Annotated in this window: 59 protein-coding genes (1 of these 59 running past the window's edge); 43 read left to right on the forward strand and 16 right to left on the reverse strand. The window is 71.8% G+C overall.

From position 1 onward, the window contains the following. Positions 1-64 precede the first annotated feature (64 nt). A complete protein-coding gene (locus ACLBWP_RS11305) occupies positions 65-340 on the reverse strand; it encodes a hypothetical protein (RefSeq protein ID WP_447655265.1) in 276 nt (91 codons plus the stop codon). A gap of 104 nt (positions 341-444) precedes the next feature. Between ACLBWP_RS11305 and ACLBWP_RS11310 the strand changes: the two genes are divergently transcribed. Beyond that, positions 445-1,122, forward strand: a complete 678-nt coding sequence (locus tag ACLBWP_RS11310) for a hypothetical protein (RefSeq protein WP_447655266.1) — start codon at positions 445-447, stop codon at positions 1,120-1,122. On the opposite strand, the gene ACLBWP_RS11315 is transcribed toward ACLBWP_RS11310, so the two are convergent. Both ACLBWP_RS11315 and ACLBWP_RS11320 read right to left on the reverse strand, forming a co-directional pair. Further along, complete coding sequence (locus tag ACLBWP_RS11315) at positions 1,119-1,331, reverse strand: hypothetical protein (RefSeq protein ID WP_447655267.1); 213 nt, start codon at positions 1,329-1,331, stop codon at positions 1,119-1,121. The two genes, ACLBWP_RS11310 and ACLBWP_RS11315, sit on opposite strands and share 4 nt — an antisense overlap. Positions 1,332-1,350: 19 nt before the next feature. After that, positions 1,351-1,581 carry a hypothetical protein gene (locus ACLBWP_RS11320; RefSeq protein ID WP_447655268.1) on the reverse strand — a complete coding sequence of 77 codons (231 nt, stop codon included), beginning with the start codon at positions 1,579-1,581 and terminating at the stop codon, positions 1,351-1,353. 307 nt (positions 1,582-1,888) lie between these two features. Here ACLBWP_RS11320 and ACLBWP_RS11325 point away from each other — a divergent pair, with 307 nt between their 5' ends. The 3 genes from ACLBWP_RS11325 (at position 1,889) to ACLBWP_RS11335 (ending at position 4,287) form a co-directional block, all read left to right on the forward strand. Continuing rightward, positions 1,889-2,095, forward strand: a complete 207-nt coding sequence (locus ACLBWP_RS11325; RefSeq protein ID WP_447655269.1) for a hypothetical protein — start codon at positions 1,889-1,891, stop codon at positions 2,093-2,095. Positions 2,096-2,392: 297 nt separating this feature from the next. Then, positions 2,393-3,838, forward strand: a complete 1,446-nt coding sequence (locus tag ACLBWP_RS11330; RefSeq protein WP_447655270.1) for a phytoene desaturase family protein — start codon at positions 2,393-2,395, stop codon at positions 3,836-3,838. A gap of 5 nt (positions 3,839-3,843) precedes the next feature. Continuing rightward, a complete protein-coding gene (locus tag ACLBWP_RS11335) occupies positions 3,844-4,287 on the forward strand; it encodes an SRPBCC family protein (protein ID WP_447655271.1) in 444 nt (147 codons plus the stop codon). 93 nt (positions 4,288-4,380) lie between these two features. On the opposite strand, the gene ACLBWP_RS11340 is transcribed toward ACLBWP_RS11335, so the two are convergent. After that, positions 4,381-5,199 carry a shikimate 5-dehydrogenase gene (locus tag ACLBWP_RS11340; RefSeq protein ID WP_447655272.1) on the reverse strand — a complete coding sequence of 273 codons (819 nt, stop codon included), beginning with the start codon at positions 5,197-5,199 and terminating at the stop codon, positions 4,381-4,383. Between the two features lie 78 nt (positions 5,200-5,277). Between ACLBWP_RS11340 and ACLBWP_RS11345 the strand changes: the two genes are divergently transcribed. From ACLBWP_RS11345 to ACLBWP_RS11395, 11 genes are all read left to right on the forward strand, one after another. Beyond that, positions 5,278-6,204, forward strand: a complete 927-nt coding sequence (locus tag ACLBWP_RS11345; protein ID WP_243560797.1) for an NADP-dependent oxidoreductase — start codon at positions 5,278-5,280, stop codon at positions 6,202-6,204. Between the two features lie 26 nt (positions 6,205-6,230). Further along, positions 6,231-6,425 (forward strand): PspC domain-containing protein, encoded by a 195-nt coding sequence (locus tag ACLBWP_RS11350; protein ID WP_447655273.1) that lies wholly within the window; start codon positions 6,231-6,233, stop codon positions 6,423-6,425. Between the two features lie 46 nt (positions 6,426-6,471). Continuing rightward, entirely contained in the window at positions 6,472-7,854 is a 1,383-nt protein-coding gene (locus tag ACLBWP_RS11355) for an L-serine ammonia-lyase (protein ID WP_447655274.1), read from the forward strand. 235 nt (positions 7,855-8,089) lie between these two features. Further along, positions 8,090-10,414, forward strand: coding sequence for a hypothetical protein (locus tag ACLBWP_RS11360; protein ID WP_447655275.1), 2,325 nt, complete (start codon positions 8,090-8,092; stop codon positions 10,412-10,414). A 63-nt stretch (positions 10,415-10,477) separates the two neighbouring features. Beyond that, complete coding sequence (locus ACLBWP_RS11365) at positions 10,478-10,699, forward strand: multidrug transporter (protein WP_447655276.1); 222 nt, start codon at positions 10,478-10,480, stop codon at positions 10,697-10,699. A 261-nt stretch (positions 10,700-10,960) separates the two neighbouring features. Continuing rightward, a complete protein-coding gene (locus ACLBWP_RS11370; RefSeq protein WP_447655277.1) occupies positions 10,961-12,646 on the forward strand; it encodes a bifunctional 3'-5' exonuclease/DNA polymerase in 1,686 nt (561 codons plus the stop codon). Positions 12,647-12,775: 129 nt separating this feature from the next. Next, positions 12,776-13,951, forward strand: coding sequence for a Fic family protein (locus ACLBWP_RS11375; protein ID WP_447655278.1), 1,176 nt, complete (start codon positions 12,776-12,778; stop codon positions 13,949-13,951). Positions 13,952-13,994: 43 nt separating this feature from the next. Next, positions 13,995-14,822 carry a phosphatase PAP2 family protein gene (locus ACLBWP_RS11380; RefSeq protein WP_447655279.1) on the forward strand — a complete coding sequence of 276 codons (828 nt, stop codon included), beginning with the start codon at positions 13,995-13,997 and terminating at the stop codon, positions 14,820-14,822. Positions 14,823-14,962: 140 nt separating this feature from the next. Next, entirely contained in the window at positions 14,963-16,522 is a 1,560-nt protein-coding gene (locus tag ACLBWP_RS11385; RefSeq protein WP_447655280.1) for a protein kinase domain-containing protein, read from the forward strand. A gap of 137 nt (positions 16,523-16,659) precedes the next feature. Then, positions 16,660-19,812, forward strand: a complete 3,153-nt coding sequence (locus ACLBWP_RS11390; protein WP_447655281.1) for a GH92 family glycosyl hydrolase — start codon at positions 16,660-16,662, stop codon at positions 19,810-19,812. A 40-nt stretch (positions 19,813-19,852) separates the two neighbouring features. Beyond that, positions 19,853-20,059: a hypothetical protein gene (locus tag ACLBWP_RS11395; RefSeq protein WP_447655282.1), complete on the forward strand. Its 207-nt coding sequence runs from the start codon at positions 19,853-19,855 to the stop codon at positions 20,057-20,059. Here ACLBWP_RS11395 and ACLBWP_RS11400 read toward each other — a convergent pair. Beyond that, positions 20,056-20,661: a GNAT family N-acetyltransferase gene (locus ACLBWP_RS11400; protein ID WP_447655283.1), complete on the reverse strand. Its 606-nt coding sequence runs from the start codon at positions 20,659-20,661 to the stop codon at positions 20,056-20,058. The genes ACLBWP_RS11395 and ACLBWP_RS11400 overlap by 4 nt on opposite strands. Before the next feature lie 46 nt (positions 20,662-20,707). Next, entirely contained in the window at positions 20,708-21,175 is a 468-nt protein-coding gene (locus ACLBWP_RS11405; protein ID WP_447655284.1) for a MarR family winged helix-turn-helix transcriptional regulator, read from the reverse strand. 185 nt (positions 21,176-21,360) lie between these two features. Here ACLBWP_RS11405 and ACLBWP_RS11410 point away from each other — a divergent pair, with 185 nt between their 5' ends. From ACLBWP_RS11410 to ACLBWP_RS11420, 3 genes are all read left to right on the forward strand, one after another. After that, positions 21,361-22,014, forward strand: a complete 654-nt coding sequence (locus ACLBWP_RS11410) for a hypothetical protein (RefSeq protein WP_447655285.1) — start codon at positions 21,361-21,363, stop codon at positions 22,012-22,014. A gap of 105 nt (positions 22,015-22,119) precedes the next feature. Next, on the forward strand, positions 22,120-23,004 hold the full coding sequence (locus ACLBWP_RS11415; RefSeq protein WP_447655286.1) for a S26 family signal peptidase: 885 nt from the start codon (positions 22,120-22,122) through the stop codon (positions 23,002-23,004). Further along, complete coding sequence (locus ACLBWP_RS11420) at positions 23,001-23,855, forward strand: LamG domain-containing protein (RefSeq protein ID WP_447655287.1); 855 nt, start codon at positions 23,001-23,003, stop codon at positions 23,853-23,855. The genes ACLBWP_RS11415 and ACLBWP_RS11420 overlap by 4 nt, the downstream gene beginning before the upstream one ends. On the opposite strand, the gene ACLBWP_RS11425 is transcribed toward ACLBWP_RS11420, so the two are convergent. From ACLBWP_RS11425 to ACLBWP_RS11440, 4 genes are all read right to left on the reverse strand, one after another. Then, a complete protein-coding gene (locus ACLBWP_RS11425; protein WP_447655288.1) occupies positions 23,827-24,366 on the reverse strand; it encodes a GNAT family N-acetyltransferase in 540 nt (179 codons plus the stop codon). The two genes, ACLBWP_RS11420 and ACLBWP_RS11425, sit on opposite strands and share 29 nt — an antisense overlap. Positions 24,367-24,407: 41 nt before the next feature. After that, the gene (locus tag ACLBWP_RS11430; protein WP_243560829.1) at positions 24,408-25,346 is read right to left on the reverse strand and encodes an aldo/keto reductase; all 939 of its coding nucleotides are present in this window, start codon (positions 25,344-25,346) and stop codon (positions 24,408-24,410) included. Positions 25,347-25,428: 82 nt separating this feature from the next. Further along, on the reverse strand, positions 25,429-26,031 hold the full coding sequence (locus ACLBWP_RS11435; protein WP_447655289.1) for a CG0192-related protein: 603 nt from the start codon (positions 26,029-26,031) through the stop codon (positions 25,429-25,431). 9 nt (positions 26,032-26,040) lie between these two features. Next, positions 26,041-26,796 (reverse strand): SDR family NAD(P)-dependent oxidoreductase, encoded by a 756-nt coding sequence (locus ACLBWP_RS11440; protein WP_447655290.1) that lies wholly within the window; start codon positions 26,794-26,796, stop codon positions 26,041-26,043. 246 nt (positions 26,797-27,042) lie between these two features. Here ACLBWP_RS11440 and ACLBWP_RS11445 point away from each other — a divergent pair, with 246 nt between their 5' ends. Both ACLBWP_RS11445 and ACLBWP_RS11450 read left to right on the forward strand, forming a co-directional pair. Beyond that, entirely contained in the window at positions 27,043-27,963 is a 921-nt protein-coding gene (locus tag ACLBWP_RS11445; protein WP_447655291.1) for a hypothetical protein, read from the forward strand. A gap of 116 nt (positions 27,964-28,079) precedes the next feature. Beyond that, positions 28,080-28,910: a putative RNA methyltransferase gene (locus ACLBWP_RS11450; RefSeq protein ID WP_447655292.1), complete on the forward strand. Its 831-nt coding sequence runs from the start codon at positions 28,080-28,082 to the stop codon at positions 28,908-28,910. Between the two features lie 45 nt (positions 28,911-28,955). Here ACLBWP_RS11450 and ACLBWP_RS11455 read toward each other — a convergent pair whose 3' ends face one another. Next, complete coding sequence (locus ACLBWP_RS11455; RefSeq protein WP_447655293.1) at positions 28,956-29,375, reverse strand: VOC family protein; 420 nt, start codon at positions 29,373-29,375, stop codon at positions 28,956-28,958. A gap of 62 nt (positions 29,376-29,437) precedes the next feature. Between ACLBWP_RS11455 and ACLBWP_RS11460 the strand changes: the two genes are divergently transcribed. The 7 genes from ACLBWP_RS11460 (at position 29,438) to ACLBWP_RS11490 (ending at position 38,380) form a co-directional block, all read left to right on the forward strand. Beyond that, entirely contained in the window at positions 29,438-30,400 is a 963-nt protein-coding gene (locus tag ACLBWP_RS11460) for a helix-turn-helix transcriptional regulator (RefSeq protein ID WP_447655295.1), read from the forward strand. A 195-nt stretch (positions 30,401-30,595) separates the two neighbouring features. Further along, complete coding sequence (locus tag ACLBWP_RS11465) at positions 30,596-30,685, forward strand: potassium-transporting ATPase subunit F (RefSeq protein ID WP_243560840.1); 90 nt, start codon at positions 30,596-30,598, stop codon at positions 30,683-30,685. Then, positions 30,685-32,367 (forward strand): potassium-transporting ATPase subunit KdpA, encoded by a 1,683-nt coding sequence (gene kdpA / locus ACLBWP_RS11470; protein WP_447655296.1) that lies wholly within the window; start codon positions 30,685-30,687, stop codon positions 32,365-32,367. The genes ACLBWP_RS11465 and kdpA overlap by 1 nt, the downstream gene beginning before the upstream one ends. Further along, positions 32,364-34,460 carry a potassium-transporting ATPase subunit KdpB gene (gene kdpB / locus ACLBWP_RS11475; RefSeq protein ID WP_447655297.1) on the forward strand — a complete coding sequence of 699 codons (2,097 nt, stop codon included), beginning with the start codon at positions 32,364-32,366 and terminating at the stop codon, positions 34,458-34,460. Before kdpA ends, kdpB begins: the two co-directional genes overlap by 4 nt. A 3-nt stretch (positions 34,461-34,463) precedes the next feature. Next, entirely contained in the window at positions 34,464-35,066 is a 603-nt protein-coding gene (kdpC, locus tag ACLBWP_RS11480) for a potassium-transporting ATPase subunit KdpC (RefSeq protein WP_243560846.1), read from the forward strand. A gap of 127 nt (positions 35,067-35,193) precedes the next feature. Then, a complete protein-coding gene (locus ACLBWP_RS11485; protein WP_243560848.1) occupies positions 35,194-37,686 on the forward strand; it encodes an ATP-binding protein in 2,493 nt (830 codons plus the stop codon). A 13-nt stretch (positions 37,687-37,699) separates the two neighbouring features. Next, entirely contained in the window at positions 37,700-38,380 is a 681-nt protein-coding gene (locus ACLBWP_RS11490; RefSeq protein WP_447655298.1) for a response regulator, read from the forward strand. Between the two features lie 24 nt (positions 38,381-38,404). Here the strand turns inward: ACLBWP_RS11490 and ACLBWP_RS11495 are convergent, their stop codons facing one another. Then, positions 38,405-39,250 carry a helix-turn-helix transcriptional regulator gene (locus ACLBWP_RS11495; RefSeq protein ID WP_447655299.1) on the reverse strand — a complete coding sequence of 282 codons (846 nt, stop codon included), beginning with the start codon at positions 39,248-39,250 and terminating at the stop codon, positions 38,405-38,407. Between the two features lie 108 nt (positions 39,251-39,358). Between ACLBWP_RS11495 and hxlB the strand changes: the two genes are divergently transcribed. From hxlB to ACLBWP_RS11540, 9 genes are all read left to right on the forward strand, one after another. Continuing rightward, entirely contained in the window at positions 39,359-39,931 is a 573-nt protein-coding gene (gene hxlB / locus ACLBWP_RS11500) for a 6-phospho-3-hexuloisomerase (RefSeq protein WP_447655300.1), read from the forward strand. A 29-nt stretch (positions 39,932-39,960) separates the two neighbouring features. Continuing rightward, a complete protein-coding gene (hxlA, locus tag ACLBWP_RS11505; protein ID WP_243560856.1) occupies positions 39,961-40,584 on the forward strand; it encodes a 3-hexulose-6-phosphate synthase in 624 nt (207 codons plus the stop codon). A gap of 102 nt (positions 40,585-40,686) precedes the next feature. Continuing rightward, a complete protein-coding gene (locus ACLBWP_RS11510; protein ID WP_243560858.1) occupies positions 40,687-41,763 on the forward strand; it encodes a bifunctional GNAT family N-acetyltransferase/class I SAM-dependent methyltransferase in 1,077 nt (358 codons plus the stop codon). After that, complete coding sequence (locus ACLBWP_RS11515) at positions 41,760-42,503, forward strand: alpha/beta hydrolase (protein WP_243560860.1); 744 nt, start codon at positions 41,760-41,762, stop codon at positions 42,501-42,503. The genes ACLBWP_RS11510 and ACLBWP_RS11515 overlap by 4 nt, the downstream gene beginning before the upstream one ends. Beyond that, a complete protein-coding gene (locus tag ACLBWP_RS11520) occupies positions 42,503-43,045 on the forward strand; it encodes an AAA family ATPase (RefSeq protein WP_447655301.1) in 543 nt (180 codons plus the stop codon). Before ACLBWP_RS11515 ends, ACLBWP_RS11520 begins: the two co-directional genes overlap by 1 nt. Before the next feature lie 136 nt (positions 43,046-43,181). Then, the gene (locus tag ACLBWP_RS11525) at positions 43,182-43,595 is read left to right on the forward strand and encodes a FitA-like ribbon-helix-helix domain-containing protein (RefSeq protein ID WP_447655303.1); all 414 of its coding nucleotides are present in this window, start codon (positions 43,182-43,184) and stop codon (positions 43,593-43,595) included. Next, positions 43,592-44,041, forward strand: coding sequence for a PIN domain-containing protein (locus tag ACLBWP_RS11530; RefSeq protein WP_447655305.1), 450 nt, complete (start codon positions 43,592-43,594; stop codon positions 44,039-44,041). The genes ACLBWP_RS11525 and ACLBWP_RS11530 overlap by 4 nt, the downstream gene beginning before the upstream one ends. 100 nt (positions 44,042-44,141) lie before the next feature. Further along, entirely contained in the window at positions 44,142-44,909 is a 768-nt protein-coding gene (locus ACLBWP_RS11535; protein ID WP_447655307.1) for an HAD family hydrolase, read from the forward strand. A gap of 66 nt (positions 44,910-44,975) precedes the next feature. Then, positions 44,976-47,486, forward strand: a complete 2,511-nt coding sequence (locus ACLBWP_RS11540; protein ID WP_243560869.1) for a glycoside hydrolase family 65 protein — start codon at positions 44,976-44,978, stop codon at positions 47,484-47,486. Between the two features lie 10 nt (positions 47,487-47,496). Here ACLBWP_RS11540 and ACLBWP_RS11545 read toward each other — a convergent pair whose 3' ends face one another. Beyond that, positions 47,497-48,012: a DUF1697 domain-containing protein gene (locus ACLBWP_RS11545; RefSeq protein WP_447655308.1), complete on the reverse strand. Its 516-nt coding sequence runs from the start codon at positions 48,010-48,012 to the stop codon at positions 47,497-47,499. A 100-nt stretch (positions 48,013-48,112) separates the two neighbouring features. Between ACLBWP_RS11545 and ACLBWP_RS11550 the strand changes: the two genes are divergently transcribed. Further along, a complete protein-coding gene (locus ACLBWP_RS11550) occupies positions 48,113-48,685 on the forward strand; it encodes a helix-turn-helix domain-containing protein (RefSeq protein ID WP_447655310.1) in 573 nt (190 codons plus the stop codon). After that, entirely contained in the window at positions 48,670-49,974 is a 1,305-nt protein-coding gene (locus ACLBWP_RS11555; RefSeq protein WP_447655311.1) for an MFS transporter, read from the forward strand. Before ACLBWP_RS11550 ends, ACLBWP_RS11555 begins: the two co-directional genes overlap by 16 nt. Positions 49,975-50,051: 77 nt before the next feature. On the opposite strand, the gene ACLBWP_RS11560 is transcribed toward ACLBWP_RS11555, so the two are convergent. Beyond that, a complete protein-coding gene (locus ACLBWP_RS11560) occupies positions 50,052-50,315 on the reverse strand; it encodes a hypothetical protein (protein ID WP_243560876.1) in 264 nt (87 codons plus the stop codon). A gap of 112 nt (positions 50,316-50,427) precedes the next feature. Between ACLBWP_RS11560 and ACLBWP_RS11565 the strand changes: the two genes are divergently transcribed. Then, entirely contained in the window at positions 50,428-50,880 is a 453-nt protein-coding gene (locus tag ACLBWP_RS11565) for a hypothetical protein (RefSeq protein ID WP_243560878.1), read from the forward strand. Between the two features lie 36 nt (positions 50,881-50,916). On the opposite strand, the gene ACLBWP_RS11570 is transcribed toward ACLBWP_RS11565, so the two are convergent. Continuing rightward, the gene (locus ACLBWP_RS11570; RefSeq protein WP_243560880.1) at positions 50,917-52,392 is read right to left on the reverse strand and encodes an NCS2 family permease; all 1,476 of its coding nucleotides are present in this window, start codon (positions 52,390-52,392) and stop codon (positions 50,917-50,919) included. A gap of 57 nt (positions 52,393-52,449) precedes the next feature. Here ACLBWP_RS11570 and folE point away from each other — a divergent pair, with 57 nt between their 5' ends. Genes folE through ACLBWP_RS11590 form a run of 4 tightly spaced genes read left to right on the forward strand, consistent with a single transcriptional unit; the run spans position 52,450 to position 55,502 of the window. Continuing rightward, entirely contained in the window at positions 52,450-53,151 is a 702-nt protein-coding gene (gene folE, locus ACLBWP_RS11575) for a GTP cyclohydrolase I (RefSeq protein ID WP_447655312.1), read from the forward strand. Then, positions 53,148-54,077 carry a dihydropteroate synthase gene (folP, locus tag ACLBWP_RS11580; protein WP_447655313.1) on the forward strand — a complete coding sequence of 310 codons (930 nt, stop codon included), beginning with the start codon at positions 53,148-53,150 and terminating at the stop codon, positions 54,075-54,077. Before folE ends, folP begins: the two co-directional genes overlap by 4 nt. Continuing rightward, on the forward strand, positions 54,074-54,838 hold the full coding sequence (locus ACLBWP_RS11585; protein WP_447655314.1) for a pyrimidine reductase family protein: 765 nt from the start codon (positions 54,074-54,076) through the stop codon (positions 54,836-54,838). Before folP ends, ACLBWP_RS11585 begins: the two co-directional genes overlap by 4 nt. 10 nt (positions 54,839-54,848) lie before the next feature. Beyond that, positions 54,849-55,502 (forward strand): HAD-IA family hydrolase, encoded by a 654-nt coding sequence (locus ACLBWP_RS11590; RefSeq protein WP_447655315.1) that lies wholly within the window; start codon positions 54,849-54,851, stop codon positions 55,500-55,502. Here ACLBWP_RS11590 and ACLBWP_RS11595 read toward each other — a convergent pair. Then, positions 55,465-55,526 carry the end of a molybdenum cofactor biosysynthesis protein gene (locus ACLBWP_RS11595; RefSeq protein ID WP_447655316.1) on the reverse strand. The gene runs 529 nt beyond the window's last position, so 62 of the gene's 591 nt are visible here — the last part of the coding sequence; the start codon falls outside the window, past its right edge — the gene reads right to left on this strand; its stop codon occupies positions 55,465-55,467. The genes ACLBWP_RS11590 and ACLBWP_RS11595 overlap by 38 nt on opposite strands.

A 55,526-nucleotide genomic window follows, 5' to 3' on the forward strand; every position in this document is an offset into this window, starting at 1 on the left:
TCGGCGGACATCGCGCCCCGGTGTGTCGTGGTGCGATGTGTCGCAGGGGGTGCGATCCGTCGGGTCAGTTGCCGGACGTGGCGTGCGACCAGACAGCCAGGGTGCCGAACGCGACGAAGCACGCCACCGCGATGATCCAGATCGCCAGGGCGACCGCGTTCAGCAGGATGCCCCAGCCGGCACGCCCACGGGCCATCGGTTCACGCCCGCGGGACATGATGCCGAGGACCAGCCCGACGATCGGCGCGAAGAACGTCCACCCGGCGAGCAGCGAGCAGATGCCGAGCACCAGGCTGGCGGTGCCGAGGCCGGTGCGGGAAGAAGCGGGGTAGGTGACCATGCGTCCAACGGTAGGGAGACCGACCACGGCGAGTCGTCCCTCCAGGCGGTGATCCGGGTCACCCTGCGGACGGAGGGTCGTCCTCCGCCGGTATCGTCGAGGGCATGGCTCTGTTCGGACGGCGCGGCAAGGACTCGACCGAGCGACCCATCAGCCAGGTCGAGCTGAAGCGGGCGGTCGACGAGGGGTTCCTGATCTCCAAGGCCGCGGTGACGATCGCCGTGGCCAACCGCATCATCACCACCTCGTTGCGTGACCAGGGGTTCTTCGACCACGCCGTCGCCGCCGAGTCCGTGCGCGAAGAACTGCACCGGATGGCAGAGGAGCAGCGCGGCGACGCCGAACGCATGCGGGACATCCGCTCGAAGGCGCTCAAGCAGAAGGGGCGATCGAAGCACCAGCACGACTACAAGCGCGGCGACGACCTGGCGCTCCGGATGCGCGAGGCCACCTACGACCGCCTGGCCGACATGCTGGACGGCCGTCGGGACGACCAGGGGTTCGTCGACCGCATCGTGCTGGCGGCCCGTGCCCGTGCGTGGGACGACATCGGCACCACCGTGGTCGGGCGACTCGGGTGGGCCCAGCGGCCGGAAGCGGGCTACGAGGTCGGCCGCGACGACCGCGTGCAGGAGATGCTCGAGCAGGACTTCGCGGCGCTGCTGGCGGAGCACCCCGTCGGGTCCGGGCCGAGCGCGCTCGAGGACACCGACGAGCCGGACGACCTGGACGAGCCCGACGCGGGCACGGACCCGGCGAGTGCGGACACCGCGCGCTCCTAGCGAGAGCGCCCGTTGGTCGTCCGCCGGAGCCGGGCCACCCCGAAGGCGCTGACAGCGCCGACGACGGCCAACGCTGCTGTTGCTCCGCCGAGGCGTGTGGGCAGGGGCCCTGTGACGTCAGCAACAGCGATGAGGACGATGGAGAGCGCGATCGCAGCCCCGCCGCACGCGGCGGCCACGACGAGCATCAGGACGGAGAGCAGGCGCATGAGGGGCGTTCCTGCTCGGTCATCGCTGGCGCAGGCGTCGACGGCGTCGAATGGCGGTGCCGAGCATGCACCCACCGGCGCCGCTGGCGATGCCGAGGGCGAGCGCCCCGACGAACTCGTTCGGGGAGCCCCTCGTCGCTGCGGCGAGCATGCAGCCGGCAACGAGCATCGCGACGCTCAGGACCGTCGCGAACGTCACACTCCCCAGGATGATCGTCATCACGTACTTCGGATCTTCAGCGAACGGCATACCTGACATACTAGATCCAGGAGGACCGCCAACGCCATGACAGATCGTGTCCCCACACCGCCGTGGATGAAGGCCCTCGGGTCTGCGCTGGTCCTGGTCGCCTGCGCGGTCGCTGCGCTCGTGCTGGGCGTGGCATCCGACGTCGGCGCGGTGTCCGTCGTCCTGACCCTGCTGCCGGGGCTGGTGGCGTTCTGTGCTGGCATCCTCCTGCTGGTCGGTTCGGTGTCCGTCGCGGTGGACGGTCGTCATCCGGTTCCGCCCGGTCTTCCGACGCACCGTTCCGTTCGCCGACATCGCTTCGGTGTCCGTGGCCGAGCAGTCCTGGTCCGACTTCGGGGGAGTCGGTCTCCGCTGGAGGCGGAACGCGACGGGCCTGATCCTCGGCAACCGGCCTGCACTGCGCATCCGCACGGTGCACGGCCACGTGTACGTCGTCCAGTGCGCTGACCCGAGCGGTACCGCGGGCGCGATCGCCGCCCGGGTCGGACCTGCGAAGACCTCGAACCAGGCGTGACTGCTCGAGTCCATCCCAGGTCGTAGTGTTTGACATATCGACCCGATCCGGTAGGCTCGCCCCGTAACGCCCCAGGACCATTCGGCTCGCCGGACTCCTGGGGCAATCGTCGTCTTCAGGGGGGAGCGGATGATCGATCCAGCCCGCTTCGCAGCGCTTCCGACGGGGGACGGCGGTGTCGACCTGGTGCTCGCCCGGCGATCCGATGTCCTCGAGAACGGCAACGCGATGATCTGATCAGGGACCGCGGGCCATGCTGGTCGAGCACGGGTGGACGACACGGACAGGAGCGCGCGATTGGTCGATGCGGTGGTGGTCGGGGCGGGACCGAACGGGCTCGCCGCCGCGGTGACGCTGGCGCGCGCGGGACTGTCGGTCGAGGTCGTCGAGCGCAACGACACGATCGGCGGGGGTGCCCGCACGGCCGAGCTCACGCTGCCCGGGTTCCACCACGACGTGTGCTCCGCCGTGCACCCCATGGCGTTGCAGTCCGAGTTCTTCCGCCTGTTCGGCCTGCAGCACAGGATCGAGCTCCGCCTGCCCGAGGTGCAGTACGGCCATCCGCTCGACCACGGTCGCGCGGGCATCGCGTACCAGGACCTCGAGCGCACGGCCGCGGAGCTCGGTGTCGACGGCCCGGCCTTCCGGAGTCTGATGGGACCGCTCGCGCAGCACGCCGACCGGGTCGCCGACTTCGCCACGGACGCCCTGCTGCATGTTCCCCGCCACCCGCTGACGGTGCTGCGCTTCGGCCTGCGGGCACTCGAGCAGGGGACCGCCGCGTGGAACGCCCGCTTCCGGCAGGACGTCGCCCCGGCGATGGTCAGCGGGGTCGCGGCGCACTCGATCCAACACATGCCGTCGCTGTCGACCGCGGCCGCCGCACTGTCGCTCGGGTCGTACGCGCACGCCCGTGGCTGGCCGGTGCCGATCGGCGGCAGCCAGGCGATCGTGGACGCGCTCGCCGCGGACCTGATCGCCCACGGCGGCACGATCGAGACCGGTCGCGAGGTCCGATCGCTGGGTGACCTGACCCCCGCCAAGGCCGTGCTGTTCGACACGAGTGTCCCCGGCATGCTGCGGATCGCGGGAAGTCGGATCCCGTCACCCCGACGTGGCGCGCTCCGCCGGTTCCGCTTCGGCAACGCGGCGGCGAAGGTGGACTTCGCGCTGTCGGACGCCGTGCCGTGGGCGAACCCCGAGCTGCGTCGTGCCGGCACCGTGCACATCGGCGGGACGCGGCAGGAGATCGCCGAGGCCGAGGGCGCCGTCGCTCGCGGGCAGCACGCCGACCGGCCGTACGTCCTGGGCGCCGAACCCACGGTCGTCGACCCGTCCAGGGCGCCCGCCGGCAAGCACGTCTTCTGGGCGTACGCGCACGTGCCCGCGGGATCGGACGTCGACCCCACCGAGGCCGTCACCCGGCAGATCGAGCGCTTCGCCCCGGGCTTCCGAGACACGGTCCTGGCCTCGAGCTCGCGGACCGCGGTGCAGATGGGCGAGTACAACCCGAACTACGTCGGCGGTGACATCGCGGCGGGGGCGGCGAGCTTCTGGCAGCTCGTCAAGCGTCCGGTGCTGTCGAGCGACCCGTGGCGGATGGGCGGCGGGATGTACCTGTCGTCCGAGGCTGCCGCGCCCGGACCGGGTGTGCACGGCATGGCCGGCTGGCATGCCGCTCGCAGTGCCCTGCGGCACACGTTCGGTCTGCCCGGAGACGTCGACCTGAGTCCGGAGGAGTGACCACCATGGCCAAGAACGTCCGCATCCTGCGCTGCACACCCCAGGATGTCTTCGCCGTGCTGGGCGACGGCTGGCTCTACCCCACGTGGGTGGTCGGCGCCTCGCGGATGCGCGGCCAGGACCCCGGCTGGCCCGCGGTCGGCACCGAGATCCACCACTCGTTCGGCATCTGGCCGCTCGTCATCGACGACACCACGACCGTGCTGGAGCACGACGAGCCACGACGACTGGTCATCCAGCCGCAGGGCTGGCCGATGGGCGAGGCCCGCGTCGAGATCGACGTCGAGCCGCATCCGCGCGGCTGCCGGGTCACCCTGCGCGAGAACCCGGTGCGGGGGCCGGGCACCCTGGTGCCCCGCTTCATCGCGCAGCCGAGCATCTGGATCCGCAACCACGAGAGCCTGCGTCGGCTCGGCTGGGTCGCGACCGGTCGCGCCGGACGCGACTGAGCATCGGACGCGACTGAGCGCCGAACGGACTGAGCGCCGGACGGGAGGCCCGGTGCCAGCCCGCCCCGGGCCTGGCGTCCGCGGTCCGGTCGCCTACACGGCGCGGCTGAACTCGCTCGCGCGTCGCACCTGGTCCTCGGTGAGCGCGACGCCCGTGTAGCGCTCGAACTGCCGCGCTGCCTGCAGCGCGATCACCTCGGCGCCGGTGACGACGTGCTTGCCCGCGGCCCGACCGGCGCGCACCAGCGGGGTCTCGGACGGGAACGCGACGACGTCGAAGACGGTGTGCGCCGCGTCGATGCGGTCCGGCTCGAACGCGAGCGTCTCCGCCTGGTCGCCGTCCATGCCGAGCGGCGTGACGTTGACGAGCACGTCGGCGTCACCAGCTTGCGACTCGGTGCTCGCCCAGTCGTAGCCGTACTGGTCGGCCAGCGCCGGACCGGTGTCCGCATTCCGGGCGACGACGGTCAGGCGGTCGAAGCCCGCGCCGCGGAACGCCGCGGTGACGGCTTTGGCCATGCCACCGGAGCCGCGCAGCAGCACGCGGGACGCGGGGTCGACGTCGTGCGACACGAGCAGTGCGGCGACTGCCTCGTAGTCGGTGTTCGAGGCGGTGAGCACGCCGTCGTCGTTCACCACGGTGTTGACGGACTGGATCGCGGCCGCCGAGGCCTCGATCGTGTCCACGAGGGGGATGATCGCCTCTTTGAAGGGCATCGACACCGAGCAACCACGGATGCCGAGCGCGCGGATGCCCGTGACGGCACCCGGCAGGTCGTTCGTGGTGAACGCCTTGTACACGAAGTCCAACCCGAGCTCGTCGTACAGCACGTTGTGGAAGCGGGTGCCGATGTTGCTCGGTCGGGCGGCGAGCGAGATGCAGACCTGCATGTCCTTGTTGAGGATGGGCATGCCGGCAGTCTCCCACGGCCACGCCGATGGAGCGGTCCACACCGACGGCGGCCGCGACCAGGGGTAGCGTCGATGCCGATGAGTGATCTTCCTGAGACCATGCGAGCCGTCCGTCTCGACGCGTGGGGGGACCGGAGCGTCCTGCACGTGGCCGACGTCCCCGTACCGACCGTCGAGCCCGGACGCGTGCTCGTCCGGGTCCGCGCCGCCGGCATCAACCCCGGTGAGTCGGCGATCCGCCAGGGTGTGTTCGGCGGTGACCTGCCGTCCGGGCAGGGCACCGACTTCGCCGGCATCGTCGTCGCGGTCGGCGAGGGTGTCGACGGGATCGACGAACACGAAGAGGTCCTGGGCTGGTCGTGGGACCGCGCGAGCCAGGCGGAGTACGTGTCCGTCCCCGCCGAGCAGGTCGTGCAGAAGCCCCGCCTGCTCGACTGGAACGTCGCCGGTGGGCTGGACGTCGTGGCGACCACGGCGGCCGCAGCCGTGCGCGCCGCCGACCCGAAGCCGGGGGAGACGGTCGTCGTCTCCGGCGCTGCCGGCGGTGTCGGCGGCTTCGTCACGCAGCTGCTCACGAACGAGGGCATCGACGTGATCGCGGTCGCGTCCGAGGCCAACCACGAGTGGCTCGCGTCGAAGCGCGCCCGCCCCGTCGCCTACGGGGACGGACTGCAGCAGCGCATCGAGGAGCTCGCCACGAACGGTGTCGACGCGCTCATCGACACGCACGGCGCCGAGTACGTGCACCTCGGCATCGCGCTCGGGATCCCGGCGGACCGCATCGAGACGATCATCGCGTTCGAGGCCGCTGCCGAGGTCGGGGCGAAGGCCTCCGGCAGCGCCGACACCGCCGACCCGGAGATCCTCGGCGCGCTGGCGCAGATGGTCGCCGAGGGTGCGATCGAGGTCCCCGTCGCGGCGACCTACCCGCTCGAGCGGGTGCAGGACGCGTTCGAGGAGCTCGAGCAGGGCCACACGCGGGGCAAGATCGTCCTGATCCCGTAGCGGCTCGATGACGTAGCGTCTGCGTCATGAAGTCACTCACGCGCCCTCGTTCCGGTCGTCTGCTCGCAGGCGTGTGTGCCGGCATCGCCGACCGACTCGGCCTGCCCCGGCTGCTCCTCCGTGTCGTCTGGGTGATCCTGAGCCTGTTCCCGGGCCCCCTGTGGATCGCCTACGTCGTGCTGTGGATCCTGATGCCCGGCGAGGGCGGTCGCCGCCGCTGAGTGCCGCTCGGACGGTTGACCGTCCGGACGGATTAGGGTGGCGGACGTGCCGGTCTCCGTCTTCGATCTCTTCAGCATCGGTGTCGGGCCGTCGAGCTCGCACACCGTCGGGCCGATGCGGGCCGCCGCCGCCTTCGCCGAGCAGGTCGCCGCGCTGCCGGTCACGACGATCCGCGTCGACCTGTACGGCTCGCTGGCGTCCACCGGCCAGGGCCATGGCACGCTCCGTGCCGTCGCGGCCGGGCTGACCGGGGAGCAGCCGGAGACCGTCGACCCCGACGCGATGGCGGCCGCGCTCGACGAGCTCGAGCGCACCGGCGCGCTGCGGCTGTCCGGTGGGCAGACCGTGCCGTTCCGCCTGCGTGACGTCGTCCAGCACCCGCTCACGATGCTGCCGCGGCACCCGAACGCCATGCGGTTGCGAGCGTTCGACACGAGCGGGTCCGAGATCGCCGTCGAGACGTACTACTCCGTCGGTGGCGGGTTCATCACCCGCGACGGTGCGGACGAGCCCGCTGCGGTGAGCGAAGCGGCGATCCCGGTCGTCGACGCCGTGCCGCACCCGTTCTCGAGCGGTGCCGAGCTGCTGGCCGCCTGCGCCCGGACCGGCCTGCCGATGAGTGGGATCGCGCTGGCGAACGAGACCGTCACCCGCTCCGAGGAACAGGTCCGCTCCGGCCTGCTCGGGATCCACGCGGTGATGGAGTCGTGTGTCGACCGCAGCATCCGCCGTGTCGGCACGCTGCCCGGTGGGCTGGACGTCCGTCGCCGCGCCGCGACCTGGCACGAGCAGCTCGTGCGGGACGACCCCGACCACGACCCGCTCTTCGCGATGGAGTGGGTCAACCTCACCGCGATGGCCGTCAACGAGGAGAACGCCTCGGGCGGGCGGGTCGTCACCGCGCCGACGAACGGTGCGGCGGGCATCATCCCCGCCGTCCTGGCGTACGCACTGACCTACGTGCCGACGATCACGCCGACGATGCGCGACGACGCCGTCGTACGGTTCCTGCTGACCGCGGGCGCGATCGGCTCGATCTACAAGGAGCGCGCATCGATCTCGGGCGCCGAGGTCGGCTGTCAGGGCGAGGTCGGCTCCGCGGCGTCCATGGCGGCGGCCGGACTCGCCGAGCTGCTGGGTGGGACCCCGGAACAGGTCGAGAACGCCGCGGAGATCGCGATGGAGCACAACCTCGGGCTGACGTGCGACCCGATCGGCGGCCTGGTGCAGATCCCGTGCATCGAACGGAACGCGATCGCGGCGAACAAGGCGATCAACGCCGCGCGTATGGCGCTGCGTGGCGACGGCGTGCACCACGTGTCGCTCGACCAGGTCGTCGAGACCATGCGGCAGACCGGGGCCGACATGTCCACCAAGTACAAGGAGACCGCGATGGGCGGTCTCGCGGTGAACGTGCCCCTGTGCTGAGGGCCCGACGGCACTGAACCCGACCGACCACGGTCGCGGGCGACGGGGCGGGCGTGCACCGGGCCTCCAGGTCGACCCGAACGGCTCGACCCGAACGGCTCGACCCGAACGGCTCGACCCGAACGGGGGCGCGACGCGTCGCGCTGCCACGCGTTAGCGTGCTGGCGACCCAGGCGCACCGCATGGGCGCGTGCCCACGGACCGGGCACCGGACCGAGTCATGGAGTGACCACCGATGCCGTACCGCCCCCTCGCCCTGCTCGCGGTGACCGCGTTGGCCGGCAGTCTCGCCGTCGGCCTCGCCGCCCCGGCATCCGCGGCCGAACTGCCCACCCCGGCGCCCGCGAGCACCGGCGGCCTCCCGACTCCTGCCGGTCCCACGACCGGCAGGACCCCGGCCGACACGGCGGTCGACCTGACCGTCGTGCTGCGTCCCACCGACCGCGCCGCGCTCCGGCAACTGCCGACGGCGACCGCCGGCGCCGGTGTCGACGACCGCGGTGACGCAGTCGACGCCGTCGCACCCGCGGAGCAGCACGGGACGCTCGTGCGGACGGCGCTCGCCGCCGCCGGGTTCACGGTGACGGACCTGGACACCTGGGAGCTCGAGGCAACCGGGACCGCGGCCCAGGCCGAGGCACTGTTCGGCGCCCAGCTGCTCGGTTCCGGCGACGGCATGCACCCGACCAACGACCCGGTGCTGCCCGCGTCGTTCGGCGACACCGTGACCACCGTCCTCGGGCTCGACACGCGTCCGGCCGCCGCGCACGCCGCCGTCCCCGGTGGGTACGCGCCCGCCGACCTGGCACGCGCGTACGCCGCGTCCGGTGACGCGAACGCGGGTGCCGGCACGACGGTCGCCACCGTCCAGTTCTCCGGGTGGGACCGCAACGACCTGGTGGCCGAGGCCGCCGCCGTCGGCCGCCCCGTCCCCGCGATCGACCAGATCGCGGTCGACGGTGCCGACGTGCACCGGTTCGACGGCAGCGGCGGCGAGACCGAGGTCGCACTCGACCAGCAGGCGCTGCTGGCCACCGCCCCGGCGGCACGGCAGCGCGTCTACGTCGCACCGAACTCGTTCCAGGGCATCTACGACAGCTACAGCCGGATCGCCGACGACGTGCAGCAGGCCGGCATCACCGCCGTCAGTGTGTCGTGGGGATCGTGCGAGTCACTGACCTCGGCCGGCGCCCGTGCCGCGATCGACGACGCACTCGACCGGATCGTCGCCGCGGGAGCCACGGTCTTCGTCGCCTCGGGTGACGACGGCGCCGACTGCCCGACCGGTCCGCGGACCTCGGTGCGCTCGGTCACCTACCCGGCCTCGTCGCCTGCGGTCGTCGCCGTGGGCGGCACCTCGCTGACGACCTCGGCATCGGGGACCCGCGAGACGGCATGGGGCAACGCGTACGGTGCGAGCGGCGGTGGGACCTCGACCGCGTACGCCCGGCCCGCGTGGCAGACCGGCCCGGGCACCTCGGGCACGAAGCGTCTGGTGCCGGACATCGCCTCGACGGCTGATCCGACCAAGGGACTCGGTATCTCCCTGGGCACCGCGCACGGCTTCGTGTCCGGTGGCGGCACGAGCCTGGCGTCGCCGGTCGTGGCGGGACAGCTCGCCGCGACGCTGAGCGCACGGGGCTGCACGCAGGGGATCGGCGACCTGCACCAGACGTTCTACGCGAACCCCGGGGCGTTCCGCGACGTCACGTCGGGGTCGAGCGGCAAGTACGTCGCGGCGCGGGGACACGACCGGGCGACCGGACTGGGGACGCCGAACTGGGCGGCGCTGGCGAGGGTGCTGCCGACGGGGTCGTGCGCTGCCGCAGGGTCGGGCGGATCCGGTGCCACTCCCGCGGTTCCGGCCGGGTCGGCGCACGCCGACGGTGCCACGGCCACCGGGATCACCGGGTCGGCCGTCGCGGTGCCGTCCGGGACCTCGATCCGGTCGCCGCACGGGCTGTACTGGCTCGACCTGCAGACGGACGGGCGGCTGGTGGAGTGGGGCGGCAGCGGCGTGCTCTGGTCGACTCCGACCCGGTCACCCGGGGCGACGCTCACGGTGGGGACCGACGGCACGCTCGTGATCCGTTCCACGTCGGGTGCACCGGTCTGGACCGCGGGCACCCCCACCGACGGTGCCGCGCCGACCCTGCAGGTGACCGACCTGGGTGTCGTGCAGCTGGTGCGGGGCAGCACCGTGCTCTGGCAGCAGGCCCCGGGGGCACGCGACCGGCTGGTGCCGGGCGGCAGCCTGGTGCCCGGCCAGGAGATCCGCGACACGGCCGGGCGCCAGCAGTTCCTGCTGCGCGTGGACGGACAGCTGCGGATCGTCCTGAACGGCAGGACGGTGTTCGCCGTGTCGGGTGGACGGAACGCCTCACTCCGCGTGCAGGCCGACGGCAACGTCGTGCTCTACGACGCGACCGGCGGGGCGAAGTGGTCGACGCGGACCAACCGGTACGGCGGGAAGGGCATGCAGCTGCAGATGCGGACGAACGGTGACCTGGTGCTGATGCAGGGGACCACGATGCGCTGGCACTCGGGCACGACGGGCTGAGGTCGGCGCTGGTCGCGCGGGCGCGACCAGGGTGTCCAGACACGGCGGCGTACCGTCGCGGTCATGAGCGATCCGGACCGCGACCACCTGGACGACGGCGTCGACATGACGTTCGACGAGCGGCGCCACGACACGCTCCGCCGGATGTCCGGTTCGGACGACCACGACGAGGCACCACGGGTCGAGGTCGACGAGCTCGCGGACGGCACCGTGCGGATCGACGTCGCGGACACGGCAGCCGTGCGACCCGGCGGGACGGACCCGCACCGCCGCGACCGCCGCTGAACCGGGGTCAGGCGTCAGCAGCACCGCCATCGCGAGCAGGGCCATCGCGGTGACGCCGATGATCCCGAGGGCGACGACGGCGAACGCCCCGGGGGCCGGGGAGCCCTGCGGAGGCCGGTGGTGACGGGGTGTGACGGTGGTCATGTCCCCACCATCGAGCACGGGACGGCCGTGGACATCGGCCGCTGGGTGGAAGTGTCGTCGGCCGGGTGACTGAACCTCGGTCACGCACGGACGGTGGTACACGGCATGATCGTCGGCGTGCACCTCGTCCTCAGCCGTGCCGACGGCGGCGTCCTCGCGACGCCCCTGACCGACGCCGGAGCGCCCGACGGGGCACCGTCCACGGTGACGGACGCGGACCTGCCCGCCTTCGTCGTACAGCACGAGGCTGCCGGGGTGCGTTGGGTCTGGGACGACACCGCGCGGTGGTACCCGCTCGTGCTGGCCGCCGGTGGTCGGGTCGCCAGGTGCGTCGACCTGCGGCTGGCGCACCGGATCCTGCGTGGGGCGCTCGCAGCTCGTGGGTCCGCGGTGCAGGCGGCGCCGGAGTCGTCGTGGGACCGCGCGACACCGCCCGAGCGCCCGGCGCGACCGACCCAGGCGGCGCTGTTCGATGACGCGCTGTTCGCCGGCACACCCGCCGCTGACGACGTCGACCCCGTGGCCGAGCTCCGTGCACAGCTGGCGGCGATCGCCGGGTCGACCGATCCGGGCGCGCTCCGGTTGCTGGTGGCCGCCGAGTCCGCGGGTGCGCTCGTGGCCGCCGAGATGCGCTTCGCGGGGCTGCCCTGGCGCGCCGACGTGCACGAGCGGCTGCTCGAGGACGCCCTCGGACCGCGGGTGCCCTACGGGGTGCGGCCCCGCCGGCTCGAGGAGGTCGCCGACACCCTGCGTGCAGCACTCGACGACCCGGGGCTGAACCCGGACTCACCGGCCGACGTCCTGCGCTCGCTGCGGCGCGCGGGACTCGTGGTGGACAGCACGCGCAAGTGGGAGCTCCAGCAGCTCGAGCACCCCGCCATCGAGCCGCTGCTGGAGTACAAGCGCCTGTACCGGCTGATGACGGCGAACGGGTGGGGGTGGCTCGACGAGTGGGTGCAGGACGGACGATTCCACCCCGAGTACGCGGTCGGCGGTGTCGTCACCGGGCGCTGGGCGGCGAACGGCGGGGGAGCGATGCAGCTGCCGAAGACCATCCGTCCCGCGGTCGTGGCGGACGACGGCTGGAAGCTCGTCGTGGCGGACGCGGCGCAGCTCGAACCACGGGTCCTCGCGGCGATGGCCGGCGACCTCGACATGGCCCGGGCGGGCGACGGACGTGACCTGTACGACGGGGTCGTGGCGTCCGGCGCCGTCGAGACCCGGCAACAGGCCAAGGGCGCGATGCTCGGAGCGATGTACGGCGCCACCCAGGGCGAGGGCGGGCGTCTGGTGCCACGCCTGGCGCGGGCCTTCCCCCGGGCGCTCGACCTGGTGGCGCGTGCCGCGGCAGCCGGGGAACGGGGCGAGCCGGTGACGACCCGACTCGGGCGGACGTCGCCGATCCCCGACCCGGCCTGGTTCGAGGCACGCAACCGGGCGTGGTCGGTCGAGGGGACCCCGGCGATGCAACGGTCGGTCGAGTCGCGGGCACGCAGCTGGGGGCGGTTCACACGCAACTTCGTGGTGCAGGGGACGGCGGCCGAGTGGGCGCTGTCGTGGATGGCGTCGCTCCGGACCCGGATGGCAGCGCGGTACACCGGACCGCTCGGCGACGGCGCGCACCTGGTGTTCTTCGTGCACGACGAGATCGTGGTGCACGCCCCGGCGGCCGACGCCGAGTGGGTGGCAGCGCAGGTCGTCGCTGCTGCCGAGGACGCGGGCCGGATCCTGTTCGGGTCGTTCCCGATCACGTTCCCGCTGTCCGTGACGATCGTCGACGACTACGGCAGCGCGAAGGACTGAACGCCAGAACTTGAATTACAAGCCTGTAAGTTCAATTTTGGGGCGAATTGGTTGAACTTGGCCTCTAGTTCTTCAAGTATCGGCACGTAGAATTGCATGATGGACGTCGCTCGATTCCGGAACAGTCCCGTGGGGCAGCTCGTCCCGATCTCGGGGACAGACGGCCGCTCGGGTCTCGCGTACGAGCACGTGGCATTCGTACCGGACCCGCTCGGAACGGAACCGCTCCTGAGCGGGACGACCTGGAGGTCGGTCGCTCGAGCGAACCGGGCGCTCGGTGCTCTGGATCAAGGGGCGTCGCTGATCCCGAACCCCGGCATCCTCCGACAACCCACCCTCAGCCGCGAAGCACAGAGCACGTCGGCACTCGAAGGCACCTTCGCCCCGCTCGACGACGTCCTTGCAGCCGAGGCGGTCGGGGGTGGCGGGCGATCGGCTGCGCTCTCCGAAGTGCTGAACTACGTCGCCACGGCAGAACTCGGGTTCAGTTGGGCGGAGGACCGAGGAGTCACCGTCGGGGTGCTGGAGCACCTGCAAGGCGTACTCGTCCGCGGGACCTCCGCAGACACCGCCCAGGCGGGGAGGATCCGAGAAGTCCCTGTTGCGATCGGATCCCCAGGTGGTGGCATCGAAGAGGCACGATTCGTGCCGATGCCACCCGGAGTCGCACTGCGCAGTGCGGTCGGCGACTTGACGAACTGGATCAACGACGCTCCGGAGCAGGAGATGGACCCAGTCGTGGCGGCAGCGATGGCCCATTACCAGTTCGAGACCCTCCACCCCTTCAACGACGGCAACGGTCGCCTGGGGCGACTGCTGATCGTCCTGCAGTTCATGCGCTCTGCAACCCTGGCGCAACCGCTGCTCAGTGTCTCTCCGTGGTTCGAAGCGCGGCGGGAGCGCTACCAGGAAGGGCTTGCAGGAGTGAGTGCCACGGGAGCGTGGGACGCCTGGATCTCCTTCTTCGCTGAGGGCATCGAGCAATCCGCCATCGACACAGGCGCGCGGATGGCCGATCTGCTCGCGGTGCAGGCGGAGTACCGCGAGCGCATCCGAGCAAGCGGAACACGCGGGATCGTGTTGGACATCGCGGACCTGCTGGTCGGTTCTCCGTTCGTCACGGTGCCGATGCTCGCCAGGTCGACAGGCAGGACCTACCAGGCAGCCAGCAATGCCGTCGCACGGCTCGTCGAGCTCGGGATCCTGACAGAGGTCGAGCGCCAGGGCGTTCGCGTGTTCCGCGCCACCGACGTGGTTCGGGTCACCTCTCGGCCTGCGACCGTCCGAGCGGGCGGTCGCCGCTGACGCCGTCTGCGCGCACACGGCCGCCGCCGGGCAGGCTGGGTCGATGACCGAGGACGCCCGCCGAGAACACCGCACCGTCGGCGACGTCGACCTGACCACCTGGCGCACCCGCGCCGGCCGGACCGCGGCCGGCGCCTGGGTCCGACTGGGCGAGCGTTTCGGGGCGCTGCCGCTGCTCGTCGTCACGCTGCTGATCGGCATCGCCGTCGCCGCGATCGGGACGTGGGCCGCGTCCGAGGTCTACGAGGGCGTGCGCCAGGCGGACGACGCCGCCGTGCTCGACCGGCCGGTCCTGGACTGGATGATGACGCTCCGCTCGCCCGGTGCCGACACGGTCGTCACGTGGTGGACGAACGTCGCGGGCACGATCGGGATGCCGATCGTGGCGCTGGGGTTCCTGGTCGGGTTCACGATCCAGCGCCGGGCGTGGACACCGGTCGTGCTGCTCGTGGCCGCGAGTGCGGGGTCGCTGCTGATGACGGTCGCCGGCAAGGACCTGATCGGCCGGGCCCGTCCGCCGCTCGCCGACGCCGTGCCGCCGTACGAGCACTCCCCGTCGTTCCCGTCCGGCCACACCCTCAACGCGACGGTGGTCGTCGGCACGATCGTGTACCTGTTGCTGCTCCGCGAGAGCCGTCGGGTGACGCGGGTCTGGACGGTGGTGCTCGGCACGGCGTTCGTCGTGTCCGTGGGGTGCTCGCGGGTGTTCCTCGGGCACCACTGGCTGACCGATGTGCTGGCAGCGTGGGCCCTCGGCGTGGCGTGGCTGGCGATCGTGATCACGGCGCACCGGCTGTACCTGACGACCCTGCGGCATCGTGAGGAGACCGCGCCGGACGGCTCCGAGACGGTTCTCCACAGGGGGTCCTGACGGAGGCCGGGGGCTGATCTCACCTCATGACGAGGTCAGTGGTCTGAGTCGCGGACAGACTCGAACCGCCTACGGTGCTCGAGTGTCCGCGACCCTCCCGCCCGCGCAGCCCGTCAGGTCGGGCCGGTAGGTTGCCGGGCATGGCAGAACGGGTCTTCGGCGGCAGGTACCGCGTCACGGGCACGCTCGGACACGGGGGCATGGCCTCGGTGTACCGCGCGGTCGACGAGCAACTCGGACGCGAGGTCGCCGTCAAGGTCTTCCGGATGGGCGCGGTCGACCACGGCGAGCGGGCGCGCGCCGAGGCGGAGATCCAGGTGCTCGCCGGCCTGCGCAGTCCGGCACTGGTGACGCTCTACGACGCCGCGCTCGACGACGCCGACGGCGACTCGTACCTGGTGATGGAACTCGTCCCCGGCAGTGACCTGGCGACCCGGTTGCGCGAAGGCCCGCTCGACCGCCCGACCACGGCCCGCGTGGGTGCCCAGGTCGCCGACGGGCTGGCGGCCGTGCACGTGCAGGGCATCGTCCACCGCGACGTGAAGCCCGCGAACGTGCTGCTGGAGTCCGACGGCACCCACGTCAAGCTCGCCGACTTCGGGATCGCGCTGCTCCGCGACGCCGCACGGGTCACCGGGACCGGGACCGTGATGGGCACGGCCGCCTACCTGGCACCCGAGCAGGTCACTGCGCAGGGCATCAGCGGCAAGTCCGACGTCTACTCGCTCGGGCTGGTACTGCTGGAGTGTCTGTCCGGGCGGATGCCGTTCCCCGGCAGCGCGGTCGAGTCCGCGACGGCCCGGCTCACCCGGTCGCCGGAGATCGACGCCTCGTTGCCCACGGCCTGGCGCGTGCTGCTGCACGTGATGACGGCGATGGACCCCGCCGAGCGGCCGACCGCCGCAGAGGCGGCGGAGCGTCTGCGCGCGCTGTCGTACGACGACGGTGCGCCCGCCACGCAGCTGCTGCCAGGAGGCCCGGGCACCCTGACCCCGGCGGCTGCGGCCGCAGGGGCGGCCGGGGCCACGGCCGTGCTCGGCACCTCGGCGTCGGCCTCGGCCGACCAGCCCACCCAGGCGATGGCGGCCGACCAGCCGACCCGGGCGATGCCCGCGGCCCGGCCACAGGACGACGCGACGCGCGTGCTGCCGGCGGGCGGGGCCTCCCGGCAGGACGACGTCGCGACCACCGTGCTCGGCGCCCAGCGGGGCGGCGGCACCTCGGGTGGCGGTGGCGCTCCCGTCGCTCCGCGCGCGCCGCAGGCCGATCCACCCGAAGAGCGCAAACGCCGCGCGGGGCTGATCGTCACGCTCGTCATCGTCGGCGTGCTGGTGCTCGCCGGCATCGTCTGGGCGGTGGTCGCCCTCGGTGGTGGCAGTGGTGACGACGGCACGACCCCGGCACCCACGAACTCGTCGACGCCGGGGCAGCAGGAGCAGCAGCCGTCGGACGAGCCCTCGCAGGAGCAGCAGCCCTCGCAACCGGAGCAGCCCTCGCAGCCGGCCGAGCCGTCGGAGCCCGAGCAGCAGCCGTCCGACGAGCCCTCGCAGCCGACCGTGCCGTCGAACGGTCCCGAGCCCTCGGTCGAACCGACCCTGCCCGTGCAGACGCCGGTCGGCAACACGGGTGCGGGGAAGGGACCGGGCTCGAACGCGGGCCCGGGCAACTCCGGCAACGCGCCGGGGCACAACAAGGGCTGACCGCCGGGGGCATCGCACCCCCGTGACGACATCGCGCCCCGTTTCCCGGGGGCGCGACGTCCACCAGGGGGTGCGATCCGCGCGACGACGACGCAACCGGGTTTCGTCCATCCGCTGGAGCAAATAGGGTGGACGACGTGCGAGAACTGCAACGGAGCGGTGGCCCGACGACGGCCGTCGCAGCCAGGAACCACGTCGGCTTCACCTCGAGCGCGGGGTACCTCGTCGAGCGACCAGCCGGGGGTGAGCAGCTGCATGCCGTCGTGCCGGGCTTCGCCGGACACGCGATCGAGTCGGGGGAGCGCCTGTCGTGGGTGTGGTTCCCGGAGCGCACCCTGCCCGACGGCGCAACGGAGCCCACGCCGGACGACCTGCCGCACTTCTGGGACGCCACGGCCTTCACGCTCGACGTGGTCTTCACCGACGGCTCCCGCGCATCGGACCAGGCACGCGACCAGTACGGCGACGCGCTCACCCCGGACGCGCAGGACGCGGCCCGCAAGCAGTGGGTCGACCAGTGGAACCGGCGCGAGGTCGACCTGACGCCGTTCGCGGGTCGGGTCGTCGACCGCCTGGAGGCCCGGCTCGGCTCCGCCACGTCGGCAGCGCCCGCCGACGACGTGCGTCCCGGTGCGTCCGACGCCGCCGCGCGGCCCGCCCTGCGCGGCTGGCTCGACGACGTCCGCATCGAGCAGCCCCGCCGTCCCGCCGCCACGAAGCCACTCGACCACGTCCGCACCACCCGCGGCACGCAGGCCTCGTCGCGGTTCTCGCGCGGCAACAACGCGCCGCTGGTGGGGATCCCGCACGGCGGGGTGTTCGGCCTGCCGATGACCGACGCCGCAAGCAACCGGTGGCCGTACGCGTACCAGGAGCACGACCGGGCGAGCGACGGCCGGCCCGCGATCCAGGCCTTCGCGACCAGCCACATCCCGTCACCGTGGATGGGGGACCGGGGCGTGTTCCAGGTGATGCCCTCGCCGAGCTCGACGCCGGACACCGACCGCACGGCACGTGCCCTGGGGTTCGACCACGACGACGAGCTCGACGGCCCGCACCGGTACCGCGTGGCGCTCGAGCACGGCGTCACCGCGGAGATGACCGCGGGGGAGTTCGCCCTGGGCTTCCGGTTCACGGGCGCCCGCAGCATCGTGCTCGACCACCACGGCCGGGTGCTCGACGCCACCGTGCAGGTCGACGACGACGGTACGGCCGTGGTCGAGGCGCACCTGGACGACCGCCCCGGCACCCCGCCGCACTTCGTGCACCTGCGCATCCCCGGCGTGACGGCGGACCACACCACGTCCGCCGACCAGGTGCTGTCCGGCTGGCTGGCCGTCGCGGGCGACACCGACGTGCTGCTCGGGATCTCGACGGTGTCGTTCGCCGATGCGCGCGCGAACCTCGACGCGGCCGGGTCCTACGACGCCATGCGCAGTCGTGCCGAAGCGCTCTGGGACGCCGAACTCGCGACGCTCGACGTCCAGGGCGCCACCGACGACCAGCTCGTCTCGCTGTACTCCGGCCTGTACCGGCTGTTCCTCTACCCGAACCGTGCCGGCGAGACCGCGCTGACCGGCACACCGCACCACCGCTCCCCGTACGGCGACGTCCTGGCCTCGCCGATCCGCGACGAACCAGGGCCCGAGGTCGTCGACACCGCGCTGACCACCACGAACGGGTTCTGGGACACCTACCGCACGGCCTGGCCGCTGCTCGGGCTGCTGACTCCCGACACGGCGGCGGACCTGGCGCAGGGCTTCGTGGAGCACTTCCACGACGGCGGCTGGACCCCGCGCTGGAGTGCGCCGGGCGCCGAGGACTGCATGACCGGCACCACGAGCGACACGGTGTTCGGCGACCTGGTCTCCAAGGACGTCGACGGCTTCGACGTCGAGCAGGCGTACCGCAGCGCGGTGAAGAACGCGACCGTCCCGCCGCGTGACGAGCGTGTCGGACGCAAGGGGAGCCTCCCGGGCGCGTTCCGCGGCCACGTCGACACCGACACCTCCGAGGGGATGTCCTGGACCCTCGACGCGGCGATCAACGACTGGAGCATCTCCGTGCTGGCCGCCACCCTGGCGGACCGCACCACCGACGCTGCGGAGCGCGAGCGGTACGACGCCGAGGCCGAGTGGTTCGCGCGTCGGTCGCTGCAGTACCGGAACGTGTTCGACCGTCGTCGTGGGTTCTTCATCGGCCGGACGCCCGACGGGCAGTGGCGCGAAGGCGAGGGCTACGACCCCGCCCAGTGGGGCGGCGACTACACCGAGACGAACGCCTGGGGCACGATGTTCACGGCGCCGCACGACGGCGCCGGCATCGTCGACCTGCACGGCGGACCCGAGGCCTTCGACGCCGCGATCGACCGTTTCTTCGCCGAACCCGAGACGGGTGCGACGGACCGTTCCGGCCACTACGGGTTCCCGATCCACGAGATGACCGAAGCACGCGACGTGCGGATGGGCATGCTCGGCCTGTCGAACCAGCCCGCGCACCACATCCCGTTCTTCCCGATGTTCACCGGACGGCACGACGACGCGCACCGCATCGTCCGCGAGTGCCTGCAGCGCCTGTTCGTCGGCTCCGACCTGGGCCAGGGCTACCCCGGCGACGAGGACAACGGCGAGATGAGCGCCTGGTACGTCTTCGCGACGATCGGCCTGTACCCGCTGGCACCGGCGAGCGGGTCCTACGTGATCGTGCCGCCGTCGGTCCGGCGGACCGTGCTGCGCCCGCCAGGAGGCACCCCCACCGTCATCGAGACCAGTGGCGCTCCGGCAGGCGCGTACGTCGCGTCCGTCAGCGTGGACGGGGTGCCGTGGACCTCGATCAGCATCCCGCACACGGTGGTCGTGGCGGCGTCACGGATCGTGGTCGAGCTGTCCGACGTGCCGGTCGGCTGGGCATCGGACACGCGTCCGCCGTCGGCATCGGAGCTGCACGGCTATCGTGACACCCCGGTGGACGTGCTGCCCGTCGGGGACTCGGCGTTGACGGACGACACCGGACGCACGGCGACGGCGCTCGCCGCGGGGACGACCGTGTCGTTCCCGGTGGAGGTCCGGTCGGCGTCGCTGTACACGGTGACGGTGGCTGCCCCGGGGACCTCCGCGTGGTCGGTGTCGCTCGGGTCGACGTCGGTGTCGGTGACGGGTGCGGTGTTCGAGTGGGCCGGGCAGACGCGTGTGTTCCGGATCGCCGGAGGCGGATCGACCTTCACGTTCACGCCGGAGACCGACATGGTGGTGACCCAGCTCGAGCTGATCGCGGCGGACGGACAGCGCTGATTCGGAGGTGCTGCCCATCGATCTCGGGCATGCTCGTGCCATGTCGATGAGCAGCGCGTTCGATCCGTCCAAGGGTCTCGCGATCCCCGAGGACAAGGCCACCGAGAACGGCCTCGAACTCGACGAGGACCCCGCGCACGGGCTGGACATCGCGGTCGAGGTGGTCAGCGGGGCTGCTGCCGACCCCGCCGCGACAGCGCTGTTCCTCGAGCCCCAGACCGGGCCGACACCGAGCGACCGGGTCTAGTCCGCGTCAGTCCTGGTGTCGCACGGCGGTCGCTGCCATTCGCGGGCGAGCGCGGACATGACGACCTCGTCGTGGAACCGGCCGTCGTGGAAGACCGCCTCGCGCCGCACGCCCTCCTCGCGGTAGCCGACGTTGCGGTACACCGCACGTGCTCGGTCGTTGAACGCGTGGACCTGGATCTCGATGCGGTTGAGACCCATCTCGCGGAAACCGTAGTCGGTGAGCAGTCGGACGGCCTCGGTACCGTAGCCGTGGCTGACGTGCTCGCCGCCGATCATCACCGCGAGGGTTGCTGCCCGGACGGGGAGCTTCCCACCGAACAGGGTCACGTGGCCGACGAGGTTGCCCGAGCGACGGTCGACGACGCTGAACCCCACGTCGCCGCTGCGTTCGCTCGTGCTCCAGGTGCGGAACATCTCGATGACGGGTGCGTCCGGTCGTGGGCGGACGACGATCTGTTGCAGCACCGCCCATGCCGGGTCACGCCACCAGCGGACCAGGTCTGCGAGGTCGTCGTCCTCCAGTGCGCGGAGGCGGACGAGGTCCCCGTCGAGCAGTGTCGATCCGTACCGCTGGGCATCGGTGGCCCCGTTCCACGTCATGGGACGACTCTGCCACGGTCTGTCGGAGCGCTGCTCGACGACGCGGTCAGGCCTGCTGCGCGTCGGTGCCCTGCTGCGCGTCGGCGCTCTGCTGCAGCAGCCCGGTCGCGACGTCGTTGAACACACTCGCCAGGTCGACGCCCCTGGCAGCGCTGACCTGGCGCAGGACGGCTGCGTAGCGCTCGCGTGCGCCGGCGATGACGGACGACCCGGCGGGACTCAGAACGATGAGTGAACCGCGGCGGTCCGACGGGTTCGGTCGGCGTTCGACCAGCCCGGCGTCCGTCAGCCGGTCGACCATGTTCGTGACCGCCCCGGAGGTCAGCCCCAGGTAGCCTGCGAGCTCCGTCGCGGTCGAGTACCCGGTGTCGTCGATGAGTGTGAGCGCGCGCATGCCCGTCTCGTGGATGCCGGCGCGGGCGCTGAGCTGACCGACCAGGCCCTTCTCCGCACGGACGACGGCGTCGAACGCCGCGAGGACGTCGGTCGCCTGGTCGTCTGCTGTTCCGGGCACGGGTCTGCTTCCTGTCGGGTCTGCTGCGCCAAGGATGGCACGGCCCGTCCGGGGCCTCGCGGACGTGTCCCCGGCCTGTCCCCCACTCTGGGGAGGTCTCTCGACTTCCGATTGTGTGAACGGTTGGCTATCTTGATCATCAAGCAAACGCCCTGAACACCCAACACAGTCATCGAGGTAACCCCGTGTCCAACCCGAACCGCATCTCCCCGGTCAAGCGCCTCCGCTTCGCGCCCGTTGCGCTGGTCGCGGGCATCTTCGCCGCCGTCCTGCTCTCCCTGTCCCTCACCGGCACCCTCTCCGGGTTCGCGGCGAGCATCACCAACAGCAGCAACACCGCCGCCAGCGGCACGCTCGTCATGCAGGAGCAGAACGCGAACGCGTCGGTCACCTGCCTCAGCACCGACGGCGGCTCGGTCTCCACGAACTCGGCCACGTGTTCCACCATCAACAAGTTCGGCGGCAGCACCACGATGACCCCCGGCGTCACGGTGAACACCCCGATCACGATCAAGAACACCGGCAGCGCCGCCGCCAGCACCTTCACGCTCACCCCCGGCGCCATCTGCACGCAGTCCAACAACGGCTCGCTCAACGGCACCGCGACGGACCTCTGCGCCAAGATGAACATCGTCATCACCTCGGGTTCGACCACCGTGTTCTCCGGCACGCTCGCCAGCTTCAAGGGTGCAGCAGCCTCCGCGTTCACGATGCCCGCCGCTCCCGCCGCCGGCGCTTCCGTGCCCTTCAACTTCGCCGTCACGCTCGACAGCAGCGCCGGCAACACCTACCAGGGCCTCGCAGCGTCCGTCCCGATGACCTGGACCTTCACCGCCTGACCCGTTGTTCGTCCCCACCCGACGGGCGACACCTCGACCGATCCCGAAACGGCCGAGTTGTCGCCCGTCACCCCGCCACCACCACCTGCCTGAGGAAGGACGACCATGAGCCAGACCGCAGCCGCTCCCCTCACCGGCACCCTCTCCCGTCCCCTCATCGGCGCCCCCACCGCCACCCGCTCCGAGGTCACCCTGGCCTGGACGGTCGCGCTCCTCGCCGCCCTGCTGCTGGCCGCAGCCGCCCTGTTCCTGACCAACGGCGGTCGGATGTTCGTCGTCGAGACGCCGTCGATGGGTGAAGCAGCCCCGGTCGGCACCCTCGTGCTCGACCTCCCCGCCCAGGCATCGTCGCTGCAGGTCGGCGACATCGTGTCGTTCCGCGTCAGCGCCGCACCGGACACGATCTACACGCACCGCATCATCGACATCGACAGCGCCGGCGGGATCCACACCCGCGGCGACGTGAACGGCGCGACGGACCCCTGGACGCTGACGCAGGAGAACCTGGTCGGTGCCCCGGCGTTGCTCGTCCCGCACCTCGGCTGGCTGTTCCGCGCCGCACCGATCCTGCTCATCGGCACGCTGCTCATCTGGGTCCTCACCAGCCCCTTCGCCGACCGGATCACCCGCAGCTCGCTCCGCATCGCCGGTGGCGCCCTGACCGTCTCCTACGCTGCGTTCGTCCTCCGACCCTTCGTCAACGTCACCACGATCACCAACACCGCCAACCCCGGCTCGGTCGTCGCGACGGTCGTCTCCTCGGGCATCTTCCCCGTCCAGGTGCAGGCGCACGGCGGGAACAGCGTCCACCTGGTCGACGGCCAGGTCGGCCGGGTCGTCATCCACGAGCTCAACCACCACGGCAGCTACCAGCTGACGTCGAACATCGCCCTCGACCCCAGCGGATGGGCACTCCTGATCGCCGCCTGCCTGGTGCCCCTGGTGCTGTGCCTGATGGTCGGTCGCGTGCACGCGGTGCGTGCCTCGTGATCGCCTCGCGACTGCGTGACGGCAAGGTCGTCGCCCTGCTGCTCGTCGTGGCCCTCGCGGTCGTCGTGCTCTTCGCCCAGTTCGCCCCGACCCGCTCGGCGTTCAGCGCGAAGGTCACGGACAGCAGCAACACCGCCGGGACCGCCGCGTACTTCACCTGCGCCAGCGCCGTCGACGCGGACGACGCCGGTGCCACGTTCCGGTACCGACTGGGCGAGGCGACCGGGGCGAAGACCGCGGCCGACTCGGCGACGACCGCCGCGAACGGCACGTACCAGGGCTCGATGGTGGCAGCCACCCCGTCGCCGATCGCGTGCCCCCGCGACACCGGGAGTGCGTACGTGCTGAACGGCTCCACGAGCTTCGTGTCCACCCCGACCGCCAAGGCCAACCCGACGACCTTCAGCGAAGAGGTCTGGTTCCGCACGACCGTGGCCGGCGGACTGCTCATCGGCTTCGGCAGCAACCAGGTCGCCGTCTCCGGGCAGCACGACCGGCAGATCTACATCAACACCGCCGGCCAGCTCGTCTTCGGGTCGTTCAACGCCACCACCCAGGTCGTCACCTCGCCGAACGCGGTGACCGACGGCGCGTGGCACCACGTCGTCGCGACGATGTCGGCCGCCACCGGCATGCGGCTGTACCTCGACGGTTCGCTCGTCGCCTCGAACGCCGCGTACACCACGCCGGAGAACTACACCGGGTACTGGCGGGTCGGGTACGACACGATCGCCAACTGGCCGGGGCAGCCGGCCAACTTCTCCTTCACCGGGTCCATGCGGTTCGCAGCGGTCTACACGACGGTGCTCACGCCGGCCCAGGTCACGAACCACTACGCCGCCGGTCGGTGATCCCGACGGTGTACTTGAACCCGACGTGGGACGCCGTGAACCCGAGCCGTTCGTAGAACCGGTGCGCGTCGACCCGGGCCGCGTCCGACGTCAGCTGCACCAGGCCCACGTCGAGCGTCGGAGCAGCTACGTCCGTCACCCAGCGCATCATCGCGCTGCCGATCCCGCTCGACCGCAGGTCGCTGCGGACACGGACGGCCTCGACGAGCAGCCGGGTCGCGGCCTGCCGCGCCATGCCGGGGATCCGCGTGAGCTGCATCGTCCCGACCAGCCGGCCCTGCCTGTCCGTCGCGACCAGCAGCGCGTTGGCCGGGTCGCCCGTGATCGCGGCGAGCGCGGCGGCGTACCGGGGGCGGTCGGCCTCGTCGGCAACGTCGCCGCGTCCGGCGCTGATCGGGTCGTCCGCCAGCAGGGTCATCAGCGCGTCGAGGTCCTCGGGTCCCGCTGATCGCAGGGTGACCTCGCCGGAGCGGGTGGACAGACGAACGGGCAGGGCGAGGTCGTGGAGCACGATCCCACCCCGCCCGATGCGGACCCGTCGGGGAAAGCGGGTCAGGGGACGATGTGCCCCGCGGCGGTCAGGATGCGGTACCACTCCTCGCGCGAGAGCTCGACGTCGCTGCCCGCGGCCGAGTCCCGCACGCGCTGTGGGTTCGTCGTGCCGAGGACGACCTGGAAGTGCGCGGGGTGTCGGGTGATCCACGCGACGGCGATCCCGGTCGGGGTGACACCGTGCGCGGCTGCCAGCTCCTCGAGCACGTCGTTCAGCTCGGCGTGGTGCTCACGGTCGCCCAGGAAGACTCCGTCGAAGAAGCCCCGCTGGAACGGCGACCAGGCCTGCAGGGTCACGTCCGTGCGGCGCGAGTAGTTCAGGATGTCGTTGTCGCGGTCGATCGACTGGTCCAGGCCGCCCATGTTGGCGGACAGGCCCTGAGTGATGAGGTTCGCGTGCGTGATGCTCAGCTGCACCTGGTTGAACGCCAGCGGACGCGTGACCGACTTCTTCAGCAGCTCGACCTGCCCGGGGGTGTGGTTCGAGACGCCGAAGTGGTGCACCTTGCCGGCGGCGTGCAGCTCGTCGAAGGCCTTGGCGACCTCGTCCGGCTCGACCAGGGCGTCGGGGCGGTGCAGCAGCAGCACGTCGATGTAGTCGGTGCGCAGCGCGGTCAGTGACTCGTCGACCGAGGACATGATGTGGTCGTACGAGAAGTCGAAGTACGCGCCGTTCGCCGTGGGCCGGATGCCGACCTTGGTCTGCAGCTGGATCGCGGCCCGCTCGGCGGGCGTCAGCGACACGGCGGCGCCGAACCGTTCCTCGCAGCCGTGCCAGCCGCCGTACACGGCCGCGTGGTCGAACATCGTCACGCCCGCGTCGCGCGAGGCAGCGTAGAGCGATCGGATGTCCTCGTCGCTCATGTCGTTGATCCGCATCAGTCCGACGACGACGTCAGAGGCGGTCAGGTCCGTCTGTGGCAACTCCAGTGTCTTCACCCCACCGATCCTGCCAGGGGTGGTGGCCGCCAGCGGGGCCCTGCCCGTACCCGTCAGGAGCAGCCCCGTCAGGAGCTGCCCGTCAGGGGCGCAGGACGGCCAGCACGGTCGGTGCGGACCCGTTCCACGTCGCGGTCAGCGTCTCGCCAGCGGGCAGGGCCGTACCGACGACGCGCAGGATCGTGAGGTCCCCGATGGTGGTGAGCGCTCCATCCGTCCGCGGGGTGACGGCGTGCACGGTCGGCGACGTCGCCGCGGAGCCTCTGCCGACGGCCGTGCCGAGCACCGGAGGCGCCTCGCCCCCCTCGGCCGACTCGAGACGGGCTTCGTGCCCGCTGGTCGCGATCGCCCGGCGCAGGACGTCCGCGTACACGGGGTCGCCGGCCGCGTCGTACACCCAGCGCCGACCGAGGACGGAGTGCTCCATCTCGCACACCAGGAAGTCCTCGGCACCAGCGAGCGGAGCGCCGCGGTACGTCAGCGGGACGTGCAGGACCGGACCGCCGTCGACGTGCACCAGGTACGTCTCGACCCCGACCTGGCCGTCCGGGTCGTCGAACCGGAACCGCCCGTCCACCAGGACGTCCGACCCCGCTTCCACGCCGCTCCATGCCTGCGACGGCAACCAGCTGCCCATCGCCTCGGTCTTCGACGGACGGAGTTCGGCGTTGTGGATGACGGCCATGTCGCGAACCTAGTGGACGGAGAAGCCCCCGTCGACGGCGATCGACTGCCCCGTCACGTACGCCGACCCCGGTCCGGCCAGGAACACCGCAGCGGCCGCGAAGTCCTCCGGCAGCCCGTTGCGCCCGACCAGGGTCCTTGCCGCCAGACGCTCCACGGCGACCGGGTCGGCGCTGAGCCGCGCGTTCAGCGCGGTCGGCACGAATCCCGGCACCAGCGCGTTGACGGTGACCCCCTGCCCAGACCAGGCCTCTGCCTGGGACCGGACCAGGGCCTCCAGTGCGGCCTTGGAGACCCCGTACGCGCCGCTGGCGGCGAAGGGGCGGTGCGCCTGCTGCGAGCTGATCGCGATGATCCGCCCGGACCCGCGTGCCGCCATGCCCGGAGCGAGCCGCTGCCCGAGCACGAACGGGGCGTCGAGGTTGACGGCCATCGTCGCGTCCCAGGTCGACTCGTCGAGGTCCGCCATCGGCGGCCGCAGGTTGATCCCCGCGGAGTGCACGAGCACGTCGACGTCGCCGACGGCATCGGCGAGGGCGTGCGCGCCCGCACGCGTGGACAGGTCCGCGGTGATCCCTGCGGCCGAACCGCCGGCGTCACGGACGGCGGCCACGGTCGCATCGATCGCGCTGGTCGTCCGCGCCGCGATCACCACGTGCGCACCGGCGTCGGCCAGCGCGAGGGCGATCGCACGACCGATCCCGGAGCTCCCGCCGGTCACCAGTGCGGTGCGTCCGTCGAGACCGAAGAGCTGCTGCAGCGACATCCGGTCAGGGTACTGATGCCCGGAGGCCGGGTGTGGTCCTCGACGTCGGTTCCGGACCGGGGGCCTCCCTTGCACCGGCGCTGCGACCACCTGTCGCGTCTCGGGCAGACGGCAGGCTCGGGGTTCGGACGTGTGGCAGAGTGTCGGGTCAGCGACCAGGGTGGGCTGGTTCACCGCTGATGTCGGGTGGCACAGGAGTGCACATCGCGTTCGTCAGGATCATGCGCGAACACCAGGGGGAGCGGGATGAGTGAGACGCCGAACGCTGGCGGGGCAGCGGCCCCGCGATCCAACGCGACGTCGGTCGTCCTTGCGATCGTCGCTCCGCTGGCGCTGCTGATGAGCTTCGTGCCGTACTTCCTCGGTGGTCTCACGGCCGTGTACGACGACCATGCGGGCAGCGATCGCGGGGGCTTTGCCGGGTACGGCTACACCGCGCTCGTGCTCGGTCTCGGGTTCCCCGCATGGGCGCTCGTCTGGGGGATCGTCGACGTCCATCGCACCAAGCGGATCCCGGGCGGCGCAGCGATCGTGCTGGGGGCGTTCTCGCTCGGCGTCGCCCTGTGCGTGATCCTGCCTGGGTCGGTGACGATCATCGCGAAGTCGGCGTCGCTGAGCGCGGCGTACGAGCGAGCACATCCGCCGCGGGGAGCGCTCGACGACGCCGAGGCGCGAAACTCCCGCGAAGCAGAATCGGCCGAGGGTCGAGCGGCGGAACGCGCTGCGCCCGCCGCCCGCGCCGCGGCGAAGCAACGACTCGACTCGTTGAGCGAGGCGGTGCTGACCGCGCTGGACATCACGCCGGAAGCGGCGTTGCGACTCCGGCAACCGACCGCGCCCGAATCGGCGGGAGCGGGAGCGCCCAGGCTCAGGGAGTCGTCCGCGGGCTGTGAGGCTGGATACGGTCCGCAGGCGGGTCTGCAGTACTTCTGGACACTCACGCTCGATCGATCGATCGACCCAGCCGCCACCGAGGACGCCGTTCGGAACGCGATCACCAGTGTTGCGCCGGACACGGAGTTCACAGAGCGGACCGAGAATGCGAACGACCACTCGCTGTCGTTCATCGACCGCTCGCAGACCGACGAGTTCACGGGCGAGTTCAGCTGGGGCCGCTCGGAAGGAAGCGACGCGCCGATGATCTCCTTCGCGATGGACTGCCGCTGAGCGCGGACCCATCGCTGACCCGGTCAACGGAGGTTCGGTGGACATCGAGTTCCCCGTCCTCGGCAGACTGCTCTGCCCCCGGAGTGATGGTACCGCGACGCCCGTACGCTGGTGCGGTGCGCGACGACCTGCTCCCCGTGCTCGCCTGCCCCGTCTGCCGCGAGCCGCTCGCCCGCACCGGTGACGGGCAGGCCGGCTGCGCGACCGGGCACCGCTTCGACCAGGCCAGGCAGGGCCACCTCACGCTCCTGCCGGCGAAGCGCCGCGCACTGACCGCGGACACGCCGGAGATGGTCGACGCCCGCATCCGGTTCCTGGGCCGCGGGCACTACGCGCCGGTCGAGCGGGCGCTCGCCGCGGTGGTCGCGTCGGTGGATGCGCCGGGGGTGGTGCTCGACGTCGGGTCCGGCCCGGGGACCTACCTGGCACACGCGCTGCGCGCAGCGGACCGGAGGCTCGGGGTCGCGCTCGACTTGTCGGCGGTCGCCGTCCGCCGCGCGGCTCGGGTCGACCCGCGGATCGGCGCGGTCGTCGCCGACATCACCGAACGGCTGCCCGTCGTCGACGCGGCGGCCGCCGTCGTGCTCGACGTCTTCGCCCCGCGGAACCAGCGCGAGTACGCGCGGGTCCTGCACCCGGACGGCGTGCTCGTCGTCGTGACGCCGCGTCCCGGGCACCTGGCCGAACTCGCCGAGGCGACGATCAACGTCGACCCCGAGAAGGACCGCCGACTGCATGACTCGCTGACGCCGTCGTTCACGCGGGTGTCGTCCGAAGACCTGACGTGGACGATGGCGCTGTCCGCCGAGGACGTGCACGACGTGGTGCACATGGGTCCGAGCCACCACCACGTCGCGCCCGGGGCCGTGTTCGCGCCCGCGGCGGTGACGGCCGCCGTCACGGTGTCGACCTGGGTGCCGACAGGGGACGTCCTTCCTGGCGGATGACCGATCCGGTCCGCGATCGTCGGGGATCGCGAACCGGATCGGCCATCACGCAGTCGGAGCCTCGACGCTCAGCGCCCAGATGACGCCGAACTGGTCGCGCAGCTGCCCGGCCAGTGGCGACCACGCGGACGGCCCGAACGGCTGCCGGACCTCGGCCCCGGGGAGCAGGCCGTTCCAGGCGGCGGTGATCTCGTCTGCGTCCGTGCCGCTCAGGTACACGTACGAGGCGTTCGTGCCCTGGTCCCACGGCTGTCCGGGCCACACGTCGAAGGCCATCACGCGGATGCCGGAGGCGCTCTGCACCTGGCCCCACAGGATGCGGTCGGCCCAGTCGGGTTCGTCGGAGGCGCCCATCGCGCCGTAGGTCATGGCGACGGCCTCGGTGCCGAAGGCCGCCGCGTAGAAGTCGAGGGCCTGGCGTGCGGAGCCGTCGAAGTTCAGGTGGGGTGTCGTGGTGATCGTCATGGGAGCGAGTCTGGCGACGGAAGCGGTCAGATCATGACCGCTTCTCGACGGATACTGGATCCATGGCCGGCCCGTCCTCCCGCATGCTCGCGCTGCTCTCCCTGTTGCAGGTGCGCCGGGACTGGCCGGGCGACGTGCTGGCCGAGCGGCTCGAGGTCAGCCCGCGCACGGTCCGGCGTGACGTCGACCGGCTCCGCGCGCTCGGCTACCGGGTGCAGGCGCTCAAGGGGCCAGCGGGCGGCTACCGGCTGTCCGCGGGGTCCGAACTGCCGCCGCTGCTGTTCGACGACGAGCAGGCCGTCGCCATCGCGTTGGCCTTGGCGGTCGCACCGGCTTCGGGTGCGGACATCGCCGAGTCGGCAGCGCGGGCGCTCGCCGCGGTCCGCCAGGTCATGCCCGCGCGGCTGCGGCACCGCATCGACGCGGTCGACGTCGTGACCACGCCCGGCACCACCGTGGTCGACCCGTCGGTGCTGGTCGCCGTCAGCGACGCGGTGCGCACCGAGCAGGTCCTGCGGTTCGACTACGCGTCTGCGCAGGGGCAGCCCGACAGTTCCCTGTCGCGTCGGGTCGAGCCGCACGCCGTCATCGCGCGGAACGGCCGCTGGTACCTGCTCGCGTGGGTGGACGAGCACCGGGACTGGCGGACCTACCGGATCGACCGGATCACGCCGAGGGCACCGACGGGACGCCCCTTCACCCGGCGCCCCGTACCCGGTGGCGACCCGGCAGCGTTCGTCGCTGCCCGGTTCAAGGGCTCGTCCGGCGCCGACGTCTGGCCGTGCCGGGGGACCGTCGACCTGCAGGTGGCCGCTCGCGTCGTCGCGCCGTACCTGGACGCGGACGCGGTGCTCGAGGAGACCGGGCCCACATCGTGCCGCCTGACGACGGGGTCGTGGTCGTGGACGGCGCTGATCGCGCAGATCGCCGGGCTCGACACCGACTTCACCGTCGTGGGACCGCCGGAGCTCCGCGAAGCGGCGCGGGCGTCAGCGAACCGCATGCGTCGGGCGGCGGGGCGTTAGGGATCCGTCAGGACCGGCATGGAGGTCCGGTGCCGGATCCAGCATCGGAACCGGCACCACACACGGTGCCGTCCACGGCACCCGCCGTGGAACCGATGAACTCCAGGAGTCCCACGTGTTCGACGTCTTCGTCGTCGCCGGTGTCCTCGCCGTGTTCGGCGTGGTGGCACTGATCGCCAAGGGGGTGGAGCGACTGTGATCGCGATCACCATCGTCGCCGCCGTCCTCGGCATCGCCGCGCTCGTCTACCTCGTCTGGGCGCTCGTGCGCCCCGAGCAGTTCTGATGGGCACCGCTTCGACGTGGGCCGGCATCGCCCAGGTCGCCCTGCTGGTCCTGCTGCTCGTCGTCGTCCACCGTCCGCTCGGCGACTGGATGGCGCGGCTGTACGAGTCGCAGCACCACGGTCGCGTCGAGCGCGGGATCTACCGCGTCATCGGCGTCGACCCCGACGCGGAGCAGTCCTGGCCCGCCTACCTGCGTGGCGTGCTGCTGGTCAGTGTGGTGGGCGTGTTCATCGTCTACCTGCTGCAGCGCATCCAGGTCGTGCTGCCCGGTGACCTCGGGCTGCCGGCCGTCGGTCCGTCGCTGGCGTTCGACACGGCGGTGTCGTTCGTGACGAACACGAACTGGCAGTCGTACTCGCCCGAGGCCACCCTGGGCTACTCGGTGCAGATGGCCGGGCTCGCGGTGCAGAACTTCGTGTCCGCCGCCGTCGGTCTGGCCGTCGCCGTCGCCCTGGTGCGCGGGTTCGCCCGTCGTCGCTCCGGCACGCTCGGCAACGTGTGGGTCGACATCGTGCGCGGCACCGGTCGACTCCTGCTGCCGCTGGCGTTCGTCGCCGCACTGGTGCTCGTCGCCGGCGGTGTCATCCAGTCGTGGGGCAGCGGCACCGACGTCACCACGCTGGTCGGCGGCACGCAGCACATCCCGGACGGGTTCGTCGCGTCGCAGGAAGCGATCAAGGAGCTCGGCACGAACGGTGGTGGCTACTTCAACGCGAACTCGGCCCACCCGTTCGAGAACCCGCAGGCGTGGACGAGCCTGTTCGAGGTCTTCCTGATGCTCGCGATCCCGTTCTCGTTGCCGCGCACGTTCGGCCGCATGGTCGGCGACCGCCGTCAGGGGTACGCGATCCTGGCCGTGATGGGGCTGATCTTCCTGGTCTCGCTGTCGGTCATGTCGATCGCCGAGCTCGGCGGGGGCGGAGCGGCAACACACGCCGCCGGTGCCGCGATGGAGGGCAAGGAGGTCAGGTTCGGGATCCTCGGTTCGACGCTCTTCTCGACGGCGACGACGTCCACCTCGACCGGTGCCGTCAACGCGATGCACGACAGCTACACCCCGATCGGCGGGATGATGACGCTGCTGAACATGATGTTCGGCGAGGTCACCCCAGGCGGTGTCGGATCCGGCCTGTACGGCATGCTCGTGCTCGCGGTGATCACGGTGTTCATCGGCGGCCTGCTGGTCGGCCGGACGCCCGAGTACCTCGGCAAGAAGATCCGTGCCCGCGAGATGACCTTCGCCGCGCTGTACATCCTGGTCACCCCGACCGTCGTGCTGCTCGGGACCGCGCTGTCGCTCGTGATCCCCGGTGTCCGCGAACAGGTCCTCGGCACCTCGGTGTTCAACCCCGGCAACCACGGACTGTCCGAACTGCTCTACGCGTTCACCAGCGCCGGCAACAACAACGGCTCGGCGTTCGGCGGGCTCACCGCGAACACCACGTGGATGAACACCGCGCTCGGCGTCGCGATGCTGCTGGGCCGCTTCGTGCCGATGGTGTTCGTGCTGGCGCTCGCCGGTTCGCTCGCCCGGCAGGACAAGGTGCCCGAGACCGTCGGCACCCTCCCCACCCACCGGCCGCTCTTCGTCGGCCTGCTCACCGGTGTCGCCGTCATCGTGACCGCGCTCACCTACTTCCCGGTGCTGGCACTGGGACCCCTCGCAGAAGGACTGTCATGAGCACCGTGACCTCCGAGTCGGAACCGCGCACCGCCGCGGAACCGGCCACCCGCTCGTCCGCCTTCGGGCCCCGCCAACTGGTGGCGGGCCTCCCGGGCGCCCTGCGGAAACTCGACCCACGCCTGATGTGGCGGAACCCCGTGATGTTCCTGGTCGAGGTGGGCGCAGCCCTGACCACGGCCGCGGCGTTCGTCGACGCGTCCGCCTTCACCATCGCGATCGCGATCTGGCTGTGGCTGACGGTCGTGTTCGCGAACCTGGCCGAGTCCGTCGCCGAGGGGCGCGGCAAGGCGCAGGCCGACACCCTGCGGAAGACCCGCTCGACCACGAGCGCCCGCCGTGTCCTGGACTACGACACCGCCAGTCCCGCCGCCACGGACAACGCCACCGAGGACATCGCCTCGGTCGACCTGGCCAAGGGCGACGTGGTGGTGGTCGTGGCCGGCGAGGTGATCCCGGGCGACGGCGACGTGATCGACGGCATCGCCTCGGTCGACGAGTCCGCCGTCACGGGCGAGTCCGCCCCGGTCATCCGCGAGTCGGGCGGTGACCGCAGCGCCGTCACGGGTGGCACCCGCGTGCTGTCCGACCGGATCATCGTGCGCATCACGTCGACCCCCGGCGAGACCTTCATCGACCGCATGATCCGCCTGGTCGAGGGCGCCGCCCGGCAGAAGACGCCGAACGAGATCGCGCTGAACATCCTGCTGGCGTCGCTGTCGATCGTGTTCGTGATCGTCTGCCTGACGATGCAGCCCATCGCGGGCATGGTCGGGTCGACGGTCAGCATCACGGTGCTCATCGCGCTGCTGGTCTGCCTGATCCCGACCACCATCGGCGCCCTGCTGTCGGCGATCGGCATCGCGGGCATGGACCGGCTCGTGCAGCGGAACGTGCTGGCGATGTCCGGCCGCGCGGTCGAGGCCGCCGGGGACATCACGACGCTGCTGCTCGACAAGACCGGCACCATCACGTACGGCAACCGTCGGGCGTCCCGCGTGGTGCCCGTCCCGGGTGTGACGGTGGGCGAGCTCATGGCGGCTGCGGCGTTGTCGAGCGCGGCCGACGGAACCCCCGAGGGGCGGTCGATCGTCGACCTGGCGGTGGCCGACGGCGTGACCGCGGGCCTGCCGGCCGGTGCGGTCGAGGTGCCGTTCACCGCGAACACCCGGATGTCCGGCGTCGACCTGACCGACGGCTCCCAGGTGCGGAAGGGTGCCGCTGCGGCAGTACTCGCCTGGGCCGGAACCCCCGATGCCGGTGTGGTCAGCGCCATCGATGCCACCGTCGCCGAGATCTCCGACCAGGGCGGGACGCCGCTCGTCGTCGCCCGCCGAACCCCGTCGGGCACGGTCGACCTGCTCGGCGTCGTGCACCTGAAGGACGTCGTCAAGGACGGTCTGGCCGAACGCTTCGGCGAGCTGCGCAGCATGGGCATCCGCACGGTGATGATCACCGGCGACAACCCACGCACCGCCGCCGCGATCGCTGCCGAGGCCGGCGTCGACGACTTCCTGGCCGAGGCCACGCCCGAGGACAAGCTCGCGCTGATCCGCCGTGAGCAGGAGGGCGGCAACCTCGTCGCGATGACCGGCGACGGCACGAACGACGCCCCCGCGCTCGCCCAGGCCGACGTCGGCGTCGCGATGAACACCGGGACGACCGCGGCGAAGGAGGCCGGCAACATGGTCGACCTGGACTCGGACCCGACCAAGCTCATCGACGTCGTCCGGATCGGCAAGCAGCTGCTCATCACCCGCGGGGCACTCACCACGTTCTCGATCGCCAACGACGTCGCGAAGTACTTCGCGATCATCCCGGCGATGTTCCAGCTGGCCTTCCCGGGCCTGGCCGCGCTCAACGTCATGGGCCTGCACAGCCCCTCGTCCGCGATCCTGTCGGCCGTCGTGTTCAACGCGCTCGTCATCGTGGCGCTCATCCCGCTGTCCCTGCGTGGCGTCAAGTACCGCGCAGCCTCGGCGTCGTCGATCCTCGGCCGCAACCTGCTCGTCTACGGGCTCGGCGGCGTGATCGTCCCCTTCATCGGCATCAAACTGATCGACCTCGTGGTCGGTCTCCTCCCGGGGTTCTGACTCATGGCAACCAGCTCTCGTTCCTTCCTCCGCAGCACCGGTGTCGCAGTGCGGCTCATGGTCCTGGCGACCGTCGTGCTCGGCATCGCCTACCCCCTCGCCGTCTGGGGTGTCGGCCAGGCTGCCTTCCACGACCAGGCGAACGGCTCGATCGTGTCGCAGGACGGCACGCCCGTCGGGTCGTCGCTCATCGGGCAGTCCTTCACCGGCAAGCAGGCTGACCGGTGGTTCCAGTCGCGCCCGTCAGCCGCAGGCGAGCAGGGCTACGACGCGAACGCCTCGTCCGGCTCGAACCTCGGCCCGTCGAACCCCGACCTGACCAAGGCCATCGAGGCGCGCAAGGCCGCGATCGCCAAGGCCGACGGGGTGTCCGCCGCCGACGTGCCGGCGGATGCGGTGACGGCGTCCGGCTCGGGCCTCGACCCGGACATCAGCCCGGACTACGCCCGCCTGCAGATCGCCCGCGTGGCGTCGGCCCGCGGGCTGAGCGAGTCGGTCGTGCGGAAGCTGGTCGACGAGCACACCGAGTCGCGGCAGCTCGGCGTGCTGGGCGACCCTGCGGTGAACGTGCTCGAGCTCAACCTGGCGCTGGCGAAGGCCAGCTGACCGATCGCACCCCTGTGCGGACGTCGCGCCACCGCACACCGGGGCGCGATGTCCGCACAGGGGTGCGACGCCACGCCCCGATCACCACACCACCGCACCGCACGAGAACGCGCGAGAGGATGAGCACGTGAAGCGAGGGAAGCTGCGGGTCCTGCTCGGGGCCGCGCCCGGCGTCGGCAAGACGTTCACGATGCTCGAAGAGGGGCGCCGTCTGCGTGACGAGGGCCGCGACGTGGTCGTCGCCGTCGTCGAGACCCACGGCCGTGCCGCCACCGCCGCGCTGGTCGAGGGGCTCGAGCTCGTGCCCCGCCGCGTGGAGTCGCACCGCGGCGTCGAGCTGGACGACATGGACCTGGCTGCGGTGACCGCACGACACCCCGACGTCGCCCTGGTCGACGAGCTCGCCCACACGAACGCGCCCGGCGGCCCGCACGACAAGCGGTGGCAGGACGTCGAAGCCCTGCTCGACGCGGGCATCGACGTCATCTCGACGGTGAACATCCAGCACATGCAGTCCCTGGGTGACGTGGTGCGCGAGATCACCGGCACCGTGCAGCGCGAGACCGTCCCCGATGCGGTGGTGCGGGCGGCCGACCAGATCGAGGTCGTCGACCTGTCGCCCCAGGCCCTGCGCGAGCGGCTCTCCGAGGGCCTGGTGTACCCGGCCGCCCGGATCGACGCGGCCCTGTCGAACTACTTCCGTCTGGGGAACCTGACCGCGCTACGCGAGATCGCCCTGCTGTGGCTGGCCGACGAGGTCGACGACGCGCTGAAGCGCTACCGCGCCGAGCACGGCATCGAGCACCGGTGGGAGGCCCGCGAGCGGGTCCTCGTCGCGCTGACCGGCGGTCCCGAGGGCGAGACCCTGCTGCGCCGGGGCGCCCGCATCGCCGCCCGGTCCTCCGGCGGCGAGCTCGCGGCCGTGCACGTCACCACGAACGACGGCCTGCGCGAACGGCACCCCGGCGCGCTCGGCAAGCAGCGCGCCCTGCTCGAGCAGCTCGGCGGGACGTACCACCAGGTGGTCGGCGACGACGTCCCGAGCACGCTGGTGCGCTTCGCCCGGTCGATCGACGCGACGCAGATCGTCATCGGCGTCAGTCGTCGCAGCCGATCGGCCGCAGCGCTCACCGGCCCGGGCATCGGCAACACCGTCATCCAGGAGTCCGGCGACATCGACGTGCACGTCGTCACGCACGAGCGCGCGGGCGGCGGCATCGCGTTGCCCCGGCTGGGTGGCAGCCTGTCGCGTGGGCGGGTCCTGGCGGCGTTCGGCCTGTCGATCGTCGTCGGGCCGCTGCTGACCTGGCTGCTGTCGTTCGGCACGGACCCGGACGCCATCACCGTCGACGTGCTGGCCTACCAGCTGCTCGTGCTCGTCGTCGCCCTGGTCGGCGGGATGCTGCCGGCCGTGTTCGCCGCGGTGCTGTCCGGGCTCAGCCTCGACTTCTTCTTCGTGCAACCGCTCTACCGGGTCACCGTCCAGCAGCCGTGGCACCTGGCCGCCCTGGTCATGTACGTCATCAGCGCGGTGCTCGTGAGCTTCGTGGTGGACCGGTCGGCGCGTCGCTCGCGGACCGCTCGTCGCGCGGCGGCCGAGTCCGGGCTGCTCATCGGCATCGCCGGCAGCGTGCTGCGCGGGGACGACGCCCTGCAGGCGCTCGTCGACCGCACCCGCGAGGCCTTCGGCTTCGCCGGTCTGCGTGTCCGGCAGGGGGACCTGGTGCCGGCCACGTCGGGGACGTTCGGCGATGCGCCGGACGCCACCACGAGCCTCCCGTCGGGAGCGGTCCTGGAGTTCGCGGGCGCTCCAGACGACCCGACCCAGCGCCGGCTGCTGCGCGTCGTCGAGCAGCAGATCGACGCGGCGGTCGAGCACCGCGAGCTGACCCGCACCGCGGTGGACGCCGAGCGCATCGCCGCGGCCGACCGGGTGCGGAGCGCGATCCTCGCCGCTGTCGGCCACGACGTGCGGCGGCCGATCGCGGCCGCCTCGGCGGCCGTGCAGACGCTCCGTGCCAGCGACATCGCCCTGTCCGAGACCGATCGGGAGGCCCTGCTCGCCACCGCCGACGAGAGCCTCGGCCAGCTCGCGGTGCTGCTCGGCGACCTGCTCGACGTCTCGCGGGTGCAGGCGGGGGTGCTCGCCGTCACGGCTGTGCCGCTCCCGTTGGAGACCGTGGTCGCGCCCGCCCTCGACGAGCTGGAGCTCGGCCCCGAGGACGTCGACCTCGACCTGCCCGCCGAACTCCCGCCCGTGATGGCGGACCCGGTGCTGCTGCAGCGCGTCCTGGTGAACCTGCTGGCGAACGCGGTTCGGTTCTCGCCCGAGGGCACCAGCGTCCGCGTCGCCGCGAGCGCGTTCGGCGGCGGCGTCGAGCTGCGCATCGCCGACCACGGCCCGGGCATCCCCGAGACCCAGCGCGACGACGTGTTCCAGCCCTTCCAGCGGCTCGGCGACACCGACAACGAGACCGGGCTGGGACTCGGACTGGCCCTGGCGCGCGGGTTCACCGAGGGCATGGGCGGCACGATCGAGGTCGACGACACCCCGGGCGGTGGGCTCACGATGGTCGTGCGGCTGCCGATCGCCGGGCACGTGGGAGTGGAAGCACGATGATGGCCGGACCCCGATGAAGATCCTGATCGCCGACGACGACCCGCAGCTGGTGCGTGCCCTCGGGGTGACCCTGTCCGCGCGCGGGTACGACGTCGTCACCGCGCGGGACGGCCGGGCCGCGATCGACGCGGTGATCACCGAGCGACCGGACCTGGTGATGCTCGACCTGGGCATGCCGCGGCTGGACGGCATCGGGGTGCTCGAGGGCATCCGGGCGTGGTCGCAGGTACCGGTGCTGGTGCTGTCGGGACGGACGGACTCGTCCGACAAGGTCGACGCGCTCGACGCCGGCGCGGACGACTACGTGACGAAGCCGTTCCAGATGGACGAGCTGCTCGCCCGGCTCCGGGCACTCGGACGACGTCGTGCCACGGCGGGGGCGGATGCCGCGCCGGCCGTTCGCATCGGGGAGCTCGTGGTGGACCTCGTCGCGAAGCAGGTCACTCCGCCGTCGGGTCCGGCGATCCGGCTGACCCCGACCGAGTGGCGGCTGCTCGAGGTGCTGCTGGCGAACCCGGACCGGCTGATGACGCGCGAGATGCTGCTCACCGAGGTGTGGGGCCCGTCGCACGGCACCGACTCCGGGTACCTGCGGCTGTACGTGGCGCAGCTGCGGCGGAAGCTCGAGCCGGACCCGTCGTCGCCGCGGTACATCGTCACCGAGTCGGGGATGGGCTACCGCTTCACGCCCTGACGGCGCGGGCGCCGCGGCGCGCGGTCACCGGCTGCCGACCCCGGTCGCCGCGAGTTCGGCGCGGGTGCGTGCCCCGCGCTTCCGGAGCAGGTTCGCCACGTGGTACTTGACCGTGTTGACGCTGATCCCGAGCCCGTCGGCGATCTCACGGTTGCCGACGCCCGTCGCCACCAGGCGCAGCACGTCCTGCTCGCGCGGGGTCAGGTCGTCGCCGTCGGAGAGCTCGACCGTGCCCGGGGCCGGGTCGAGCGGCAGTGCGATGTCGAGCACGGACCCCCACGCGGGCGTCGAGGCGACGTCGAGCCGCCCGTCGAGGGCGACGACCCGCTCGGCGATGGGGCGCATCACGTCGTCGTGCACGTCGAGCGTCCCAGCACCGTCGTCGCGCAGCTGCATGAGCAGGTTCCGGCCGTCGCAGTCCCACTGGATCCGGACACGGTGGGCCTCACCCGCGTCGACGAGCGCGAGCACCGCGGTGCGGACGATCGCCCGGGCGGCGTGCGCGACGTCCCCGGGCAGCGCGCGGCCCGTCGCGGGCGGTTCGACGAACTGCACGTCGAGGTCACCGAACCGGACGAGTGGTCGCAGGTCGGCACGCAACCGCGAGAACGCCCCGGTCACCGGTTCGAGCAGGGCGCCGCGCTGACGATCCGTGACGGTGCGCAGGTCCACGAGCGCCGCCGAGGCGATCTCGACGGCCTCGGCCCGGGCGGCGGCGTCGCCCACCCGCGATGACCGCAGGACCGCGAGCACCGACTCCAGGGTCAGCGCGTGCCGGTCGGCTTGCTCGGCGACGGTCCGTGCGTGCTCGGCGGCGGCGAGGCGTCCGCCGGGGTCGACCCGGGCCTCCAGATCGGTCGTCGTGTCCACGCTCCGACCGTACGCGTCCCACCCGAGTGGGTGGGCCCACCCGTTCGGACGGGAGCCCTGCCGTGTCGGGTAGCGGCGCACACGAGCGGACAGGACGAGCCTTGTTGCATGTCCCACCCCACGTTCTCGACCTCCCTCGACGTCATCGTCCGCGAGCTCGACGACCTGGTCGCCGGGCTGCGCGACACCGACCAGGCGCCGTTCGACGGCGCCCTCGACCTGCTCGCCGACGCCGACCGGGTGTTCGTGCACGGCGCCGGCCGATCGGGTCTTGCGCTCCGCATGACTGCCATGCGACTCATGCACCTCGGCCTGCAGGTGCACGTGGTCGGCGAGGTCACCACTCCTGCGATCCGTGCGGGTGACGTCCTGCTCGTCGCGAGCGGCTCCGGCACCACGACCGGCATCGTGCAAGCAGCGAAGACCGCGTCGGACCAGGGCGCAAGCGTCATCGCGATCTCGACCACCGACGACTCGCCGCTGGCCGAGCTCGCCACCGTCACCCTCGTGCTGCCGGCCGCCACCAAGACCGACCGCTCGGGCACCGCATCGGCGCAGTACGCCGGCGGACTGTTCGAACAGGCGGTCGCGCTGCTCGGTGACGCGCTCTTCCACACCCTCTGGACCCGCGGCGACCAGTCCGCCGACGACCTGTGGCCCCGCCACGCCAACCTCGAATGACTCCGCTGAACCGAACGAAAGGCACCACCATGCAGCTCCAGTTCGCCATGGACACCCTGACCACCGAGCACGCCCTCGAGCTCGCCGCCGCGGCCGCGCCGCACGTCGACGTCATCGAGCTCGGCACGCCGCTCGTCAAGAGCGCCGGCCTGTCCGCGATCACCGCGATCAAGGAGGCCCACCCGGACAAGATCGTGTTCGCCGACCTCAAGACGATGGACGCCGGTGAGCTCGAAGCGGACATGGCCTTCAAGGCCGGCGCTGACCTGGTCACCGTGCTCGGTGTCGCCGGGGACAGCACCATCGCCGGCGCGGTCAAGGCCGCCAAGGTCCACGGCAAGGGCATCGTCGTCGACCTGATCGGTGTGTCCGACAAGGCCGCCCGCGCCAAGGAGGTCATCGACCTCGGCGCCGAGTTCGTCGAGATGCACGCCGGGCTCGACGAGCAGGCCGAAGAGGGCTTCACGTTCTCGACGCTGCTCGACGCCGGCAAGGAGTCCGGCGTGCCGTTCTCGGTCGCCGGAGGCGTGAACGCCTCGTCCGTCGCGTCGGTGCAAGAGGCCGGTGCGCGCATCGCCGTGGCCGGCAGCGCCATCTACAGCGCGTCCGACGTGGGCGCCGCAGCCGCCGAGATCCGCGCGGCCATCAAGTAACACCACCCACGACCGGTCTGGAGGCGCGACCCACCGCCGCCAGACCGGTCGCGGCCGTCCCGGCGCGGGCCTCGGTCGCGCGATCGGGATAGATTCCGAGGCGTGACCGTGGAACTCCGAGCGCTCGACGCCGACGACTGGCAGCGGTGGAGCCGGGTCCGGCGCGGCGCGCTCGCCGACGCCCCCGACGCGTTCGGGTCACGGCTGGTCGACTGGCAGGACGCCGCCGAGGATCGCTGGCGTGCACGGTTGTCGATCCCCGGTGCGCTCGACCTGGTGGCGTTCGACGGCGACCGGGCCGTCGGGATGGCGAGCGGCGTCCCCGTCGAGGGCGACCGCGCCGAGCTCATCTCGATGTGGGTCGACCCGGCTGCTCGCGGGCAGGGTGTCGCGGGGGCGCTGATCGACGCGCTGGTGCGATGGGCTGCCGGCGCCGGACGCACCGTGCTCGCGCTCGCGGTGATGCCGGACAACGCCCGTGCCCGCCGGGTCTACGAGCGCGCTGGCTTCGTCGCCCTCGACGAACCCGGGGACGTGCTGCCCGACGGTCGCCACGAGGTGCTGATGCGCCGCGACCTCCGCGCCGACCGCACGCTCGACGCCTACGAACGGGCTGCTGCCGTGTACGCCGACCGGACGAGCGCGGATCGTGCGGCGCTGGTCGACGACCTGCTCGCGCTCGTGCCCCGGGGTGCCCGTGTGCTCGAGCTCGGGTCGGGACCCGGCCGCGATGCGCTGGCGCTCGAGGCAGCGGGCCTGCGCGTGGATCGCACCGACGGCGCCCGGACGTTCGTCGAGCGACTCCGGGCCGACGGGCATGCCGCGCGGGTGCTCGACGTGCGCACGGGGATGTTCGGCAGCGGGTACGACGCCGTGTTCGCGAACGCCGTGCTGCTGCACGTCCAGCGGGACGAGCTGACCGGGGTGCTCCGACGCGCGCTCGTCGCCGTCCGGCCCGGCGGGGTCCTCGCGGCGACGGTCAAGCGCGGCGAGGGCGATGCCTGGACCACGGCGAAGGTGGACCGTGCACGGCACTTCACGTACTGGACCGAGGACGCCCTGACCCGGGTCGTCGCCGACGCCGGCTGGGTCGACGTCGACGTCCGCGAGACCACCGCCCCCGGGGCCGACGAGCGCTGGCTCACGGTCACCGCACACCGAGCAGAGGACCACCGATGAACCGAGCACTCCGTTGGACCACGTGGATCGTGGCCGTCATCGTCCTGCTGGTCGTGGTGTTCCTGGTCTGGGCGAACATCGTCATGCAGGGCACCCGGTCCGCGGCGCTGCAGGTGTGGCGCGACGACCGGGTGGCCGTCCGTGACGTCGGCGACTCCGTGCTGATGACCCCGACGGGCTCGGCGAACGGCGTGGGCATCGTGTTCATCCCCGGCGCGAAGGTCGACGCGTACGCGTACATGGACTCGTTCCGGCAGGTCGTGGCGTCCGGCACCACCGTCGTCATCACGAAGCCGACGCTGCACCTGGCGTTCTTCGACCTGCGTCCGATGTCCACGTTCGAGCGGCACGCACCGTCGGTCACCACGTGGGCGGTCGGCGGGCACTCGCTCGGCGGGGTCCGGGCGTGCCAGCTGGCCGATGACCCGGACGTCGCCGGGCTGCTGCTGTTCGGCAGCTACTGCGCGAACGACCTGTCCGGGTCCAAGGTCGACGTGCTGAGCGTGTCGGGCTCCCGCGACGGGCTGTCCACCCCGGCCAAGGTCGACGCCGCCCGTGTGCGGTTGCCCGAGGACGCGACGATGACCGAGATCCAAGGCTCGAACCACGCCGACTTCGGGGCGTACGGCGCGCAGCCGGGCGACCTGACGGCGACGATCCCGCGGTCCCAGGCGCGGGCCGAGATCAGCGCGGCCGTCGAGCGCTGGGTCGAGCAGCTCCGCGCCGGTGCCCTGAACTGATGCGCCGAGCCGTCCTGGTCCACCTGAACGGCATCCCGGCCAGTGGGAAGTCGACGCTCGCCGCAGCATGGGTCGAGCGGCACGCGGCTGCGCTGCCGGTCGCGCTGGACATCGACGTGCTGCGGGGGATGCTCGGCGGCTGGCGGGAGCAGCTGCGCCCCGCGGGCTCGGCGGCGCGAGCCATGGCGACAGCCGCGATGCGCGCGCACCTGCGCGCCGGGCGTGACGTCATCGTCCCGCAGTACGTGCGTGCCGACGGGTTCGTCGACGAGCTCGCGGCGCTCGCCCACGACGAGGGCGCCGCCTTCGTCGAGTGCGCCGTCCGTGCCGACGCGGCTGCGGCCGACCGCCGCTTCGCAGCGCGCGCGGTGTCCGGGCCGACGGTCCACGGCGACCTGGATGGCGACCTGATGGTGGACGTGTTGGCCGACCTGGAGGCCTTCCTCGCCACCCGCGTCCGGCTCACGTGGCTGGGCGGCCTGGACGACACCACCGCTGTCGCGCTCAACGAACTCGACGCGGCCGTCGCCGCCGCGCGCTGACCCCGGTTCGGTCCACAGGGGAACGCGCTCGGGACACCACCGAACCGGCTCCCACGAGGCTGACTCATCGTCTCCGCATGGCAAATGGTGACCACTGATGCGCCGAGCTCCGCGCGTCGTCGCCCTGACCGTAGCGATGGTCGAAACGGTGCCGGGCTCCCGAACAGTGTCGAGAATCGCCGGCGACGACGCCCGGGCGCACCTCAGCGCCGCGGTCGGGCAGCTCCGCGCCGGCCCTCTGAACTGGCTGGGGTTCCGCAGATCGTGTGAACCCTCGCGGAGTGATATCGTCGATGATATCAACCGGAGGTGCAGCATGGTCTCGATCGTCATCCGTGATCTCGACGCGTCCGTCAAGGCGCGGCTCGTCGCACAGGCTTCGCAGCACGGCCGCTCGATGGAGTCCGAGGCGCGCGAGATCATCGCGCGGGGGACCGAGCCGAGGCACATCGGCGTGGCGCTCCTCGACGCCGTCCGCGCAGCCGGAGCCGTCGAGTCACTGCCGCTCCCGCCTCGTGACGACGTCGCACGCGTCGCTGACCTCGGATGATCGTCCTCGACACGAACGTCCTCTCCGAGCTGTTCCGACCGACGCCGGACGACACGGTCGTGGAGTGGGTGACCACGCTCACCGGCAAGGTCGCGATCACAGCCATCACGGTCGCGGAGCTCCTCGCCGGGGTGCGCCGTCTCGATGACGGCAGGCGCAAGACCGCTCTCGGCCAGGCGATCGGCGGCGTCCTCGACGACTACGACGCGCGTGGCGCGATCCTGCCGTTCGACTCGGTCGCCGCGGAGCACTACGCCGACGTCGTCGTCGGCCGTCTCCGCGCGGGACTGCCCATCTCCACCGCCGACGCGCAGATCGCCGCGATCTGCAGGGCTCGTGCGGCCACCTGCGCGACCAGGAACACCAAGGACTTCGCCGGGACGGGCATCGACCTCGTCAACCCGTGGGGAGCCGGGGGAGCGGAAGTCGACGAACGCGGTCGGTGAACAACGATCCACAGGCGTGCGTCCGAGGCCACGGGCGGCCTGGAGCGGTCCTAGACTCGGCGCAGCACTCGTTCGACACCACTCCCTGGAAGGTGTGTCCATGACGTCGTCTGACCGACGGGCCCCAGCGCGCCTCGCTGATGCGCGCGCGCTCCTCTTCGACCTCGACGGGGTGCTGACGCCGACGGCCGACGTGCACATGCGCGCCTGGAGCCGGCTGTTCACGCCCTACCTCGAGCAGCACGGGGTCGCGCCGTACTCCGAGCAGGACTACTTCGCGTACGTCGACGGCAAGCCCCGCTACGACGGCGTCCGCTCGCTGCTCGACGCGCGGGGGATCGACCTGCCGCAGGGCACCCCGGACGACGACCCCGACCAGGACACCGTCTGCGGGCTCGGCAACCGCAAGAACGCCGAGTTCACGGCCGAGCTGACCGAACACGGCGTCGAGCCGTACCCGGGGTCGATGCGGTTCCTGACCGCGGCGATCGACGCCGGGCTGTCCGTGGCCGTCGTGTCGAGCTCCGCCAACGCCAAGCAGGTCCTGCGCACCGCCGGCATCCTCGAGCGTTTCCCGGTGATCGTCGACGGCATGGTCGCGCGCCAGGACGGACTGGCCGGCAAACCCGCGCCCGACACCTACCTCGACGCGGCCAGCCGGTTCGGCCTGACGGCTGCCGAGTGCGTCGTGGTCGAGGACGCCACGAGCGGCGTCGCCGCCGGCCGGAACGGCGCGTTCGGCCTGGTGATCGGCGTCGACCGCGGTGCCGGGGCGGACGAACTCCGTGCCAACGGCGCCGACGTGGTCGTCACGGACCTGGCGGACCTGGTGGCCGAGTTGCCCCAGCCCGCCACGTCGACGACCTAGCCCGACCCACCGGGCGCGATCCGTGCCTCCAGAGCGTCCCTGACCACTCCCTCCCACGGAGACCCCATGAACCCCATCACCTCGGACCCCCTCGACCGCGTGCGCTACCCGCTCGACGAGTGGGCGCTCGTCGAGACCGAGTACGCCCCCGACGAGCAGGGCGTCGCGGAGACGAACTTCGCGGTCGGCAACGGCTACCTCGGCCTGCGCGGCAACCTCGACGAAGGTCGCGGCGGCGTGCAGTACGGCACGTACATCAACGGCTTCCACGAGACCTGGCCGATCCGGCACGCCGAGGACGCCTTCGGCTTCGCCAAGACCGGCCAGACGATCATCAACGCGCCCGACGCCAAGGTCATCCGGCTCTACGTCGACGACGAACCGCTGGTGCTGGCCGAGGCGGACATCCTGCGGCACACCCGCCGGCTCGACTTCCGTGGTGGGTACCTGCTGCGCGAGACCGAGTGGTCGACGCCGTCCGGCAAGCGCGTGCTCATCCGGTCACGCCGCCTGGTCTCGTTCACCGACCGGCACCTGGCGGTCATCGACTACGAGGTCACGATGCTCGACCACGACGCGTCGATCCTGCTGTCCAGCCAGATCCTCAACCGCCAGGACGTCGTCGACGAGTACCACGCCGGCATGCGCGCAGCGGCGACCGCGTTCGACCCGCGCAAGGCCGAGTCCTTCACCGAGCGCGTGCTCGAGCCGAAGCTCAAGCGGAACTCGGGCAGCCGGTCGCTGTTGGGTTACCAGGCGGCCAGTTCCGGCATGACCATCTGCGTCGGCGTCGAGCACCGCATCGAGACCGACAACGCGTGGGACGAGTCGTCGTCGATCGAGGACGACCTGGCCAAGCACGTGTACCGCGTGCACGCCAAGGCCGGGCAGCCGATCCGCCTGACCAAGAACGTCGTCTACCACACCTCGCGCGGGGTGCCGGCTCGGGAACTCGCTGACCGGTGCGACCGAACGCTCGACCGCGCACACGCCGAGACGGTCGAGGAGACCTTCGCCAAGCAGCGCACCTGGATGGACGACTACTGGGCGCGCAGCGACGTCGAGATCGCCGGGCAGCCGGAGATCCAGCAGGCGGTGCGCTGGAACCTGTTCATGCTCGCGCAGGCCACGGCCCGCACCGACGGCCACGGCATCGCGGCGAAGGGCGTCACCGGGTCCGGCTACGGCGGGCACTACTTCTGGGACATGGAGATCTACGTCCTGCCGTTCCTGTCGTACACGGCGCCGATCGTCGCGCGGAACGCCCTGCGGTTCCGCTACAACATGCTCGACTCTGCGCGGTCCCGTGCGCGTGAGCTCAACCAGCACGGCGCGCTGTTCCCGTGGCGGACGATCAACGGCGAAGAGTCCAGCGCGTTCTACGCCGCCGGCACCGCGCAGTACCACATCGACGCCGACATCGCCCATGCGCTCATGCAGTACGTGCGGGCGTCGGGCGACACCGAGTTCCTGAAGCGCGGGGCGATCGACATCCTGGTCGAGACCGCCCGGCTGTGGGAGGACCTGGGCTTCTGGCGCTCGAACGGCGACCAGAAGTTCCACATCGACGGCGTCACCGGCCCGGACGAGTACACGACGGTCGTCGACGACAACATGTACACGAACGTGATGGCCCGGGCGAACCTGTGGTTCGCGGTGAACGCGTGCCGCGAACTCGCGGTCGACGACCCGGAGGAGTACGCCCGCATGGTTCGGCGCACCGGGCTGAGCGAGGCCGAGGTCGTCGACTGGGAGCGTGCGGCCGAGTCCATGGAGATCCCGTTCGACCCGCACCGTGGCATCCACCCGCAGGACGCCCAGTTCCTCGACAAGGAACTCTGGGACCTCGAGAACACGCCCGAGTCCAAGCGCCCGCTGCTGTTGCACTACCACCCGCTGGTGATCTACCGGTTCCAGGTGCTCAAGCAGGCGGACGTCGTGCTGGCGCTGTTCCTGCAGGGGCACGAGTTCACCCCGGCCGAGAAGCGCCGCGACTTCGACTACTACGACGCGCTGACCACGGGCGACTCCACGTTGTCCGCGGTCGTGCAGTCGATCATGGCGGCCGAGGTCGGTTACCACGAGCTCGCCGAGCAGTACTTCCAGACGGCGCTGTACGTCGACCTGGCAGACCTGCACGGCAACACCTCGGACGGCGTGCACATCGCGTCGACGGGCGGCATCTGGGGCGGGCTCGTCAACGGGTTCGGCGGCATGCGTGACCACGGCGGCAAGATGTCGTTCAACCCGCGGCTGCCGGCGTCGTGGGAGCGACTGACCTACCGCCTGACCGTGCGCGAGTCACGGGTGCGGATCGACCTCGAGCAGGAACGCATGACGTTCACGGTCGAGACCGGCTCGGGCTTCACGGCGTGGGTGCACAACCAGCCGCACGACATCCAGGCCGGTGAGCCGACGGTCGTCGCGATCCCGCACCACGGGCCGCGCATGTCCGGACACGCGCCGACCACCAGCGACATCCAGGGAACCCTGCGAGCCGACGGGTCGGTCATCACGGCATCGATCCCGACGATCTCGCTGGAGCGTGAGCTGGAGCCGGACGAGCAGACCGTCTGAGCGCCGACCGTCAGAGCAGCTTGCGCAGGGTGTTCGCGTTGCGGGTCGTCGTCGTGCGCTTGAACCGTGCGGCGCCAGCGCGCTTCGCGAACGTGGTGTCGGTGCTCGACCCCTTCGGGCACGACCAGTACACGACGCCGGGTCCGCGCTCGACCCGTTCGACCGCGGGGTCCAGGTCGAGGTCCGCCAGCAGGTCATCGAGCGCGGCGTCGTCGGAGCCGAACAGCACGTAGTCGTGCCGGTCCGGGGCCGAGGGGAACGGGAACCCGTCCACGATCGCGGCCAGGTCGTCGTGGAGGACGAGCACGATCCAGGCGTCGTACCCGAACCGGTCGCGCAGGGCCTGCTGGACGTCGTCCTTCAGGCGATCCGGCTCGGCGTCGGCGCCGAACACCACGTTGCCGGACGCCAGCACGGTGCGCACCTCCGTGTACCCGCGCTCGGTGAACAGCGCCCGCAGGTCGGCAGACCGGATCGTGATCCCGTTGACGTTCACCCCGCGCAGCAGCGCGATCCACCTGGCCATGTCGCGACCGTACCGCGACGGCCCGACGCGCGTCGGGCCTCCTGGCCGTAGATCCACAACGAGTCTTGCGCAACATGTCTTGCGGACCTAGGCTCGCGCCATGGACAACGGACGCATCGACGACCCGGCGCACATGCGGGCCCTCGCGCACCCCACGCGGCTGCGCATCCTGGGGTTGCTCCGGGCAAGTGGTCCCCAGACCGCCGCCATGCTCGGCGAGCTGATCGACGAAGCACCGGGCACGATCAGCTACCACTGCAGCCGACTCGCTGGTGCCGACCTGATCGAACCGGCACCAGGCCTCGGGACCGATCGTCGCGAGCGGTGGTGGCGGGCCGTGCACGAGTCGTCGTCGTGGTCCCTCGAGGACGCGATCGACGACCCGGAACGCACGCTGGCCGTCAGCGCGCTCGACCGCGCGGTGGCCCGCACGTACGCCGCCAACTACGAGGCCTACGTCGACCGGGCGGCGACCTACGGACGCGAATGGGTGGCCGCCGGCACCAGCTCCGACCGGGTGGTCCGCCTGACGGTTGCCGAGCTCGCCGAGCTCGGCGCCGAGATGCACGCGGTGATGGAGCGGTGGCGAGCGGTCGGTGCTCAGCACGTCGAGGGCGACGGGTCCGAGCAGGTCGTCGTGCTCCAGCAGGCGTACCGATGGCCGCGCGTCTGAGCCCCCGCGGGCGGCTCCGTGCACTCCTGGCAGTGCAGGTCGCTTCGCGGATCGGCAACGTCGTCACCACCGTGAGCGTGCCGTTCGTCGTGCTCGCCCGTGGTGGGTCGGCGACGGACGTGGGCATCACGGCCTTCATGGCGACGGTGCCGATCGTCCTCGGTGGCCCGTTCGGCGGGGCCCTGGTGGAACGCGTCGGGTTCGTCCGGTCGAGCATCGGGTCGGACGTCGTCAGCGGTGTCACCCTGCTCGCCATGCCGGTCCTGGCGTGGACCGTGGGGCTGCCGTTCTGGGCACTGCTGGCACTGGTGTTCGTGAGTGGACTGTTCGACATGCCCGGGGAGTCCGCGCGCCGCGTGCTGCTGCCCGGGCTCGCCACCCAGGCGGGCGTGCCGCTGGAACGGGCGGTGGGGCACTTCGAGGCGTCGGCACGGTTGTCCGTGCTGATCGGCGCACCGGTCGGTGGCGTCCTGGTCGCCGTCCTCGGTCCGCTGCCGGCGTTGGCGTGCACGGCGCTCGCGTTCGGCGCGGCCGCACTGCTGACGGCGCTGTTCGTCCGTGCCGCCGACATGCCCGCGGTGACCGCGGACGCTGCGGGACAGCCCACATCGCGCGGCTACTGGCGCGACCTCGCCGAGGGGTTCCGTTTCGGCGCCCGCGACCCCTTCTTCCGGCTGATCATCGCGCTGGTGCTCGTCACGAACCTGCTGGATGCGGCGCGGTCCACGACGCTGCTGCCGCTCTACGCCGACGAGCGGCTCGGGGGAGCGCAGGCGCTCGGCTTCGTCACGGGGACGTTCGGTGGTGCGGCGTTCCTGGGCTCGGTCGTGTTCGGGTACGTCGCCCACCGGGTCCCGCGACGCATCACCTTCGTGGTGTGCTTCGTGCTGGCGGGCGGCCCCTCGCTGCTGGTGCCGGCGCTCGGCCTCGGGCTGCCGTGGATGCTGGTGGCGAGCGCGGTGTCCGGGCTGGCCGCGGGGTCACTCAACCCGATCCTGGGGGCCGTCGAGCTCGAGCGGATCCCGGAGCACATGCGGGCGCGGGTGTTCGGGCTGCTCGGCGCGGGGTCGTGGGCGGGGATCCCCCTGGGCGGGCTGCTCGCAGGGTTCGCCGCGCAGGGCATCGGCGTGTCGGCGACCTTCGCCGTGGTCGTCGCGCTCTACACGGTGGTGACGCTGGCACCGCTGACGGGAGGCGCGTGGCGGCTCATGGAGCGGCCGTCCGGCTCCGGCGAGACGCACCCCAGTGGACATGGCGCGGCTCCGGAGGAGCGCATCCTGTCCGCCTGACCGAGACTCGGCCCGCGGCCGACGGCCCGCGGCCCGCGGCCCGCTGCCCGCGGCCGGCGCGCGCAGCGCGCCGCGGCTCAGGACCAGGTGCGCGCGACGGTCCAGCCACCGCGGTCGGGGACGATGTCGAGCACCAGCGTCTCGCGGTCGTCGGCGGTCACCTGGAAGCGCCACCCCGCGGTGCGCTCGGGGGCGTGGGTGATGGCGGTGGGCAGGTCGGTGGGCGTGACGGTGAGCCGGGTCGGCACGTCGGTCACCCGCCAGCGGCGCCCCTGCCAGACGATCCGCACCGGCGTGCCGTGCTCCCACCAGACCGTGACGGCTGCATCGACGACGATCATCGGGTCCTCCTCGTTCGAACGTGTGTTCGAATGGTAGGCGTCCGTTCCGACAGCGCGCAACCGACATCGCAACCGGGAGCGGTCCCCGGAGCACTCGTGTAGACGAAGAGGCATGACGAACGACGCACAGGGTCCCGACGCAGCACACCAGGTCCCGGACGGGGTCTCCGACGCCACGGTCGAGGCCCTCGGCACGCTGTCCGCAGCGGTCGAGGCCATCGAGCATGCCCGAGGCCTGCTGTACGGCTTCCACCGGCTGACGGGCAAGGCAGACCTGGATCTGGGCGATGCCGTGGAGCAGCTCCGGGCGGCCGGGCACACCGAGCTGGCCGACCGCATCGACACCGAGCTGATCGGCCGCAACGTCATCGCGGGACGATGGACGTTCCAGATCGTCGAGGACTACGACGACGGGTACTACGCGCTCGCCAAGGAGCTCGAGCGCACGGCGCGGGACGAGTTGGCCGAGGGGCGCCGCCACCTGCTCGAGGCGCGCATGAAAGAGGACCGGCGCACCGGTGGCCGACGCCACCACGAGGCGACGCCGGCCGACCTGCCGGAGTGACCCCGGGCCTCCGGGCCGACGCCGGGGGAGGCTGCGTCAACCGACGCCGAGCACGGCCTCCAGCGGACCACGCGCGAAGTACAGCAGGAAGCCCGCGGCGACGACGTAGAGCAGCCACGAGACCTCGCGGCCTCGGCCGGACAGCGCCTTGATCAGTACCCAGCTGATGAAGCCGGCGCCGATGCCGTTGGCGATCGAGTAGGTCAGCGGCATCACGACGATCGTCAGGAACGCGGGCAGCGCCGACCCGAAGTCGGTCCACGAGATGTCGGCCACCTGCGCGACCATGAGCGCACCGACGACCACGAGCCCCGCGGCGGCGACCTCGAGCGGGACCACCTGGGTCAGCGGCGTCAGGAACATCGACGCCAGGAACAGCAGCCCGGTGACGACCGACGCCATGCCGGTCCGTGCGCCCTCGCCGATGCCCGCTGCCGAGTCGATGAAGACGGTGTTCGACGACACCGACGCGCCACCACCGGCGATCGCGCCGGCACCCTCGACCACCAGCGCGGCCTTCAACCGGGGGAACGTGCCGTCCGGGCGTGCGACACCGGCGGCCTTCGCCAGACCGGTCATCGTGCCCATCGCGTCGAAGAAGTTCGTGAAGACCAGCGTGAAGACGAGCATCGACGCGGCGAGCGGCCCGATGCGGCTGAACGCACCGAACAGGTCGGCGTGCCCGACGAGCGACAGGTCGGGGACGGCGAACAGCGCACTCGGCAGGCCCGGGGCGTTGAGGTTCCAGCCGGTCTTCGAGTCGACCGAGGTCGGCACGTGGAAGATCGCCTGCAGGATGATCGCGATGATCGTCGTCGCGACGATACCGATGAGCAGTGCGCCCTTGACCTTGCGGGCCATGAGCGTGCCGATGATCACCAGGCCGATCAGGAACACGATCGTGGGCAGCGCGCCGACGGAACCGTCCTCGCCGAGCTGCAGCGGGGGCGACGCCAGGCCGGAGGAGCGGACGAAGCCCGAGTCGACCAGCCCGATGAACGCGATGAACAGCCCGATGCCGACCGTGATCGCGGCCTTGAGCTGCGCCGGCACCGCGGTGAAGATCATCGTCCGGATGCCCGTCAACGCCAGCACGACGATGACCACGCCGTTGATCACGACCAGCCCCATCGCTTCGGCCCACGTGACCTGGTGGACGACGCTGACGGCCAGGAACGAGTTGATCCCCAGGCCGGCCGCGATCCCGAACGGCAGGTTCGCGATCAGTCCCATCGCGATCGTCATGAGACCGGCGACGAGTCCGGTCGCAGCGGCCACCTGCGCGTTCTCGAGCCACCCGCCGGTGACGTCCTTGGCGGCCTGGTCGGCGCTGAAGCCACCGAGGATCAGCGGGTTGAGGATGACGATGTAGGCCATCGTCACGAACGACACGAGGCCACCACGGACCTCGCGGGGGATGCTCGATCCGCGCTGGGTGATGGAGAAGAAGCGGTCGAGGCCGGAAGCGACGCGGTTCCGGGGCGTTTCGGTTGTCTGCGGGGCGCTCACCAACGAAGTTTAAAGGAACCTGGGACCCGGGCGCGACGTACCCCGGGCTTCGTTCCCCGGATGTTCCTGGTGTTGGATGAGTGGGTGACCCAGCCCTTCGACCGTGTTCGTGTGGAGGCCGCGGTCCGCGAACTCCTGCTCGGCATCGGTGACGACCCAGACCGCCCGGAACTCGCCCGCACGCCCGCCCGTGTCGCGGACGCCTACACGGAGTTCTTCAACGGCATCGGCACCGACGCCGTCGCGATCACCCGGCAGGGCACCGTGCACGCCGAGGACGGCGACCGCGGCCAGCTCGTCGTCGTGCGCGACGTCCGCTTCCGGTCCGTGTGCGAGCACCACCTGCTGCCCTTCATCGGGGTCGCGCACCTGGCGTACGCACCGGGTGACGAGCTCATCGGCCTGGGGACGCTGTCGCGCGTGCTCGACACCGTCGCGTCGCGTCCGCAGCTGCAGGAGCGGCTCGGGGAACAGGTCGCGGGGACGATCGCCGAGGGACTCGACGCCCAGGGCGTGCTGGTCGTCCTCGACGCGCAGCACCAGTGCGTGACGACCCGTGGCGAGCGGCAGAGCGGCTCGACGACCGTGACCGTGGCTGCCCGGGGGACCCTCGCCGAGCCCGCGGCCCGCGCCGAGGCGATCGCCCTGATCAGCGCCCGCGGCAGCGGCCCCGGCGCCGAGCACGCCGACCCTGCCGGCCACGCCGAGCACGACGGCGGCGCCGACCACACCGGTCAACCCGACCACGAGGCGGACGCATGACGACCGAACCGGCCGTGCCGAGCCTCCAGGCAGCCCCCGGGTGGGTCGTCCCCGTCCTGCGCCACCCGGTGCGCACGCTCGGCCGGCGCACCATCGACTTCGACCACCGCATCGCGGTGATGGCGATCATCAACCGCACGCCCGACTCGTTCCACGACCAGGGCGCCACCTTCGCGCTCGACCGAGCCGTCGCCGCCGCCGTCCGCGCAGCCGAGCAGGGCGCCGACTGGGTCGACATCGGCGGCGTCAAGTTCGCGCCGGGGCCGGAACTGCCCGCGGCCGACGAGATCGACCGGGTGGTCCCCGTCGTCGCGCAGCTCAGCGCCGAGTCCGACGTCATCATCAGCGTCGACACGTTCCGCGCCGACGTCGCGCGTGCGGCGATCGACGCCGGTGCGAACGTCGTCAACGACACCACCGGCCTGTCCGACCCGGCGATGGCCGCGGTGGTCGCCGACTCGGACGCGACGATCGTGATCACCCACTCGACCGCGCCGCCCCGCACGAAGCTGCCGGAGCCGCCGCACTACGACGACGTCACCGCGTCCGTCGTGGGCTTCCTGCGCGAGCGGGTCGACCGGGCGCTCGCCGCGGGCGTCCCCGAGTCGCGGATCATCGTCGACCCGGGGCACGACCTCAACAAGAACACCGTGCACACGCTCGAGGTGACACGGCGTCTGCCCGAGGTCGTCGCGCTCGGCTACCCCGTGCTCGCCGCGGTGTCGAACAAGGACTTCGTGGGCGAGTCCCTCGGCCGACCGCGCGGTGAGCGGCTCTCCGGGTCACTGGCGGTCGCCACGGTGAGCGCGATGCTCGGCGCGCGCATCGTCCGGATGCACGACGTGGCCGAGTCGGTTGACGCGATGCGGATGGTCGAGGCGACTCTCGGTTGGCGCGCACCCCTGGAGTCGAGGCACAACACGTGACCCTGCTCCCCGCCCCGATCGCGGACCTGTCCGACGACGACGTGGTCGCCCTGTACACCGACGGTGTCGGCCTGGAGGCCCCGCCCGCGTCCGCCACGTCGGCCGGCGGCTGGATCCGGGTCAACTTCGTGGCCACCGCGGACGGCGCCGCCTCGACCGGCGGCGTGTCCGGCTCGCTCGGCGGTGACGACGACCTGCGCGTCTTCGAGCTGCTGCGCAGGTTCGCGGACGTGGTGCTCGTCGCCGCGGGGACGGTCCGCGACGAGGGCTACGGTCCGATGCGGCTGCGGGAGTCCGACGTCGCCTGGCGGCGGGCGCACGGCAAGCCCGACCACCCGGTGTTCGCGATCGTCACCGGGTCGTTGTCGCTCGATCCCGCGTCGAACGTGTTCACCGACGCGCCGGTGCGGCCGCTCGTGCTGACTGCGGCGTCCGCGCCCGACGGCCGTCGTGCGGCGTTGTCCGCCGTCGCCGACGTCGTGTCCTGCGGCCAGGAAACCGTCGACGTGGCGCTCGTGCGTGCGGCCCTGGTGTCGCGCGGGCTGACGGCGATCCACTGCGAGGGCGGCCCGTCCTTCCTGGGGGCACTCGTTGCCGCGGACCAGGTGGACGAACTCTGTCTGACGATCGACCCGTCGCTCGAGGGTGGTACCGCGCCGCGCATCGCGACGGGGTCCTCGCCGGCGCTGCGGCGGATGCGCCTGGCGCACGTGCTGCTCGGCGCGGACGACGTGCTGCTGACGCGGTACGTCCGCCGGTAGGGTCGGGCGCGTGATCGACATCGTGGCGTCCGGGGTCCTGTTCGACATGGACGGCACGCTCGTCGACTCGACATCCGTGGTCGAGGGCGCGTGGGGCCGGTTCGGCGCCGCGCACGACATCGACCCGCGGACGATCCTCGCCTTCTCGCACGGCCGCCAGACGATCGACACGATCCGGCACTTCCTGCCCGACCTGCCGCCCGACGAGCAGCGCCGGGTGGCCGACGCACTCGTCGCGGACGAGGTCGAGAACACCCACGGCATCGTCGAGGTCCCCGGGGCTGCGGCCTTCGTGCGACGGCTGGTCGACGCCGGGGTGCCGGTCGCGCTGGTCACGAGTGCGCCGCGCGACCTGGCACTGAACCGGATGCGTGCCGCCGGGGTGCCGGTGCCCCAGGTCGTCGTGACGTCCGAGGACACCGAGCAGGGCAAGCCGCACCCCGAGTGTTACCTGCGCGGCGCCGAGCTGCTCGGGCTCAGCGCCGACCGGTGCCTGGCGTTCGAGGACGCCCCCGCCGGTGTCGAGTCCGCTCGCGCATCGGGTGCGACCACCGTCGTCGTGGGGGCGCTCGAGTCCGACGCCACGGTCGGGATCCCCCGGGTGCACGGGTACGACGGCGTCCAGGTCACCGTCGAGGGATCCGCGTTCCGCATCCGCGGCTGACCGGCACGGGGTGGGCCGTGCGGA

The sequence above is a fragment of the Microbacterium sp. M1A1_1b genome, from assembly GCF_053345565.1.

What these genes read in the sequence shown, in the direction of transcription:
- ACLBWP_RS11305 (WP_447655265.1), bottom strand. Translation starts at nt 340, where the DNA reads ATGGTCACCTACCCCGCTTCTTCCCGCACCGGCCTCGGCACCGCCAGC.
- ACLBWP_RS11310 (WP_447655266.1), top strand. Translation starts at nt 445, where the DNA reads ATGGCTCTGTTCGGACGGCGCGGCAAGGACTCGACCGAGCGACCCATC.
- ACLBWP_RS11315 (WP_447655267.1), bottom strand. Translation starts at nt 1,331, where the DNA reads ATGCGCCTGCTCTCCGTCCTGATGCTCGTCGTGGCCGCCGCGTGCGGC.
- ACLBWP_RS11320 (WP_447655268.1), bottom strand. Translation starts at nt 1,581, where the DNA reads ATGCCGTTCGCTGAAGATCCGAAGTACGTGATGACGATCATCCTGGGG.
- ACLBWP_RS11335 (WP_447655271.1), top strand. Translation starts at nt 3,844, where the DNA reads ATGGCCAAGAACGTCCGCATCCTGCGCTGCACACCCCAGGATGTCTTC.
- ACLBWP_RS11340 (WP_447655272.1), bottom strand. Translation starts at nt 5,199, where the DNA reads ATGCCCATCCTCAACAAGGACATGCAGGTCTGCATCTCGCTCGCCGCC.
- ACLBWP_RS11345 (WP_243560797.1), top strand. Translation starts at nt 5,278, where the DNA reads ATGAGTGATCTTCCTGAGACCATGCGAGCCGTCCGTCTCGACGCGTGG.
- ACLBWP_RS11350 (WP_447655273.1), top strand. Translation starts at nt 6,231, where the DNA reads ATGAAGTCACTCACGCGCCCTCGTTCCGGTCGTCTGCTCGCAGGCGTG.
- ACLBWP_RS11360 (WP_447655275.1), top strand. Translation starts at nt 8,090, where the DNA reads ATGCCGTACCGCCCCCTCGCCCTGCTCGCGGTGACCGCGTTGGCCGGC.
- ACLBWP_RS11365 (WP_447655276.1), top strand. Translation starts at nt 10,478, where the DNA reads ATGAGCGATCCGGACCGCGACCACCTGGACGACGGCGTCGACATGACG.
- ACLBWP_RS11380 (WP_447655279.1), top strand. Translation starts at nt 13,995, where the DNA reads ATGACCGAGGACGCCCGCCGAGAACACCGCACCGTCGGCGACGTCGAC.
- ACLBWP_RS11385 (WP_447655280.1), top strand. Translation starts at nt 14,963, where the DNA reads ATGGCAGAACGGGTCTTCGGCGGCAGGTACCGCGTCACGGGCACGCTC.
- ACLBWP_RS11395 (WP_447655282.1), top strand. Translation starts at nt 19,853, where the DNA reads ATGTCGATGAGCAGCGCGTTCGATCCGTCCAAGGGTCTCGCGATCCCC.
- ACLBWP_RS11400 (WP_447655283.1), bottom strand. Translation starts at nt 20,661, where the DNA reads ATGACGTGGAACGGGGCCACCGATGCCCAGCGGTACGGATCGACACTG.
- ACLBWP_RS11415 (WP_447655286.1), top strand. Translation starts at nt 22,120, where the DNA reads ATGAGCCAGACCGCAGCCGCTCCCCTCACCGGCACCCTCTCCCGTCCC.
- ACLBWP_RS11435 (WP_447655289.1), bottom strand. Translation starts at nt 26,031, where the DNA reads ATGGCCGTCATCCACAACGCCGAACTCCGTCCGTCGAAGACCGAGGCG.
- ACLBWP_RS11440 (WP_447655290.1), bottom strand. Translation starts at nt 26,796, where the DNA reads ATGTCGCTGCAGCAGCTCTTCGGTCTCGACGGACGCACCGCACTGGTG.
- ACLBWP_RS11445 (WP_447655291.1), top strand. Translation starts at nt 27,043, where the DNA reads ATGAGTGAGACGCCGAACGCTGGCGGGGCAGCGGCCCCGCGATCCAAC.
- ACLBWP_RS11455 (WP_447655293.1), bottom strand. Translation starts at nt 29,375, where the DNA reads ATGACGATCACCACGACACCCCACCTGAACTTCGACGGCTCCGCACGC.
- ACLBWP_RS11460 (WP_447655295.1), top strand. Translation starts at nt 29,438, where the DNA reads ATGGCCGGCCCGTCCTCCCGCATGCTCGCGCTGCTCTCCCTGTTGCAG.
- kdpA (WP_447655296.1), top strand. Translation starts at nt 30,685, where the DNA reads ATGGGCACCGCTTCGACGTGGGCCGGCATCGCCCAGGTCGCCCTGCTG.
- kdpB (WP_447655297.1), top strand. Translation starts at nt 32,364, where the DNA reads ATGAGCACCGTGACCTCCGAGTCGGAACCGCGCACCGCCGCGGAACCG.
- kdpC (WP_243560846.1), top strand. Translation starts at nt 34,464, where the DNA reads ATGGCAACCAGCTCTCGTTCCTTCCTCCGCAGCACCGGTGTCGCAGTG.
- ACLBWP_RS11490 (WP_447655298.1), top strand. Translation starts at nt 37,700, where the DNA reads ATGAAGATCCTGATCGCCGACGACGACCCGCAGCTGGTGCGTGCCCTC.
- hxlB (WP_447655300.1), top strand. Translation starts at nt 39,359, where the DNA reads ATGTCCCACCCCACGTTCTCGACCTCCCTCGACGTCATCGTCCGCGAG.
- hxlA (WP_243560856.1), top strand. Translation starts at nt 39,961, where the DNA reads ATGCAGCTCCAGTTCGCCATGGACACCCTGACCACCGAGCACGCCCTC.
- ACLBWP_RS11515 (WP_243560860.1), top strand. Translation starts at nt 41,760, where the DNA reads ATGAACCGAGCACTCCGTTGGACCACGTGGATCGTGGCCGTCATCGTC.
- ACLBWP_RS11520 (WP_447655301.1), top strand. Translation starts at nt 42,503, where the DNA reads ATGCGCCGAGCCGTCCTGGTCCACCTGAACGGCATCCCGGCCAGTGGG.
- ACLBWP_RS11525 (WP_447655303.1), top strand. Translation starts at nt 43,182, where the DNA reads ATGGTCGAAACGGTGCCGGGCTCCCGAACAGTGTCGAGAATCGCCGGC.
- ACLBWP_RS11530 (WP_447655305.1), top strand. Translation starts at nt 43,592, where the DNA reads ATGATCGTCCTCGACACGAACGTCCTCTCCGAGCTGTTCCGACCGACG.
- ACLBWP_RS11535 (WP_447655307.1), top strand. Translation starts at nt 44,142, where the DNA reads ATGACGTCGTCTGACCGACGGGCCCCAGCGCGCCTCGCTGATGCGCGC.
- ACLBWP_RS11540 (WP_243560869.1), top strand. Translation starts at nt 44,976, where the DNA reads ATGAACCCCATCACCTCGGACCCCCTCGACCGCGTGCGCTACCCGCTC.
- ACLBWP_RS11545 (WP_447655308.1), bottom strand. Translation starts at nt 48,012, where the DNA reads ATGGCCAGGTGGATCGCGCTGCTGCGCGGGGTGAACGTCAACGGGATC.
- ACLBWP_RS11550 (WP_447655310.1), top strand. Translation starts at nt 48,113, where the DNA reads ATGGACAACGGACGCATCGACGACCCGGCGCACATGCGGGCCCTCGCG.
- ACLBWP_RS11555 (WP_447655311.1), top strand. Translation starts at nt 48,670, where the DNA reads ATGGCCGCGCGTCTGAGCCCCCGCGGGCGGCTCCGTGCACTCCTGGCA.
- ACLBWP_RS11560 (WP_243560876.1), bottom strand. Translation starts at nt 50,315, where the DNA reads ATGATCGTCGTCGATGCAGCCGTCACGGTCTGGTGGGAGCACGGCACG.
- ACLBWP_RS11565 (WP_243560878.1), top strand. Translation starts at nt 50,428, where the DNA reads ATGACGAACGACGCACAGGGTCCCGACGCAGCACACCAGGTCCCGGAC.
- folE (WP_447655312.1), top strand. Translation starts at nt 52,450, where the DNA reads ATGTTCCTGGTGTTGGATGAGTGGGTGACCCAGCCCTTCGACCGTGTT.
- folP (WP_447655313.1), top strand. Translation starts at nt 53,148, where the DNA reads ATGACGACCGAACCGGCCGTGCCGAGCCTCCAGGCAGCCCCCGGGTGG.